This window comes from Corynebacterium sp. MSK074 (assembly GCF_030229735.1).
Classification (GTDB): domain Bacteria; phylum Actinomycetota; class Actinomycetes; order Mycobacteriales; family Mycobacteriaceae; genus Corynebacterium.
The window spans coordinates 1-48,103 of sequence record NZ_JASPIX010000014.1; the positions used below are offsets into that span (position 1 = coordinate 1).

General features: G+C 63.1%; 51 protein-coding genes and 2 pseudogenes. 33 read left to right on the forward strand and 20 right to left on the reverse strand.

Going from position 1 to position 48,103, the window contains the following annotated elements:
- Window positions 1-273 precede the first annotated feature (273 nt).
- The 10 genes from QP965_RS10100 (at window position 274) to QP965_RS10145 (ending at window position 10,164) form a co-directional block, all read left to right on the forward strand.
- A complete protein-coding gene (locus tag QP965_RS10100; protein ID WP_284844860.1) occupies window positions 274-1,893 on the forward strand; it encodes an ABC-F family ATP-binding cassette domain-containing protein in 1,620 nt (539 codons plus the stop codon).
- Window positions 1,868-2,971, forward strand: a complete 1,104-nt coding sequence (gene alr / locus QP965_RS10105; RefSeq protein ID WP_284821990.1) for an alanine racemase — start codon at window positions 1,868-1,870, stop codon at window positions 2,969-2,971. Before QP965_RS10100 ends, alr begins: the two co-directional genes overlap by 26 nt.
- Window positions 2,961-3,461 carry a tRNA (adenosine(37)-N6)-threonylcarbamoyltransferase complex ATPase subunit type 1 TsaE gene (gene tsaE, locus QP965_RS10110; RefSeq protein WP_284844859.1) on the forward strand — a complete coding sequence of 167 codons (501 nt, stop codon included), beginning with the start codon at window positions 2,961-2,963 and terminating at the stop codon, window positions 3,459-3,461. The genes alr and tsaE overlap by 11 nt, the downstream gene beginning before the upstream one ends.
- Window positions 3,462-3,550: 89 nt before the next feature.
- On the forward strand, window positions 3,551-5,140 hold the full coding sequence (locus QP965_RS10115) for an aspartate:alanine exchanger family transporter (RefSeq protein WP_284844858.1): 1,590 nt from the start codon (window positions 3,551-3,553) through the stop codon (window positions 5,138-5,140).
- 164 nt (window positions 5,141-5,304) lie between these two features.
- Complete coding sequence (locus QP965_RS10120) at window positions 5,305-5,814, forward strand: hypothetical protein (RefSeq protein WP_284844857.1); 510 nt, start codon at window positions 5,305-5,307, stop codon at window positions 5,812-5,814.
- Window positions 5,814-6,521, forward strand: coding sequence for a tRNA (adenosine(37)-N6)-threonylcarbamoyltransferase complex dimerization subunit type 1 TsaB (gene tsaB, locus QP965_RS10125; protein WP_284814309.1), 708 nt, complete (start codon window positions 5,814-5,816; stop codon window positions 6,519-6,521). Before QP965_RS10120 ends, tsaB begins: the two co-directional genes overlap by 1 nt.
- Window positions 6,518-7,006, forward strand: a complete 489-nt coding sequence (rimI, locus tag QP965_RS10130) for a ribosomal protein S18-alanine N-acetyltransferase (protein WP_239235107.1) — start codon at window positions 6,518-6,520, stop codon at window positions 7,004-7,006. Before tsaB ends, rimI begins: the two co-directional genes overlap by 4 nt.
- 9 nt (window positions 7,007-7,015) lie before the next feature.
- Window positions 7,016-8,059, forward strand: a complete 1,044-nt coding sequence (tsaD, locus tag QP965_RS10135) for a tRNA (adenosine(37)-N6)-threonylcarbamoyltransferase complex transferase subunit TsaD (protein ID WP_284814313.1) — start codon at window positions 7,016-7,018, stop codon at window positions 8,057-8,059.
- 90 nt (window positions 8,060-8,149) lie between these two features.
- Window positions 8,150-8,578 carry a hypothetical protein gene (locus QP965_RS10140; protein ID WP_005326848.1) on the forward strand — a complete coding sequence of 143 codons (429 nt, stop codon included), beginning with the start codon at window positions 8,150-8,152 and terminating at the stop codon, window positions 8,576-8,578.
- A gap of 122 nt (window positions 8,579-8,700) precedes the next feature.
- Entirely contained in the window at window positions 8,701-10,164 is a 1,464-nt protein-coding gene (locus QP965_RS10145) for a purple acid phosphatase family protein (protein WP_284844856.1), read from the forward strand.
- Between the two features lie 18 nt (window positions 10,165-10,182).
- Here the strand turns inward: QP965_RS10145 and QP965_RS10150 are convergent, their stop codons facing one another.
- The gene (locus QP965_RS10150) at window positions 10,183-10,818 is read right to left on the reverse strand and encodes a response regulator (RefSeq protein ID WP_284765983.1); all 636 of its coding nucleotides are present in this window, start codon (window positions 10,816-10,818) and stop codon (window positions 10,183-10,185) included.
- Window positions 10,815-11,957: a sensor histidine kinase gene (locus QP965_RS10155; RefSeq protein WP_284844855.1), complete on the reverse strand. Its 1,143-nt coding sequence runs from the start codon at window positions 11,955-11,957 to the stop codon at window positions 10,815-10,817. The genes QP965_RS10150 and QP965_RS10155 overlap by 4 nt, the downstream gene beginning before the upstream one ends.
- Before the next feature lie 112 nt (window positions 11,958-12,069).
- Between QP965_RS10155 and QP965_RS11610 the strand changes: the two genes are divergently transcribed.
- The 6 genes and pseudogenes from QP965_RS11610 to QP965_RS10185 form a co-directional block, all read left to right on the forward strand.
- A complete protein-coding gene (locus QP965_RS11610; RefSeq protein WP_284844854.1) occupies window positions 12,070-12,201 on the forward strand; it encodes a hypothetical protein in 132 nt (43 codons plus the stop codon).
- Complete coding sequence (locus QP965_RS10165; protein ID WP_284844853.1) at window positions 12,198-12,674, forward strand: ABC transporter ATP-binding protein; 477 nt, start codon at window positions 12,198-12,200, stop codon at window positions 12,672-12,674. The genes QP965_RS11610 and QP965_RS10165 overlap by 4 nt, the downstream gene beginning before the upstream one ends.
- Entirely contained in the window at window positions 12,658-13,899 is a 1,242-nt protein-coding gene (locus QP965_RS10170; RefSeq protein ID WP_284844852.1) for an FtsX-like permease family protein, read from the forward strand. The genes QP965_RS10165 and QP965_RS10170 overlap by 17 nt, the downstream gene beginning before the upstream one ends.
- Window positions 13,900-14,085: 186 nt before the next feature.
- Window positions 14,086-14,379, forward strand: a complete 294-nt coding sequence (gene groES / locus QP965_RS10175; protein ID WP_005322702.1) for a co-chaperone GroES — start codon at window positions 14,086-14,088, stop codon at window positions 14,377-14,379.
- Window positions 14,380-14,387: 8 nt separating this feature from the next.
- The gene (gene groL / locus QP965_RS10180; RefSeq protein ID WP_284844851.1) at window positions 14,388-16,004 is read left to right on the forward strand and encodes a chaperonin GroEL; all 1,617 of its coding nucleotides are present in this window, start codon (window positions 14,388-14,390) and stop codon (window positions 16,002-16,004) included.
- Between the two features lie 64 nt (window positions 16,005-16,068).
- A pseudogene (locus QP965_RS10185) lies at window positions 16,069-16,948 on the forward strand (ATP-binding cassette domain-containing protein); the annotation flags it as partial.
- 39 nt (window positions 16,949-16,987) lie between these two features.
- Here QP965_RS10185 and QP965_RS10190 read toward each other — a convergent pair.
- A complete protein-coding gene (locus tag QP965_RS10190) occupies window positions 16,988-17,290 on the reverse strand; it encodes a WhiB family transcriptional regulator (protein WP_269954181.1) in 303 nt (100 codons plus the stop codon).
- Between the two features lie 306 nt (window positions 17,291-17,596).
- On the opposite strand from QP965_RS10190, the gene QP965_RS10195 reads away from it, so the two are divergent.
- Entirely contained in the window at window positions 17,597-18,169 is a 573-nt protein-coding gene (locus QP965_RS10195; RefSeq protein ID WP_284844850.1) for a sigma-70 family RNA polymerase sigma factor, read from the forward strand.
- Window positions 18,170-18,234: 65 nt separating this feature from the next.
- The gene (locus QP965_RS10200) at window positions 18,235-18,990 is read left to right on the forward strand and encodes a hypothetical protein (protein ID WP_284765978.1); all 756 of its coding nucleotides are present in this window, start codon (window positions 18,235-18,237) and stop codon (window positions 18,988-18,990) included.
- A 3-nt stretch (window positions 18,991-18,993) separates the two neighbouring features.
- Here QP965_RS10200 and QP965_RS10205 read toward each other — a convergent pair whose 3' ends face one another.
- On the reverse strand, window positions 18,994-19,365 hold the full coding sequence (locus QP965_RS10205) for a DUF5319 domain-containing protein (RefSeq protein WP_005326826.1): 372 nt from the start codon (window positions 19,363-19,365) through the stop codon (window positions 18,994-18,996).
- 119 nt (window positions 19,366-19,484) lie between these two features.
- Between QP965_RS10205 and guaB the strand changes: the two genes are divergently transcribed.
- Both guaB and QP965_RS10215 read left to right on the forward strand, forming a co-directional pair.
- Window positions 19,485-21,005 carry an IMP dehydrogenase gene (gene guaB / locus QP965_RS10210; RefSeq protein WP_086587817.1) on the forward strand — a complete coding sequence of 507 codons (1,521 nt, stop codon included), beginning with the start codon at window positions 19,485-19,487 and terminating at the stop codon, window positions 21,003-21,005.
- 7 nt (window positions 21,006-21,012) lie between these two features.
- Entirely contained in the window at window positions 21,013-22,176 is a 1,164-nt protein-coding gene (locus QP965_RS10215; protein ID WP_239278073.1) for a GuaB3 family IMP dehydrogenase-related protein, read from the forward strand.
- A gap of 111 nt (window positions 22,177-22,287) precedes the next feature.
- On the opposite strand, the gene QP965_RS10220 is transcribed toward QP965_RS10215, so the two are convergent.
- Window positions 22,288-22,659 carry a hypothetical protein gene (locus QP965_RS10220; RefSeq protein WP_284844849.1) on the reverse strand — a complete coding sequence of 124 codons (372 nt, stop codon included), beginning with the start codon at window positions 22,657-22,659 and terminating at the stop codon, window positions 22,288-22,290.
- A gap of 33 nt (window positions 22,660-22,692) precedes the next feature.
- On the opposite strand from QP965_RS10220, the gene guaA reads away from it, so the two are divergent.
- Window positions 22,693-24,267 carry a glutamine-hydrolyzing GMP synthase gene (gene guaA, locus QP965_RS10225; RefSeq protein WP_239278071.1) on the forward strand — a complete coding sequence of 525 codons (1,575 nt, stop codon included), beginning with the start codon at window positions 22,693-22,695 and terminating at the stop codon, window positions 24,265-24,267.
- A gap of 65 nt (window positions 24,268-24,332) precedes the next feature.
- Here the strand turns inward: guaA and QP965_RS10230 are convergent, their stop codons facing one another.
- Both QP965_RS10230 and QP965_RS10235 read right to left on the reverse strand, forming a co-directional pair.
- Window positions 24,333-25,370, reverse strand: coding sequence for an HNH endonuclease signature motif containing protein (locus QP965_RS10230; RefSeq protein WP_284844848.1), 1,038 nt, complete (start codon window positions 25,368-25,370; stop codon window positions 24,333-24,335).
- Window positions 25,371-25,507: 137 nt separating this feature from the next.
- Entirely contained in the window at window positions 25,508-25,927 is a 420-nt protein-coding gene (locus tag QP965_RS10235) for a hypothetical protein (RefSeq protein ID WP_005322680.1), read from the reverse strand.
- Between the two features lie 64 nt (window positions 25,928-25,991).
- On the opposite strand from QP965_RS10235, the gene imuA' reads away from it, so the two are divergent.
- Together imuA' and QP965_RS10245 are read left to right on the forward strand one after the other, a co-directional pair.
- Window positions 25,992-26,654 (forward strand): DnaE2-dependent mutagenesis accessory factor ImuA', encoded by a 663-nt coding sequence (gene imuA', locus QP965_RS10240; protein ID WP_502869264.1) that lies wholly within the window; start codon window positions 25,992-25,994, stop codon window positions 26,652-26,654.
- Window positions 26,651-28,174, forward strand: coding sequence for a Y-family DNA polymerase (locus QP965_RS10245; protein ID WP_284844847.1), 1,524 nt, complete (start codon window positions 26,651-26,653; stop codon window positions 28,172-28,174). The genes imuA' and QP965_RS10245 overlap by 4 nt, the downstream gene beginning before the upstream one ends.
- Here the strand turns inward: QP965_RS10245 and QP965_RS10250 are convergent.
- Entirely contained in the window at window positions 28,171-28,728 is a 558-nt protein-coding gene (locus QP965_RS10250) for an AMIN-like domain-containing (lipo)protein (protein ID WP_284844846.1), read from the reverse strand. The two genes, QP965_RS10245 and QP965_RS10250, sit on opposite strands and share 4 nt — an antisense overlap.
- Before the next feature lie 110 nt (window positions 28,729-28,838).
- On the opposite strand from QP965_RS10250, the gene QP965_RS10255 reads away from it, so the two are divergent.
- Window positions 28,839-29,699, forward strand: a complete 861-nt coding sequence (locus tag QP965_RS10255; RefSeq protein ID WP_284844845.1) for a sucrase ferredoxin — start codon at window positions 28,839-28,841, stop codon at window positions 29,697-29,699.
- Between the two features lie 36 nt (window positions 29,700-29,735).
- On the opposite strand, the gene QP965_RS10260 is transcribed toward QP965_RS10255, so the two are convergent.
- The 3 genes from QP965_RS10260 to QP965_RS10270 form a co-directional block, all read right to left on the reverse strand.
- On the reverse strand, window positions 29,736-30,416 hold the full coding sequence (locus QP965_RS10260; protein ID WP_005322670.1) for a methionine ABC transporter permease: 681 nt from the start codon (window positions 30,414-30,416) through the stop codon (window positions 29,736-29,738).
- Window positions 30,413-31,450 carry a methionine ABC transporter ATP-binding protein gene (locus tag QP965_RS10265; RefSeq protein ID WP_284844844.1) on the reverse strand — a complete coding sequence of 346 codons (1,038 nt, stop codon included), beginning with the start codon at window positions 31,448-31,450 and terminating at the stop codon, window positions 30,413-30,415. Before QP965_RS10265 ends, QP965_RS10260 begins: the two co-directional genes overlap by 4 nt.
- 70 nt (window positions 31,451-31,520) lie before the next feature.
- On the reverse strand, window positions 31,521-32,384 hold the full coding sequence (locus QP965_RS10270) for a MetQ/NlpA family ABC transporter substrate-binding protein (protein WP_250408777.1): 864 nt from the start codon (window positions 32,382-32,384) through the stop codon (window positions 31,521-31,523).
- 137 nt (window positions 32,385-32,521) lie between these two features.
- On the opposite strand from QP965_RS10270, the gene QP965_RS10275 reads away from it, so the two are divergent.
- Entirely contained in the window at window positions 32,522-35,641 is a 3,120-nt protein-coding gene (locus QP965_RS10275) for an error-prone DNA polymerase (RefSeq protein WP_284844843.1), read from the forward strand.
- Here the strand turns inward: QP965_RS10275 and QP965_RS10280 are convergent.
- From QP965_RS10280 to QP965_RS10295, 4 genes are read right to left on the reverse strand one after another with little or no spacing between them, the layout of a single operon-like run.
- Window positions 35,638-36,135 carry a hypothetical protein gene (locus QP965_RS10280; protein ID WP_225745927.1) on the reverse strand — a complete coding sequence of 166 codons (498 nt, stop codon included), beginning with the start codon at window positions 36,133-36,135 and terminating at the stop codon, window positions 35,638-35,640. The two genes, QP965_RS10275 and QP965_RS10280, sit on opposite strands and share 4 nt — an antisense overlap.
- Window positions 36,135-36,398 (reverse strand): helix-turn-helix transcriptional regulator, encoded by a 264-nt coding sequence (locus QP965_RS10285; protein WP_005322660.1) that lies wholly within the window; start codon window positions 36,396-36,398, stop codon window positions 36,135-36,137. Before QP965_RS10285 ends, QP965_RS10280 begins: the two co-directional genes overlap by 1 nt.
- A gap of 42 nt (window positions 36,399-36,440) precedes the next feature.
- The gene (locus QP965_RS10290; RefSeq protein WP_040424873.1) at window positions 36,441-36,659 is read right to left on the reverse strand and encodes a helix-turn-helix domain-containing protein; all 219 of its coding nucleotides are present in this window, start codon (window positions 36,657-36,659) and stop codon (window positions 36,441-36,443) included.
- Window positions 36,652-37,200, reverse strand: coding sequence for a hypothetical protein (locus tag QP965_RS10295; RefSeq protein WP_284814338.1), 549 nt, complete (start codon window positions 37,198-37,200; stop codon window positions 36,652-36,654). Before QP965_RS10295 ends, QP965_RS10290 begins: the two co-directional genes overlap by 8 nt.
- A 111-nt stretch (window positions 37,201-37,311) precedes the next feature.
- Between QP965_RS10295 and QP965_RS10300 the strand changes: the two genes are divergently transcribed.
- Window positions 37,312-37,773 carry a PH domain-containing protein gene (locus tag QP965_RS10300; protein ID WP_179387420.1) on the forward strand — a complete coding sequence of 154 codons (462 nt, stop codon included), beginning with the start codon at window positions 37,312-37,314 and terminating at the stop codon, window positions 37,771-37,773.
- On the forward strand, window positions 37,770-39,125 hold the full coding sequence (locus tag QP965_RS10305) for a PH domain-containing protein (protein WP_284844842.1): 1,356 nt from the start codon (window positions 37,770-37,772) through the stop codon (window positions 39,123-39,125). Before QP965_RS10300 ends, QP965_RS10305 begins: the two co-directional genes overlap by 4 nt.
- Here the strand turns inward: QP965_RS10305 and QP965_RS10310 are convergent.
- Window positions 39,109-39,579: a tRNA (cytidine(34)-2'-O)-methyltransferase gene (locus QP965_RS10310; protein WP_284844841.1), complete on the reverse strand. Its 471-nt coding sequence runs from the start codon at window positions 39,577-39,579 to the stop codon at window positions 39,109-39,111. The genes QP965_RS10305 and QP965_RS10310 overlap by 17 nt on opposite strands.
- A 23-nt stretch (window positions 39,580-39,602) precedes the next feature.
- On the opposite strand from QP965_RS10310, the gene QP965_RS10315 reads away from it, so the two are divergent.
- From QP965_RS10315 to QP965_RS10325, 3 genes are all read left to right on the forward strand, one after another.
- A complete protein-coding gene (locus QP965_RS10315) occupies window positions 39,603-40,451 on the forward strand; it encodes a bifunctional methylenetetrahydrofolate dehydrogenase/methenyltetrahydrofolate cyclohydrolase (protein ID WP_284844840.1) in 849 nt (282 codons plus the stop codon).
- Window positions 40,448-40,762, forward strand: coding sequence for a DUF3017 domain-containing protein (locus QP965_RS10320; RefSeq protein ID WP_250408787.1), 315 nt, complete (start codon window positions 40,448-40,450; stop codon window positions 40,760-40,762). Before QP965_RS10315 ends, QP965_RS10320 begins: the two co-directional genes overlap by 4 nt.
- Before the next feature lie 126 nt (window positions 40,763-40,888).
- On the forward strand, window positions 40,889-41,896 hold the full coding sequence (locus QP965_RS10325) for an HNH endonuclease signature motif containing protein (RefSeq protein ID WP_284844839.1): 1,008 nt from the start codon (window positions 40,889-40,891) through the stop codon (window positions 41,894-41,896).
- Window positions 41,897-41,972: 76 nt separating this feature from the next.
- Here QP965_RS10325 and metX read toward each other — a convergent pair whose 3' ends face one another.
- From metX to pdxR, 4 genes are all read right to left on the reverse strand, one after another.
- Window positions 41,973-43,091 carry a homoserine O-acetyltransferase MetX gene (gene metX, locus QP965_RS10330; RefSeq protein ID WP_284844838.1) on the reverse strand — a complete coding sequence of 373 codons (1,119 nt, stop codon included), beginning with the start codon at window positions 43,089-43,091 and terminating at the stop codon, window positions 41,973-41,975.
- Entirely contained in the window at window positions 43,088-44,404 is a 1,317-nt protein-coding gene (locus QP965_RS10335; RefSeq protein WP_284767813.1) for an O-acetylhomoserine/O-acetylserine sulfhydrylase, read from the reverse strand. The genes metX and QP965_RS10335 overlap by 4 nt, the downstream gene beginning before the upstream one ends.
- A gap of 172 nt (window positions 44,405-44,576) precedes the next feature.
- The gene (locus QP965_RS10340; protein WP_239278052.1) at window positions 44,577-44,738 is read right to left on the reverse strand and encodes a hypothetical protein; all 162 of its coding nucleotides are present in this window, start codon (window positions 44,736-44,738) and stop codon (window positions 44,577-44,579) included.
- Between the two features lie 37 nt (window positions 44,739-44,775).
- The gene (gene pdxR, locus QP965_RS10345) at window positions 44,776-46,080 is read right to left on the reverse strand and encodes a MocR-like pyridoxine biosynthesis transcription factor PdxR (RefSeq protein ID WP_284844837.1); all 1,305 of its coding nucleotides are present in this window, start codon (window positions 46,078-46,080) and stop codon (window positions 44,776-44,778) included.
- 81 nt (window positions 46,081-46,161) lie between these two features.
- Here pdxR and pdxS point away from each other — a divergent pair, with 81 nt between their 5' ends.
- From pdxS to QP965_RS10360, 3 genes and pseudogenes are all read left to right on the forward strand, one after another.
- Window positions 46,162-47,064, forward strand: a complete 903-nt coding sequence (gene pdxS, locus QP965_RS10350; protein ID WP_284844836.1) for a pyridoxal 5'-phosphate synthase lyase subunit PdxS — start codon at window positions 46,162-46,164, stop codon at window positions 47,062-47,064.
- Window positions 47,058-47,648, forward strand: coding sequence for a pyridoxal 5'-phosphate synthase glutaminase subunit PdxT (pdxT, locus tag QP965_RS10355; protein WP_284844835.1), 591 nt, complete (start codon window positions 47,058-47,060; stop codon window positions 47,646-47,648). The genes pdxS and pdxT overlap by 7 nt, the downstream gene beginning before the upstream one ends.
- Window positions 47,649-47,881: 233 nt before the next feature.
- Window positions 47,882-48,103 (forward strand): annotated as a pseudogene (locus tag QP965_RS10360) (helix-turn-helix domain-containing protein); the annotation flags it as partial.

A 48,103-nucleotide genomic window follows, 5' to 3' on the forward strand; every position in this document is an offset into this window, starting at 1 on the left:
TGACAACCAAGCTCACCAGCCGCCGAACGGACACTACGCCCACTGCCAACCAAGGCAACTAAGCCACGACGATCCGACTCAGACAACGAATGAAACGGGCCGACAACCCCAGACACAACAACACCCTCCTAAGGGAAAGTGTTGCAACGACCCTCTGAACTCAAGGCTTGAAACTGTTATGCTATTGGGAGCAATTGTTGTCGGTGAAAGGAGTAGGCAGTGCTCATCCGTCGTGTTTTTGCGTAAAACACTAAAGGAAGAACGGATTTAAGCATGCCTATTTTATTGAACGACCTTTCCCTAGTATGGCCCGATGGCACAACCTGCTTCAGTGGCCTAAACGGTGCCTTTTCTGGCCCTTTAACTGCGCTGATTGGGGATAATGGTGCAGGAAAGACATCTCTGTTAAACGTCATCCTTGGCAAAATCTTGCCTACTGCTGGAACGGTGGAAAAGCCGGAATCGATAGCGTACCTGCCACAAGACCTTGCTTGGAATGAAAATGATGTAGTAGCAGACATCTTCGGTGTCACCCAAGTGCTCACGGCGATTTCCGCAGTCGAAGCCGGTGAGTATGAACCAGAACTCTATGAGTTAATTGGGGAGCAATGGGACGTCGGTGAGCGCATTGCCGCTGCCCTTTCCGCCGCCGGATTGGATATCCCGTTGGACCGCCCTATCAAAAGCCTCTCTGGAGGTGAAGCGGTCCGCGTCGCTTTGGTGGCGGTGTTCTTGTCCGAGCCGGATTTCATTATCCTCGATGAACCGACCAATAACCTCGACGGAACTGCTAAGAAGCATCTGAAAGATATGTTGGTAAATGCCGCGGCGCCGGTGCTAGTGGTAAGCCATGACAAAGACCTGTTGGATGTAGTTTCCGAGGTAGCGGAATTAAGGGATGGGAACCTACGCTTCTTCCAAGGCAACTATTCCGACTACCTAGCCACGATTAATGCAGAACAGGAAGTAGCTCAGAAAGCAGTATCTACCGCCAAGGCGACTTATAAGCAGCAACTCCGCGAACAACAAGCAATGCAAACACGAATTGCGCGTGATGCGCGCCGTGGAAAGAAGTTCGCGGAGTCGAAGCGCAAACCAGGCATGACGATGAAGCTTGATAAGCAGCGATCCGAAAAGACGGCATCACGCAGAGCGCAAATCCATTCAGGCGCAGTTGAAGCGGCCCAACGCTCTTTAGCTCGAGCTGAGCGAAACATACGAGATGATGATTCGGTCTATATCGAGCTGCCACAAACTGAGCTGCCGGAAGGAAAGCGGGTTATTTCGATTCCTGGGCTGACGATTGTCGGCCCAGAACGGGTGCGCTTGTCAGGACCAAATGGAAGTGGCAAGACCACGCTCTTAAACCGAATTAACTCCGGTGAGGCGGGCTACGTGATCGGCAACTCGGGGTATTTGCGTCAACGAATTGGATTAGATCCTTCTCTAAGCGTATGGGACGTGGTTACCAACGCGAATCCACGAGAGGATCCGCAGTTCATCCGTGATCAGCTAGCTCAGTTGTTGTTTCAATCTGACTCGGTTCATGCGTTGACAGGGACCCTCTCGGGAGGCGAAAGATTTAGGGCGGAATTCGCCAGAGTGCTCTTAGCGGATCCGGCGCCGCAATTGCTAATGCTCGATGAGCCGACTAACAACATTGATATTTCAACTGTTGATTGGTTGGTCTCAGTTTTGAAAAACTATCGGGGCGCATTGCTAGTGGTGAGCCATGATGAAGATTTCTGCTCGCGGATCAAACTTACGAGGCAAGTTTCTATAGAGGACATTGCCAAGGTGGAGGTATCGCGAGTCAGTGCGCCACACCCCGCCCGAATTCAGCCCAAGGGTGAGCAGTGGCACAATGGTGGGCATGCTGAAAACCACGATTGATCTCTCCGCCATTGCGCACAACGTCCGCCTCATCAAGGAAAAGGTGGGGCCTGAGGTCAAGCTCATGTGCGTGGTCAAGGCCGATGCCTATGGGCACGGCGCGGCCAAGGTTGTGCCGGTGATGGCGCGCGCCGGTGCGGATTGCTTTGGCGTGGCCACCCTGCGGGAGGCGGTGGACCTGCGCCGCGCGGGCGTGGATGCGCCCATCGTGGCGTGGATTTGGCAAACAGATGAAATTCTCGAAGAAGCCTTGGCCAATGGAATCGAGGTAGCGGTCAACTCCCTTGAGCAGGCGCATAAGCTGGTCAAGGCCGATTTTCCTGCTGAGGTATACGTCAAGGTGGAAACCGGCATGCACCGCTCCGGTGTGGATGAAGAGGATTGGGCAGAGACCTTTAAGGTGTTGCGCGATGCCCCGCACATCAAGGTGCTTGGGCTCATGTCCCACTTTGCGTGTGCCGATGAGCCGGATAATCCGCACAATGACGCCCAGGAAGAGGCGTTCCGCACGGCCTTGCAGCTCGCGCGTGAGATTGGTTTGGAATGCCCAGTCAATCACCTGGCCAATTCACCTGCCGTACTGACGCGTCCTTCCTCTTATTTCGAGCAGGTGCGCGTAGGCGCCGCTTGCTATGGCTTGGAGCCCATCGAAGGACGCGAACACGGCTTGCGCCCGGCCATGACCTGGTCCGGGCAGATTTTTAACGTCAAGCCCATCAAACCGGGAGAGGGTACGTGCTACGGATTGACCTGGAAGGCGGATAAGCCGGGATTCTTGGCCACAGTGGACTGTGGTTATGCCGATGGTCTGCCGCGCGGCTATCAGGGCGACCTGCGCGTGGGCATTGGTGGGCACCTCTACCCGCAGGTAGGAAGAATCTGCATGGATCAGATTGTGGTGGACTTAGGTGAGAACCCGCATGGCGTGGACACAGGGCAAGACGCCGTGATCTTTGGCAACGGGGGAGTATCGGCTACGGATCTCGCCGCGGCAGCAGGCACCATCAACTATGAGGTGGTGTGCCTGCCCGATGGCCGAACCGAACGCGAATATATAGGAGAAGAAGATGCGCAGTAGCTTTCCGGAATCTGGCAGCCGCGACCTATCCACGGTGGAAGAAACCTATGCCTTTGGTGAAGAGCTAGGTGCGGCGCTTGAAGCCGGCGATGTAGTGATCCTGGATGGTCCGTTGGGGGCTGGAAAGACGACGCTGACGCAGGGCGTCGCCAAGGGCATGCAAGTTAAAGGCCGCGTTACCTCGCCGACCTTTGTGATCGCCCGCGTGCACCGCTCCACGGTGGGCGGGCCGGACCTTGTGCACGTGGATGCCTACCGCCTGCTCGATGAAGGCGGTGCTAATTCCGGGGACCCGCTAGGGGAGCTCGACGCGCTGGATTTGGACACGGAGTTGGAAGATGCCGTGATTATCGCCGAGTGGGGCGGGGGACTAGTAGAGCAGATTGCGGAGCGCTACCTATTTATCAGCATCGACCGCGAGCCGGCAGAATATGCCGGCGCAGTAGAGGATGTTCGCCGCTTCACATGGTCTTGGAAAAATGGTGCATAGTACATCGTTCCGCCTTATAGGGGGTTAAGTGATGAATATCCCAGAAAGCAAACTTGATCCGGGTATAACCACTACGTAATTCTATAAAGGTGTTGAATTTTCTCGCCTCAAGTCCTTTGCTTTCTCTCTTCGTCATCATGGCGGTGGGTCTAGCGATTGGCAAGATCAAGATCTTCGGCATCTCTCTCGGTGCCGCGGCTGCGATGTTTGTGGCACTGGGTCTATCTACTGCCAATCCGGATATCCAAATTCCACCGCTGGTCTATCAATTTGGTCTGGCGATCTTCGTTTATGCCATTGGCCTCAGCTTCGGGCCTTCCTTTGTCCGCGAGTTTAAAACCCGCGGCTGGAAGCTCACCGTCTTCATGCTGGGTATGTTGGTTGTCTTGGTTGCGGTGGGCTATGGCCTCATCCGTGGCTTTGGCCTGAGCGTGCCAGAGGCCGTCGGCATGTTCGCCGGTTCGCTTTCCTCCACGCCGGGCATGGCCGCCGTGGTGGAAATGGTGGGCGATTCTACCCCGGTCGTTGGCTACTCCTTGGCCTACCCAGGCGCGGTGATTGGCGCGATCCTTGTCGCCGCCATCGGCGCCAAGGTTGTCAAAGCCAACCATGAGGAAGATGCCCGCGCAGAGGGCATGATTCCCGCCGAGCTTGTGGCCAAGGGCGTGCGTTTGACCAAGAACTTTAATGACACCGCTGGCCATATCTACCGCGTTACCGGCCAGACCGTAGTGGCTACTCGTATCATCTCCGATGAGGAACGCCATCGCCTCGCCGTCCCGGAAATGCCACTGTGCGAGGGGGAGGCTTACCTGCTCAACGGCTCCGAAGAGGCCGTCGATAAGGCCATTGAGGTCTTGGGTGAGGAACACCCAGTGGAGCTGACCGAGGAAGCCGGTCTCAAGTACAGTCGCGTTACCGTGTCCAACCCGGAAATTGCCGGTAAGTCCATCCGCGAGATCAAGGCCCTCGACCACGGCTTTATCATCGCTCGTATCCGTAAGGGCGATAAGGACCTCGTGCCGCACCCGGACACTGTGCTCAACTACTCGGACCGAGTTCGCGTGGTCACCAGCCCGGACCGCCTGCCGTACGTGCGCAAATACCTCGGCGACTCTGAGGCCGCGTTGGGTAATGCGGACCTGTTGTCCATGGCCATCGGCCTGTCCTTGGGTATGCTGCTTGGCCTCATTCCTATTCCGATGCCGGGCGGTTCCACCCTGCAGCTGGGTTTCGGCGGCGGCCCCGTGGTCGTCGGCCTGCTCTTGGGCTACCTCAACCGTACCGGGCCGTTGAACTGGCAGATGCCATTCCACACCCGTGAGACCTTGTCCAATATGGGCCTTACCTTGTTCCTGGCCGGCGTGGGCACCTCGGCCGGCGCCTCCTTCCGCGATGCCCTGACGGATCCATCTTCCCTGACCATCATGGGCGTGGGCCTTATCATCACCCTGGTCTCCGCCATCCTGATCGGCGTCATCGGCATGCTGGTGCTCAAGCTGAAGTGGGACGAAGCCATGGGCTGTGCGGCCGGCATGACCACCAACCCCGCAGTCTTTGCCTATATTCGTGATCAAACCGGCACCGAGTTGGCCGGCCGCGGATGGGCTACGGTCTATCCCACCACAATTATCGGCAAGATTATTGCCTCGCAGGTGTTGCTCTTGCTGTTGCTATAGCGGCAATATCGCGCGTTAATTACTCACCCACAGGGTCGCCCGCCTACACTGGCAGGCACTACCCTGTGGGTTTTGTGTTGCGGTTAACCAGGTAGCATCGGTTGCCAGAACTACCGCCGCCCGCCTGAAACTTAAACATTTTTTCAAGGAGCCATACTCATCCCATGACTAAATTCGCTCGCAACCTCACCGCCGCCATCATCGCCATCTTTATCGTTGTCATGATGGTTCTTCTTGCTTCCTCCACACTGCGCGAGGAAAACCACTTGGAGGGAAACCTCTCCTCCACGTTGTCCAAGGCACCAAATAACTTGGAGGTCATGACCGTCATGCCCACCGATGTCTATGGCGAGGAATACCCCGCGATTGGTTTCATCTGCCCGGGCATGCGCGAAGACAAGGTTAAAGAGGCACAGATCGATACCGAGAACATCACCTTTGAAGACGGTGCGGTGCCGGAAGGCAAGAGCTACGCGGTAGCCATCTCCCAGAGCGCTAAGCCCTTCATCGAAGAGCTGGATCCGGAGAAGGTCGAGGTGTGCGAGATGATTGACATGCAGGTCAAGGCCATGGAGCAGCAGGGCCAGAGCCTTGATGGCGGCGTACCCATGATCCAGGGCACCCAGCCGCTGGGCTTCCAGCGCGAGGATGGCACCTGGAAGATGGTTGCCTAATGCGCGTCCTCGCGATCGATACGGCTACCACCGCCCTCGTTACCGGGGTAGTGGATACCGCCACCGGGCAGACCACCGAGCGTGTGTTGGAGGATACCCGCGCGCATAATGAGCTGCTCATTCCTACCATCACCGAGGTCCTCGCAGAGGCGGGCATGGAGTATTCCGATCTCGATGCGGTGGTCACCGGCGTGGGCCCGGGTCCATTTACCGGGTTGCGCGTGGGTATGGCGACGGCCTCCGCGCTTGCCGACGCCCTCTCTATCCCCCTCCACGGCATCTGCACCCACGATGCCATCGCGGCCGCCGCCGAGCTTCACGTAGATCCTGCCGCCGCGGCCGACGAAGCCACCGCCTTGGTAGCTACCGATGCTCGCCGCAAGGAGATCTACTGGGCCACTTATCGCGCTACCGACTCCGGTGTGCAGCGCATTTCTGGCCCCGCGGTCACGAAACCGGCCGAACTCGAGGTGGAACTTACCTCCACCGCCGAGGTCATCATCCCCGACCGCCTTGCTGAGCAACTCCCCGAGCTGCTCGCCGCCCTGCCGCACCGCGCGGCCCAGCCAACCGCGGCAGCCCTCGTTGCCGCGGCCGACCTAGAGGCAGAACCGGCTCCCGTCGTGCCGCTGTATCTACGCCGCCCAGATGCGGTCCCGCCGAAGCAGCAACAGCTTTCTGCCGCCATCCCGAAGGTCGAGCTGTGAAGCTGCGCGAGCTGACCCCGGCCGATGCGCCCCGGTGCGCCGAGCTGGAAGAGGTCCTTTTCCCAGGCGAAACTCCGTGGTCCAGCCGGATTTTCCGGGAAGAAATGGCCCAGCCCTTCAACTTCTATCTCGGGGTGGAAGGCGCGATCGAAGAACCGGCGCCCGTAAAGCTTTTGGGCTATGCGGGCATCGGCATGATGGGACCGGCCGCGGACCCGGAGTTTGAAATCCACACCATTGGCGTCGACCCCGCCGCGCAGCGCCGCGGCATCGCGCGGATGATGATGGACAATATCTGCCATATCGCGGATCTCAAGGACGCCCCGGTCTTCCTCGAAGTTCGCGTGGGCAATGATCCCGCTATTGGCCTGTATGAGCGCTACGGCTTTGCCAAGCAAGGGATCCGCAAGAATTATTACCAGCCTTCGGGGGCGGATGCGCACGTGATGGTGCGCCCGCGCCAGTCCGAGCGCCCAGAAGATTAAGGAGCAGTCATGAAGATCATGGGCATCGAGTCCTCCTGCGATGAAACCGGCGTGGGCATCGTCGAGCTGCGCGAGGACGGCCACATGGAAATCCTCGCCAATGCCGTTGCTTCCTCCATGGAGCAGCACGCGCGTTTCGGCGGCGTCGTCCCGGAAATCGCCTCCCGCGCCCACCTTGAGGCCATGCCGCAGGTCATGCAGGCGGCGCTGGATGAGGCGGGCATCGAAAAGCCAGATGCCATCGCCGCCACCGTGGGGCCGGGTCTAGCCGGTGCCTTGCTGGTGGGAGCCTCGGCCGCTAAGGCCTATGCCGCGGCGTGGGGCGTGCCCTTCTACGGCGTTAACCACTTGGGCGGCCACGTTGCCGTGGCCAACTTAGAAGGCGAAGAGCTGCCGCACTCGGTGGCCCTCTTGGTCTCGGGCGGGCATACGCAGTTGTTGGAGGTAGAAGCCGTCGGCAAGCCCATGCGTGAGTTGGGCTCTACGCTTGACGACGCCGCCGGTGAAGCCTACGACAAAGTTTCCCGTCTCCTTGGTTTGGGCTACCCCGGTGGCCCGGTGATTGATAAGCTCGCTGCCCGCGGCGAGGCCACCATCGATTTCCCGCGCGGCATGTCCCGCGCCGAGGATCTGCGCGGCCCGCACCGCCACGACTTCTCCTTCTCTGGGCTCAAGACCTCCGTGGCCCGCTACGTGGAGCGCGCCGAAAAGGCAGGGGAGACCATCAGCGTGGAAGATGTCTGCGCCAGTTTTCAAGAAGCCGTGGCCGATGTCCTGACCGCCAAGGCCGTGCGTGCCTGCGAGGACACCGGCGCCCGGGTGCTGCTATTGGGAGGCGGCGTGGCCGCTAATTCCCGCCTGCGCGAGCTGGCCGCCGAGCGCTGCGCCGCCGCCGGGGTGGAACTGCGTGTGCCGCGCTTTTCCCTGTGCACCGATAACGGCGTGATGATCGCGGCCGTCGGCGCGCAACTCATCCATGAAGGTGCCCAGCCCTCTGGCCTCGGCGTAGGCACCGATACCCAGCTGGATGTGGAAGAGCCGCAGTTAACCTAAAGTTCTTCTCGCTCGCGCTGCAGGCGGGGCGCGGGGCCGGTACTCTAAAGGCGTTCATGCCCTCTTGGCTTTCTGAAGGAGCTTTCTCTCATGACTGTCGGTTTCCTTGTTAACCCTGATCTCACCCGCCGCAAGCTGGAGTTCGAGCTGGAGCACGCCAACCAGTTCCTGGGCGGCACCACCGAGGACCGCGTCTCCGTTGTTTTCCAGGAAGACGGCACCACCTACGCCGCGCTCTACAACCCCGAAGCCAAAGCCGAAGGCGCCGAGCCGAACCCGGTAGCCTCCCTGGCACGCAACGCAGCCGCCACCGGCAACGCCGCCTTCCTGCAGGACCCCATCCGCTCCATCTGCGGCCCCGTCATTTTCGTTGATGCCGAGGGCGAAGACACCACCATCGATACCGTCATCGAATCCGTGGAACAGGGCATTCGCGCAGTGAAGAACTACCGCGAAGATAACCCGGAGGAATACACCCTCTGGCGCGCGGCCGTTATCAACTCCGATAAGAGCCTCTAAACCCCAGCCCCTCACAGGTAGGGTTCAAACGCTTTTCGCGCGCTCGTAATACGGTGTTCACATTCTTATGGTGTTCTAGGGAGCCGTACCGCTTCTTCTAAGACTCCAAAGGTGAAAACTGTATGCTCCGTTCATCGCGCTTCGTCGCCTCCTTCGCCACCGCCCTCGCAGTAGGTGGCGCCACCGCCATCGTGCCCGCCACCCCGGCGCTGGCTGCTGACTCGCCTATCTACCGCACCATTCTGCAGCCGGGCGAGGATGAATCCCAGGTCATGGTCACCTGGCGCACCAAGTCCAAGGCAGACGAGGTCCTCGAGGTTACCGGCCCAGAAGGCACCACCACCTTCCACGCCGACGAGCGCGACTTTGGCGCCTTGCTGTACAAGTCCCAGTTCGCCACCGCCACCGACCTGCAGCCGGATACCGAGTACTCCTACCGCGTCGGATCCGAAGAAGGCGGCTGGTCCGAGCCAGAGACCTTCAACACCGGCTCCAATGGCGATGACTGGTCCTTCCTTACCGTCGCTGACCCGCAGATCGGCGTGGACCTCAAGGTGGATGACCAAGCCGAACAGTGGCGCAAGACCATCGGCCACGCGGCCTCCCACGTGCCGAATGCCAGCATGATCTGGTCCCTGGGTGACCAGGTTGAGGGGTGGGGCGCCCATGTGCCGCAGTACGATGCGTACTTCTCCGCCCCGGAGATCCGTCATATCCCCACCAACACGGTCCCAGGCAACCACGAGACCTATAACCTCACCATGAAGCATCATGATGAGCACTTCTCCAACCCCCACCAAGCAGACGATATCCGCGACCACTACTTCGAGCGCAATAACGTGCTCTTCATCGGCTTGGACTCCAATGCTTCTTCCGACGCCGATATCGCCCGCCACGAGCAGTTCCTGCGTGAGGCCATCGAATCCCGCGGCGCGGATAATGACTGGATCGTCGTCGGCATGCACCACGGCCCATACTCCCAGGGCTCGCATCACTTTGATAAGGACGTCACCAACCTGCGCGAGAAGCTCACTCCGGTACTCTCTGAGCTCAACGTCGATGCCGTGCTCTCCGGCCACGATCACATCTACACCCGCAGCCACCTGATGAAGAACAATAAGCCGGTCCTGCCGGAAGAAAAGCCGCAGCGCGGCGATGTTCTCGAGCCCAAGGATGGCGAGGCGCTGTACCTGACCACCACCACCGCGGGCGGCGGCAAGTACTACGACTTCACCGACGTCAACAATAAGAAGCACAAGGGCGCGCGCATGGAGACCATCGATCCAAAGCTTGCCCATGAGTCCACCGCCATGTGGCGCCAGGACTACACCGAGGACTACATGCGCGTGGACGTCTCCGATGACAAACTCACCTTTACCACCTTCAACGAAGGCGATAACACCCTGGTGGACAAGGTTTCGCTCAAGAAGAAGGACCGCAGTGCTGCGCCTGCCGACGACGCCACCAACCCCGCCGACTCCACCGAGTCCACCGACCCAGACACCCCAGAGGTGCCCAAGGATCCGGAAGGCAGCAGCTCCCTGAGCTCCAGCGATATTTTCGGCGGGCTCAGCTCGAAGAAGTAGCGAGCGTCGCCCCATTGGCTAGCGCTCGGTGTGGCGCAGCCACGCCAATACGGCCTTGACCCTCCGGTTTGAGTCCTCGGGCCGAAACCCGAGCTTCATGAACACATTGGAGACATGCTTGCTTACCGCTCCGGCGGTGAGCACGAGCGTGTCTTCAATTTCTTTATTGCTCAATCCTTGGGCCATGAGCCCCAGTACCTCCCGCTCGCGAGCGGTGAGTTGGGCTAGGCCGGTACGCCGCGCCGATAGCAGCGCAGTTACGACCTCTGGGTCCACCACGGTGCCGCCGCGGGCGACCTCGTCTAGCGTGCGCACGAATTCTTCCACATCAGAAACGCGTTCCTTAAGCAGGTACCCGAATCCGCCGTGCTCTAAGAGACGGTCGAGGTAGCTTGCCGCTACGTATTGGCTCAACACCACCACCGGCTGGGTGGGATTTGCGGCACGCAGGTCATGCACGGCGCGCAGGCCATCGTCGGTCAAGGTCGGTGGCATGCGCACATCGCTGATAATCAGGTCAAAATCTTCCTGCCCGGCAATAGCTCGCAGTTCTTCGGCATCCGTGGTCACCGTAACGCTATGGCCCAGGGCGCTGAGTAGCTGCTCGAGCCCCGCGCGCAGCAGCGCGGAATCTTCCGCCAGTAGTAGTTTCATTCGGCCTCCTTCAGCGGTAATTCGACCTGCAGCCGGCCACCGCGTTCACCCACAGCCGCGTCATGAGCCGCGGCAAAGCTCACCGTGCCGCCTAGTGCGGCGGCGCGCTCGCGCAGCCCGGCGAGACCGGTGCCCGTCTCAGCTGGCTCCTTGGCCGTGTGGCCGAGGTCAGCTCCGGGGCCGGGGCAGGGTCCGGAGCCATTATCAACGATGTCTAGGCGCAGCATCTGCCCGAAAGCAACCGTTACCATCGCCTCAGTGGCCGCGCCGTGCTTGGACGCATTAGTAAGCGCCTCGGCCACCGCGTGGTAAGCCAGCAGGGCAGTGGTTTCATCCACTGAGCGCTCGGCGCCTTCGACGTGTAGTTCGGTCTCCAGCCCGGAGTGGGCGAGGAGTTCGTCGAGGGCGGGGATAAGTCCGGCGTCGAAAAGCACCTGCGGGGCGATGCCGCGCACCGTCGTCCGCAGGGAGGCGAGGGCCAAAGAGGCATTATGCTCCGCATCGGCCAAGGCCGGTTGCGCCTCCGGAGGGGCCTGCAATTTCGCCGCGGCCAGGTTGAGCTTGAGCGCAGTGAGGTACTGCTGCGGGCCATCGTGCAGCTCGCGCTCGATGCGGCGGCGCTCGCCGGAGAAGGCATCGATAAGCGTGGCACGCGAGGCCGCCAATTCCTCGGCCGAAGGGCTCAACGCTAGGCGGGTTAGCGAGGTCGATGCCAAGACCAACAGGCGGTTAAGCCCTACCAATAAAGCCACCAGCAACGCCGCGGTAAGCCAGCAGGTGAAGAAAATGAGCGGCCGGTTGGTGGTGGACCACTCGCCAAAGGAGAATTCGGCCTTTGGCACGAACGGCGCAATTGCCAGCACGCCCGCCGAAAAGCCCACGGCGGTCCACGCGGCAAAGCAGGCAGCCGAAAGCAATAGCTGCACAATAAGGTGATAAAACTGCTGCCAATCAAACCACCGGCCTGCGCGCCGGGGTGGGATCTCCACGCCCATCCACCGCGCACCCAACCGGCCGACAAATTCCGCGGCGCGTCCCACCAGCGGAATCCACGGCAGCATCAGCACCGAAAGCACCAATGCCGGGATAAATAGCGCGCCGAGGACGAGGCTCCACGCGCAGGCTTTGAGGGTTCGCATAACCCATGAGCCTAGCCGCCTTACCCAGGGTGGGGCAGTAGAGCTAGCTCTACCATTTTCCCGGTAGCCCGCCCCATGTCTTTCTTCTGCGCGGCCGAGTGGAATCAAAGGCATGTTAAAAGCAGACAACCTCAGCAAGCGCTACGGCCGCCGCACTGTGCTCAATCGCGTCACTGTGTCCATCGCCCCGAGCGAATTCGTCGCCATCATGGGACCTTCCGGCAGCGGAAAACCACGCTGTTGAACCTGCTATCCGGGCTCGATAAGCCCACCTCCGGCCGAGTCAATGCGCCGGGGCGCAAGCAGCGAGCCTTTGTTTTCCAGGACTATAACCTGCTGGAATCCCTCAACGCCCAGCGCAATGCCACCTTGACCGCGCGCTTTTCCGGCCGGCGCCCTACACGCGGCAAGGTGGCGGAGGTCTTTGACTCGCTCGGCCTTAGCGGGTTGGAGCGCCGCCTGCCCGCGCAGCTTTCCGGCGGGCAGCAGCAACGCGTGGCCGTCGCCCGGGCACTGCTGGCCCAGGCGCCCTATATCTTCGCCGACGAACCCACGGGCGCGCTTGACGACGCCACCGCATCCACCGTCCTTTCCCACCTGCGCGCCGCCGCCCGCGATGGCGCCAGCGTGGTCATGGTGACCCACTCGCACCTCGCCGCTGAGGCGGCCGACCGGATCATCTCCTTAGAGGAGGTGGCCCATGTTGGTGTGGCTTAAGGACCTACGGTCCAATTGGCTATCGTGGCTGGCCGTGGCGCTGACCTTGGTAGTGTCTTCCACCTCGTGCACTCTGGCGCTGGCCATGCTGGTGGCTTCCTCCGGGGCCGAAGAGAACCCCGCCGGCTCGCTGGGTGGCACGGTGCTCGGCATGGCCCTGTGCGTGGTGGTGTTGGTGACGCTATCGCAGATGCGCCTTATCATTGCCGAGCGCGAGCCGGTCTACCGCTCCTGGCGCATGGTGGGCATGCCCGGCTGGATGATTCTCTCTTTCATCCTGGGCCACGTCGCAGTGGTCAGCGCGGCCGCCGGGCTCCTCGGTGTGCTGCCGGCCCGTCCGCTGCTCGCACCGTGCGTGCGCGCCCTGCGCAGCGACGGAATCCCCATGCCGGATATCGCCATTACCGGCCAGGTCACCGCCATTGCGGTAGCCGTCTGCACGTCCGCGGCCCTGGTTGGTGCGCTGCCTCCACTGCGCCGCGTTTTCCGGCCGCGTACTCCCGCACACCCGATGTGGCTTCTGGTGAAATTCCTGCTTGCGGCCGCGGCTATCGGCGGCACGGTCTACGGGTGCCTGCACATCGATGACCCGGGTGACCTCTTGTCGGCCGAGATGGGGCTTGTCATCCTCGTCGCCCTCTTCTTACCTTGGCTCATGCCCGGTATCGACCAATGGACCCGCGCGGCCGGCATCGCCGGGGCCAACGTGCGGGTGCGCCGGCACTTTTCCACCCCACACATCGTGCCGTGGGTGCTCCTCGGCGGCTTTATCGTCGCCGTCGGCTCGGGCCTGCGCTTTGGGAACGACGCAGGCGCCGGCGGCACCTTGTCCTCGTGGCAGGTCTTTGTCGCCCTTTTAGGGCCGGTCTTTGCACCCAGCATCGTGGGCGCCGTGCTTACCTCACTGCTGATGCGCGGGCGCATCGACTCCGATATCCACGGCCTCACCCTGGCTGGCGCCACCCCCTCGGCCTGGGCGCGCGTGCAAGTGGGGGAGGCGGCGTGCCTCACCCTGACTGCGGCCGGCGTGGTCTGGGCGCTGTGCTTGGCGACGCTCCTCCCACTCCACCACCTGCTCACCCCACAGGCTTCCTTCGGCCGAACGCTGGTAGACGAGCTGTGGTGGTCGGCCTTCGCCGTGATTTTTGGTGCCATGTTTATCGCGCTGGGCGTCGTCAAGCTGGCGCTGGCCGGCTTTGTCCACGCCGGGCAACGAGAGCGCTGAAAGGATCGCTGAGGGCGTAGGAATGTGGGCCGGGTCATTGTTGAGGGTTAGCAGTCACGAGGGTAGAGTGCTAATCAGGTTGTTTGACCCACAGTTGTTCACCCGCGACGACGGCTGTGCTGGACATCCACAACCGGCACGCGCGCGCCATACCGGTGCGCATACGAACACTACGGAGGAAACATCATGGCAAACATTAAGCCTCTCGAGGACCGCGTCCTCGTACAGATCGTAGAAGCTGAAACCACCACCGCTTCCGGCCTGGTTATCCCGGATTCCGCCAAGGAAAAGCCGCAGGAAGCTACCGTCGTTGCCGTAGGCCCAGGCCGCACCAACGACAAGGGTGAGGTCACCCCGGTAGGCGTCAACGAAGGCGATACCGTGGTCTTTTCCAAGTACGGCGGCACCGAGCTGAAGTACAACGGCGAGGAGTACCTGCTGCTGTCCTCCCGTGACCTGCTCGCCGTCATCGAGAAGTAGGCCCAAATATGGCAAAGCTCATTGCATTCGACCAAGAAGCCCGCGAGGGAATCCAGCGCGGCGTCGATACGCTGGCTGATGCCGTCAAGGTCACCCTCGGCCCGCGCGGCCGCAACGTCGTGCTGTCCAAGGCTTTCGGTGGCCCCACCGTCACCAATGACGGCGTGACCATCGCCCGCGATATTGACATCGAAGAGCCCTTCGAGAACCTCGGCGCGCAGCTGGTCAAGTCCGTTGCGGTCAAGACCAATGACACCGCGGGTGACGGCACCACCACCGCTACCTTGCTGGCCCAGGCTCTCATCTTTGAAGGCTTGCGCAACGTAGCGGCCGGCGCCAACCCCATCGAGCTCAACCGCGGCATCGCGGCGGCGGCCGAAAAGGCCGTCGAGGAGCTCAAGGCCCGCGCCACCGCGGTCAACTCCTCCTCTGAAATCGCCCAGGTAGCCACCGTCTCCTCCCGTGACCCAGAGGTCGGCGAGATGGTTGCTGGCGCCATGGACAAGGTGGGCAAGGACGGCGTTGTCACCGTCGAGGAATCCCAGACCATTGACTCCGCCGTCGATGTCACCGAGGGTATTTCCTTTGACAAGGGCTACCTTTCCCCGTACTTCGCTACGGAGGAAGAGACCTACCACGCCGTGCTGGACGACGCCGCAGTATTGCTCGTCCGCAACAAGATCTCCTCCCTGCCGGACTTCCTGCCGCTGCTGGAGAAGATCGCCGAGACCAACCGCCCGACCCTCATCATTGCGGAAGATGTCGAGGGCGAGCCGCTGCAGGCGCTCGTCGTCAACTCCATCCGCAAGGTGCTCAAGGTCGCGGCCGTGAAGGCCCCGTACTTTGGCGAGCGTCGCAAGGGATTCATGGATGACCTGGCCGTCGTTACCGGCGCCACCGTCATCGACCCAGAGGTGGGCGTCAACCTCAACGAGGCTGGCCTCGACGTGCTCGGTTCTGCCCGCCGCGTGACCATCACCAAGGATGACACCGTCATCGTCGATGGCGGCGGCACCGCTGAAGCAGTAGAGGAACGCCGCGAGCAGATCCGTCGCGAGATCGAGCGCACCGATTCCACCTGGGACAAGGAAAAGCTCGAGGAGCGCCTGGCTAAGCTTTCCGGTGGCGTGGCCGTCATCCGCGTCGGCGCCGCTACCGAGACCGAGGTCAACGAGCGCAAGCTACGCGTCGAAGATGCCATCAACGCGGCCCGCGCGGCCGTCGAAGAGGGCGTCATCGCCGGCGGCGGCTCCGTGCTGGTCCAGATTTCCAAGGAACTCGAGTCCTTTGCCGAGGGCTTCGAGGGCGAGGCTAAGGTCGGCGTTCTCGCCGTCGCCCGCGCCCTGACCCGTCCGGCGTTCTGGATCGCCGAAAATGCTGGCCTCGACGGCGCCGTCGTCGTCTCCCGCGTTGCCGAGATGTCCAACGGTGAGGGTTTCAACGCCAATACTCTCGAGTACGGCAACCTCATCGATAACGGCATTATCGACCCGGTGAAGGTCACCCACTCCGCCGTGGTCAATGCCACCTCCGTGGCCCGCATGGTTCTGACCACCGAGGCCTCCGTGGTGGAAAAGCCACAGGAAGAGCAGCCTGCTGACGCCGGTCACGGCCACCAGCACTAAACCTTCCCAACATCGCCCGCCCCGCTTGCCGCGTGGCGGGTTTTGTTGTGCCTAGACTAGGGCCGTGGACTACATCAAGGTCACCGGCGCACGCGAAAACAACCTACGCAATATCTCGCTGTCCATCCCCAAGCGCCAGTTCACCGTCTTTACCGGTGTGTCCGGATCCGGCAAATCCTCCCTGGTCTTCGACACCATCGCAGCCGAGTCCCAGCGGCTTATCAACGAGACCTACCCAGGATTCGTGCAGGGGTTTATGCCGTCGTTGGCCCGGCCGGACGTCGATAAGCTAGAGCATCTCACGGCCGCCATCGTGGTGGGCCAGGAGCCCATGGCCGCCTCCTCTCGCTCCACCTTTGGCACCGCCACCGATATCACTGCCATGCTGCGCGTGCTGTACTCGCGCATGGCCACCCCGCGCGCCGGCGGCCCGGCGGCCTACTCCTTCAATGTGCCCTCCGCCTCCGGCCAGGGCGCCATCGAGGTCAACGGCACCAAGGAGGTGCGCCGGTTCGAGCGCACCGGCGGCATGTGTCCCGAGTGCGAGGGCACCGGCCGCGGCGAAAATCTGCGATACCCTGTGCACCGTCGGCCTGGGATATGTCACCTTAGGCCAGCCGCTGTCTACCTTGTCCGGCGGCGAGCGCCAGCGCCTCAAGCTCGCAGCGCACCTGAGCGATAAGAAGTCTACCGCTGATGTACTGGTCCTCGATGAGCCCACGACCGGCCTGCACCCGGCAGATATCGCCCGGATTCTGGCGCTGCTGGATGAGCTGGTGGACTCCGGGCACACCGTCATCTGCATCGACCACAATCTGGCCGTTCTCGCGCATGCGGATCACGCCATCGACTTGGGTCCCGGCGCCGGTTCGGCCGGTGGCCAGCTGGTCTTTAGCGGCACCCCGGCCGACCTAGCCGAGCAGCAAGACTCGGTGACGGGGCGCTTTCTTGCCGACGCCCTCGTCTCCCCCTAACCTTCTGCCTTAAGCGTTGACCGGCGCGGCGGCGCGGCGGCGCTGGCGCAGCGCAATGACGCGCTCGGATTCGCTCATTCCGCCCCAGACGCCGTAAGGCTCGGCGGATTGCAGAGCATGCTCGCGGCACAGATCAATGACCGGGCAGGAATTGCAGATGGCCTTGGCGCGGTTCTCGCGCTGGGCGCGGGCGCGGCCGCGCTCGCCATCTGGGTGATAAAACACGTCCGAGTTTTCTCCGCGGCAGGCGCCTTGTAGCTGCCAATCCCACAGGTCAGCGGTGGGACCGGGAAGCAAATGAGGCTGAGACACGTTACTTAGCTCCTTTGTAAGGGCGAGAATTCTTGTGTTGCTTCCGCAGTGTCGCGGGAAGCAACCTCACGTAGTGTTTCGCGCGTGGGTTAACGATGGGTTACCTATTTTTGACTTTTAGGTATTCTTCCCTTGATCTCCCCTCCGGTACCACGGTTTACCAGCGGAAACGACAAAGGTTAACGGTTTGTGAATTTTCTGCCGCTCGGGTTGTGCAGGCGCTGGGGTCGCGCGTCGCCTTTGCATAAACTTCCCGTGTGCCAATATGGTTAGTTACCGGTTTAAAACATGTCAGAGGGTGCATACGTGAGTGATAAGGAACAGGAGCTAGCGGATCTCGTCCCGCATGCCGTCGACGGCAGCCGTCGAGCGCTGCAAAAAGTCCTGCGGATCATTCACCCGCAGGTGCTGCGCTACTGCCGCGCCCGCATCGGCGGCGGCCGCCAACCTACCGCGGAGGATGTAGCCCAAGAGATCTGCCTTGCAGTGGCCACCTCTATTGGCTCCTACGAGGACACAGGCCGCCCATTTATGGCCTATGTCTACGGCATCGCGTTCAATAAGGTCACCGATGCCCACCGCGCCATGGGGCGCGATAAGTCCACCCCTACCGAAGAAATTCCGGAAGACTCCGCGCGTGACGCAACCCCTGAAGAGTGGGCATTGGAGGCCGACGGTAGTAACAGAATGCGCGCCTTGCTCGATACGTTAAGTGACAAGGCGAAAAACATCGTTATTCTGCGCGTGTTCAACGGTTTGTCGGCAGAAGAGACCGCGGAAATTGTGGGTTCCACCCCAGGTGCGGTTCGTGTCGCACAACACCGAGCACTCGCTCAATTGCGAAAGGCTCTCCAAGCCGCCCAGGAAACTGCGCGCTAAGGGCCTAGAGGCCGACTCTTACAGCAGATATCTCTTAATAGAAAGGAAGGGGGAGAGACACCATCATGGCACCGAAGCACCACGGCGATAATGCCGGCCTAGCAGACCAGCTCCAGCCCTTGGTAGATGATGATGCATTCCTCACCGAGCTTTCGAAGGGAACTAACCCTTCCGACGGCCAGGATGACCTGGCGGAGCTGCTGCTGGAGTTAAAGGGGGACGTCGACAAGCAGATGCCTCCAGCCCCGCTGGTAGAAGGCGCCGATGCTGAGCCTGAGGTCATCGACCTAGGCCAGGCCCGCAAGCGCCGCCGTGGCGGCCCGTTCGTACATGGGCTTATCGGTGCGGCCGCCGCAACCCTAGTTATCGCTGGAGCCGGTGGAGCCATGCTGCACGCCGGGACCTTTGATAAGGGCGATAAGACCCGCAATGTAGAGCTGGCCGGCACGCTGGAAGAGATGGAATCTCGCGCGGCCGAAGGTGATATTGAAGGCGCTCGCGAATTGATGAAGGACGCCCGCGCCAAGCTGGATGAGGCCGAAGGCAAAGAAGAAAAGGCCATCGCCGCCAACCGCGAGGCGGATCGAAAGCGCTCTGCGCACCCGAAGCCCACCCCGCACACCGTGACGGAGACTGCCACCGAAACCGTGGCGGAAGAAGCTTCGCAACCGGAACAGCAGCCGGAGCAGGCCACCGTGACCGAAACTCAGTACGCCACCGAAACCGTGGTGGTCACGGAACAGGGGCAGCCAAACCCGCAGCCCAATCCCAACGTTGAGGATGAGCCGACGACCACCATCGAGTTGGGCCAGCAGCAGTAGAAGCTAGCGGCCCTCCAGGCCATCCAAATAACCCAAGGCGTAGTCCCAAGGCACGTAGCGGGAGGGATCGGGCTCGGCGCCGGGCTCATGCACCGGCGCTAGCTCGCCTTCGAGGGTGGCGCGCATATTAGCGGCCATAATATCCCACTCATAGAAGTGGTTCTCCTGGCAATCCTCGCACAGGAAGAAGATGCCATCGATGCCACGCGGGCCGAGGATGGACGCGAATTTCTGCACCAGCGCGAGGTCGTGGATGATGGCGATCCGGTCGTCGTCAGTAAGCGGCATGACCTGCTCGTCCTCCTCTAGGAAGGAGGCAGGGTCATTCGGGTCATCGGCGAAAGGATCGCGGGGCATATTGGCGAAGAAGTTCACGCCTGCGAGCCTATTGAACTTACCCTCCCGAGGCAATTTACCCCCTGCCCAAATGGTGTCGTCGGCCGGCAACGCACTACAGTTGTGGTAGCCGCTAAACCTGTTAAGGAGAGACCTCGATGAGCGAGAACCGTATTCATACTGGTGGAGATGACCCGAACAAGGTAGCCCTGCGCGGCCTGACCTTTGATGATGTGCTCCTTTTGCCCGCCGAATCCAATATCGTGCCCTCCGAGGTCGATACCGGCGCGCAATTTACCCGCAATATCCGCCTCGGCGTTCCGCTTGCCTCGGCCGCCATGGATACCGTGACCGAGGCCCGCATGGCCATTGCCATGGCCCGCCAGGGTGGCATCGGCGTGCTGCACCGCAACCTGTCTACCGAGGACCAGGCCGAGCAGGTAGAGATTGTGAAGCGCTCTGAGTCCGGCATGGTCACCGACCCCATCACTGCGCGCCCGGATATGACCATCGGGGAAGTAGACGCGCTGTGCGCCCGCTTCCGCATCTCCGGCCTGCCGGTGGTAGACGAGGACGGCACCCTGATGGGCATTTGCACCAACCGCGATATGCGCTTCGAGCCTGACTTTGACCGCAAGGTCAGCGAAGTCATGACGGCCATGCCGCTTGTTGTTGCGCGCGAGGGTGTATCTAAGAAGGAAGCCCTCGAACTGCTTTCGGCCAATAAGGTGGAAAAGCTGCCCATCGTCGATGCGGATAATAAGCTCACCGGCCTGATTACCGTCAAGGACTTTGTCAAGACCGAGCAGTATCCCAACGCGTCCAAGGACTCGGCCGGCCGCCTGTTGGTTGCGGCCGGCATCGGTACCGGGGAAGAGTCCTACCAGCGCGCCGCCGCGCTTGTCGACGCCGGCGTGGACGCCCTCGTCGTCGACTCCGCCCACGCCCACAACAACCGCGTGCTGGAAATGGTCTCCCGCGTGCAGAAGGATTTCGGTTCCAAGGTTGATGTCATCGGCGGTAACCTCGCCACCCGTGAGGCCGCCCAGGCAATGATCGATGCCGGCGCCGACGCCATCAAGGTCGGCATCGGTCCGGGCTCCATTTGCACCACCCGCGTCGTCGCCGGCGTGGGCGCGCCGCAGATTACGGCCCTGATGGAGGCCGCCGCAGTAGCTGGCCCGGCCGGTGTGCCGGTTATCGGCGATGGTGGCATGCAGTACTCCGGCGACGTCGCCAAGGCCCTGGCGGCCGGCGCCGATACCGTCATGCTGGGCTCCATGTTTGCCGGCACCACCGAAGCCCCCGGCGATATCGTGGTCTACCAGGGCAAGCAGTACAAGCGCTACCGCGGCATGGGCTCCATGGGCGCCATGCAGGGCCGCGGACTTTCCGGCGAGAAGCGCTCCTACTCCAAGGACCGCTACTTCCAGGCCGACGTCCGCAGCGAGGACAAGCTGGTTCCGGAAGGCGTCGAGGGCCGCGTGCCCTTCCGCGGCGATATCGATGCCATCGTGCACCAGATTATCGGCGGCCTGCGCGCTTCCATGGGCTATACCGGCTCCGCCACCCTGGCCGAGCTGAAGACCAAGCGCTTCGTCCAAATCACCGCCGCGGGCCTAAAGGAATCCCACCCGCACCACCTGCAGCAAATCGCAGAAGCACCAAACTACCGCTAGGAATATCATGCGTGAATACGCCGAAATCGGCATCGGCCGCGAGGCCCGCCGCACCTTCGATCTAGAGCAACTATCCATCGTGCCGCAGCGCCGCACCCGTTCCTCCAAGGACGTGGACACCACCTGGCACATCGACGCCTATACCTTCGACATCCCCTTCGTGTCCCACCCCACTGATGCGCTCGCCACCCCCGAGTTCATCATCGAGATGGGCAAGCAAGGCGGCTTGGGTGTCATCAATGCCGAGGGCCTGTGGGGTCGCCACAAGGACCTCGAGGGCGCCCTGGCCCGCATTTACTCGCAGCCGGGCGATAACTCCATCATCCAGGAGCTGCACGCCGCCCCGCTTGACGACGCCCTCCTTACCGAGCGCATCTCCCAAGTCCGCGACTCCGGAGTTACCGTTGCTGTGCGCGTTTCTCCGCAAAATGCTCGCGAGATGGCTCCGAAGGTCATCGCGGCCGGTGCCGAGTTGCTGTTTATCCAGGGCACCCTGGTCTCGGCCGAGCACGTGGCTACCGGCGGTGAGCCGCTGAACCTCAAGGAGTTCATTGGCTCCCTTGACGTTCCCGTCATTGCCGGCGGAGTCACCGACTACACCACCGCGCTACACCTGATGCGCACCGGCGCGGCCGGCGTCATCGTAGGCGCGGGTGTGACCACCAACGCCGAGACCGTGGGCATCGACTCGGCCATGGGCACCGCGATTGCCGACGCCGCCGCAGCCCGCCGCGACTACCTCGACGAGACCGGCGGCCGTTATGTCCACATCATCGCCGATACCGAGTTTGAAAACTCCGGCAATATTGCCAAGGCCTTCGCCTGCGGCGCTGACGGTGTTGCTCTCGGCCCACTGCTTGCCCAGGCCCGCGAGGCCGGCGGCAAGGGCTGGTACTGGCCCGCCACGGCCGGCCACCCGCGTTTCCCACGCGGCTTCGTCCAGTTCTCCGGGGCCGATACCGACTTGGACGTCGATTTCCTCACCACCGGTACCTCGGCCGAAGCCGCCGAAGAGTCGGCCGCCCCGTCGCTGGAAACCGTGCTGCACGGTCCCTCCAGCGAGCCCTTCGGCCGCACCAACTTGGTCGGCGCGCTGCGCCGTTCCATGGCCAAGTGTGGCTACACCGACCTGAAGTCCTTCCAGAAGGTCGAACTCGCCGTTCGCTACTAATCCGCGCGAGAGTCCCCGACGCGGCTGTGCCTTCTTGGCGCAGCCGCGTTTCTTTGCCCTATTGCTTCCTTCGCCGCTGAACAGATGCCAGGTGGCGAGGTAGGAGAGTGGTTAGGAAACCAATTGCCAGCCGCCTTCGCGCCTCCACGTGGTCTTGCCCGTCATCGGCCGCCATTGCCCTGAGTTGTGGACTGGGCACACGCGTACTCCCGTGGGATTGAGCTCTACAACCTTTTCTTCGCCGCTCGCGCGTAGAACCACCGAATTTTGCGCTACTTCTGGATGTCCCACGCGCTCTGCCTGCTGCGTGCCGCACAATGGAACCCACTCATCCCACTCGCTTCCAAAGACTTCCGCGGCCGGAAGCGTCACCTGTTGCGGGCCTTGTTCATCCAGCGCAGACGCCACCTCGGCCGTAGTTGGGGTGGTGTCACAACCGCACAACAACAGCCCCGCGGCGAGCACAATAGCCAAGCGCTTCATAAGCTATCAGTTTAGTGGGTTAGACTATGGGGCGTGACTAAGCCAAATACTACCCCGCGCCCCGTCCTCGTTGTGGACTTTGGCGCTCAGTACGCGCAGCTTATTGCCCGCCGCGTGCGCGAGGCCAAGATTTACTCCGAGGTTGTCCCCAACTCCGCTTCTGTAGAGGAAATTAAAGCAAAGGATCCAGCCGCTCTCATTTTGTCGGGTGGACCATCTTCCGTATACGCCGATGGTGCCCCGGCCCTCAAGCCGGAGCTACTTGAGCTCGGCATTCCGGTTTTCGGCATTTGCTACGGCTTCCAGGCCATGAACCATGCGCTTGGTGGCACTGTCTCTTCCACCGGCGAGCGTGAGTACGGCCGCACCGATATGAATGTTAAGGGCGGTGTACTTCACGAAGGCCTGGAGGCTACCCACAAAGTGTGGATGTCCCACGGCGATGCCGTATCTGCCGCTCCCGAAGGCTTTGAGGTTACTGCTACTTCGGCCGGTGCTCCCGTTGCTGCTATGGAGTGCCCAGCCAAGCAGATGGCCGGCGTGCAGTACCACCCTGAGGTGCTCCACTCGCCGCACGGCCAAGAGGTGCTTACCCGTTTCCTTACCGAGATCGCTGGCCTAGAGCAGAATTGGACGGCCGATAATATCGCCGAGCAGCTCATCGCGGATGTCCGCGCACAGGTGGGCGAGGAAGGCCGCGCTATTTGTGGTCTGTCCGGCGGTGTAGATTCCGCTGTGGCGGCCGCACTGGTGCAGCGTGCCATTGGTGATCGCCTCACCTGTGTCTTTGTTGACCACGGCTTGCTGCGTGCCGGCGAGCGCGAGCAGGTAGAAAAGGACTTCGTTGCCTCCACCGGCGCGAAGCTGGTGACTGCGGATGAGCGCGCTGCCTTCCTGGAAAAGCTGGCAGGCGTTAGCGACCCAGAAGCCAAGCGCAAGGCCATCGGCGCGGAGTTTATCCGTTCCTTTGAGCGCGCGGTTGCAGGCGTGCTTGACGACGCCCCCGCAGGCTCCACCATCGACTACCTCGTCCAAGGCACTCTGTACCCGGACGTTGTCGAGTCTGGCGGCGGCGATGGCACGGCGAATATTAAGTCTCACCACAATGTCGGCGGTCTGCCAGATGACGTGGAGTTCAAGCTGGTCGAGCCGCTGCGCCTGCTGTTTAAAGACGAGGTTCGCGCCGTCGGCCGCGAGCTGGGCTTGCCAGAAGAGATCGTTAGCCGCCAGCCATTCCCTGGCCCGGGCTTGGGTATCCGCATCATCGGTGAGGTAACCGAGGAGCGCTTGGAGACGCTACGCGAGGCAGACCTTATTGCTCGCACCGAGCTGACCAATGCCGGCCTGGATGACCAGATTTGGCAGTGCCCGGTAGTACTGCTGGCCGATGTCCGCTCCGTTGGCGTGCAGGGCGACGGCCGCACTTACGGCCACCCGATCGTGCTGCGCCCAGTGTCCTCGGAGGACGCCATGACCGCGGACTGGACTCGCTTGCCGTACGAGGTGCTGGAGAAGATTTCTACCCGCATCACCAACGAGGTTAAGGACGTCAACCGCGTGGTCTTGGACTGCACCTCCAAGCCACCGGGAACCATCGAGTGGGAGTAAAACGGCATGCGTAGAAGGCGCTCAGTCTAGTGCTGAGCGCCTTTCGCTCGTTTTGGCGCCGGCGTTTACTCACGCGGGGTAAACGGTGGCCGCCACACAATGCGCCCGCCCACCCGCTCGAGGCGGCCGCGCCGAGGTGGGGCGTTGGGGTCATCGTCGTTGACACCATTATGGTAAGCGCAGCACATGACCAGGTTTTTCATATTCGTCTCCCCGCCATTGCTCCACGCCTTGAGGTGGTGGACTTGGGAGAGGTCGGCCGGTTGGTTGCAGCCCGGCCAGGCGCAGCGTGGATTTTCTGCAGCGGCCATAATGCGCTGCTTGTCATTGGCCACGCGCGCCGTGCGGTAGAGATTAACCGGACCTTCCTCGGGGTGCACGAGCGTGACGTAGCCGGTTTCTTTGTCGCCAGCAAAGCCGACGTCGTTGAGCACGCGGCGCAGATATTCGGTGCCGGTGATGGTGGCGCCATTGGTCAGATCGAGCTCGATATCATCGCCGCGGCCGTCGCGGATGCGGATGAATTTGTCTAACGGCACGATGGCATTGGTCACCACTTCTGCCCGCGCGGCCGCAGCTTGGTCAAAGAAGATCTTTTCTACCGCCTCGAGCGATTGCTTTCCGGTCGCGGCCAGGGCGGCGTTGAGATCCGCGATGAAACTAGAGGTTCCGGTGATGGCCAGCGTCCAGTAGTCATTGGGGCGTCGGTAAGTGCGTACGCCTGGGGTTACGGTGTTGTCTTTCATCTCGCGCAGGCGCCGTCGGGCGTGTTTAAGGATGTGGCTCATCGAGCCGGTCATCGCGCAGCATTCCGCGCGCAGCTGCCAGGCCTGCTTCTTGCTGGGCGCGCGGTTAACAATGCGTTCTAGGGCGGCAAGGGTGGCGATGGAGTGGGTGTTGCGGCGGGCGTCGGCAATAGCGCGGCGCTGCAGGCGCGTAAATTTGGTGCGGCCGAAGTAGCTTTCGCACAAAAGCAGCAGATCGGCGGCGATGGCATCGGGCGCGCCGCGGTCCATGAGCTCGGACCCAGACATGCCTTGGCACCCGGCGATGATGTCCATGCCAGGGCCCAAGGCGGTGAGGTAGGTCTCGAGTGCGTTCATGCCTGTAACGCTACGGCGCGCACCCATACCGGCGCAGGGCCGGCGCAACCGCCACGGCCGATTCTGTGGATAACCCGGCCCGCATACCCGCCGCGGGCCGGAAAAGCTGTGGATAACCCCGAAAAGTGTCGTATAGATTAGGCAAACGCGAGCCGGCGCGTGCCATCTACATGGGGGAAGACGAAAAAGCTCAGCCCAAAGACCACTAGCCACACCAGCCCGGCACCCCACGCGGGTAGGGCCACGATGGGCGCGAGCATCACCATAAGCCACAGAATCATCAGTGGCACGAGCTGTGCGATGGTAGGAACTAGAGCGACATTGCGCTTGTCGGCATAAGCGCGCATCGCACGGCGGTAGGGGTGGGCAAAGACGAGGACGAAGGCCGCCACGAGGCATACGAGCGCCCCAACCAGTGCGGCAAAGATATGCGCGCGGCTTGCCAAGAGTGCCACGGCCGCACCGATGAGGATGGACGAGCCCAAGCGCACCCATGGCGGAGTGGGGATGGGGGTGGTGTGCTCGCGCATGGCGCCGTAGGCAGCGTTGAAGTTCATGCCGCTAAGGCTACCATTCGAACATACACTTGCATGTGTCCGGGTGAGGGTTCATACTATTCGGGTGAGTCAAACGAGCGTTCGCCTAGAGAAAGCGGTGGCCGGGCTAAGTAGGTCGGACCGCGTGGCGATGCTGCGTACCCGCATGCGCGCTATGGAGCGCGGCCCGGAAGAAGAGCTGGTAGATACGCTCCCTGGCCTGGCGCGCTTGCTTCCCGCAGGTGGGCTGGCGCGCCGGCAGGTGGTGCACTGTGTGAACTGCCCGGCGCTGGTGGTGGAGCTTATCTGTCATCTCACCGCCCGCGGCGGGTATGTGGGAGTGGTGGGGTGGCCGGATTTGCTACTCGCACAAGTGGCCGAGGAGGGTGCTATCGAACGCGTGGTAACCGTGCCGGATCCGGGCTTGGAATCCTGGATGGTGGCGGGAGTATTGGCGGAAGGGCTAGACCTTGTTGTCCACCATGGGCCGCCCGGCGAGGTGAGCCCTACCAAGGCGCGGCCGGTGCTGGCGAAGGTGCGCGGCGGGCGCGCGGCCGTGCTTACGGTGGGCACGCGCCTGCCCGGCACGGCGGTGGGGATAGGGGCGCGGGTGAGTGCCTATCGGGGCGTCGGCAAGGGCAGTGGGCGCATTCGCGGCGTGGACATGGACGTGGAGGTGACCTCGAAGCAGGCTACCTCGCGCGGGGTGCTCACGGTGGGGCAGCGCCGCCGGTTGGAGGCCGTATGAGGGTAGCGGCCGTGTGGTTTCCGGATTGGCCCATCCAGGCCGCCGGCGGGCAGGGTCCTATGATTATTGCGCGCAATCACGCGGTGGCGGTGTGCGATAGGAGGGCGCGCCGGGCGGGTGTTCGGCGCGGGATGCGCCTGCGCCAGGCCCAAGCGCTGTGCCCCGAGGCCGCAGTGGTGGAGGCCAATCCGGATCGGGATGGCGCGGCGTTTGCGGAGGTCGCGGCCGGCTTAGATGTGGTGGCGTCCTCGGTGGAGGTGTTGCGCCCAGGCCTGGCGATTGTGGATGCGGGCGCGGCTCTGCGCTACCACGGGGAGAAAGCACTAGAGATGCTTGTCGACGCCTCTTCGTACGCCGGCTTCGACTCCACCCTCGGCGTCGCCGATGAGATTGCCACGGCCGTCATCGCGGCCCGGCACCGTGGTGTGGGCGCAGTGGTGCCGGAGGGCGGCTCGCGGGAGTTTTTGGCCACCCAGCCCGTAGGTGTGCTGGCGGCCGATGAGGCCTTGGGCTTTGAGGCTGGGTTTATCGCGCAGCTGGATAAGCTAGGCGTGCGGCGTCTGGGCGACTTGGCTGCGCTGCCGTTTAAGCAGGTAGCTACCCGGTTTGGTGAGCCTGGCCGGCGTGCCCACGAACTGGCCCAGGCCCGTGCGGATAGGCGCGTGGCCCCAGAGCTGGCGCGCCCGGATCTGGCGGTGGAGATGGAAGAGCGCATCGAGCGCGTGGATGCGGCGGCGTTCGCGGCTCGCCAACTCGCGGCTCGGCTGCATGCCCGCTTGGAGGAGGCCGGCAAGGTGTGCCTGCGGCTGCGCGTGGTAGCGGAGTTTGACACCGGTGAGGAGCTGGCGCGGGTATGGCGCACGCAGGAAGCGCTGACGGAGCAGGCCACCGCGGACCGCGTGCGCTGGCAGCTCGATGGCTGGCTCACGCGCGCTACTGGTGAGGGCGCGGCCATCCGCCGCCTAGCGCTGGAGCCGGTGGAGGTTGCCGTCCCGTCCGCCACCGGCCTCTGGGGCGGGGAAGGCTCGCAGGAGCAGGTCAAACGCGTGATCGCCCGTGTGCAATCGCAGCTGGGGGTTGACCGCGTGCTGCAGCCGCGGGCAGTGGGCGGCCGTGGGGTAGCCGAGCGCATCGAGTACGTGCCCTATGGCGAGCAGCGTGACGCACCGCCGCAGGGCGAGTGGCCCGGCCGCATTCCCGCGCCCCTGCCTGCACGGCTGGGCGGTGGTCCGAATCATCCGGCCGCGCGCATTCGGCTTATCGACGCCGCCGAGCGCCCCGTCTTTGTTACTGCCGAAGCCCTCCTGTCCGGGGTGCCCGTGGCCTTGAGCTGGGGCGCACATCGCTTCCGCGTGCTGGGCTGGGCCGGCCCCTGGCCGGTGGATACGCAGTGGTGGACCGATGCTCCGCAACACGTAGCGCGCCTGCAGGTGGTGGGCCAAGCCGAGCACGAAGAGCATCAGCGGGCCTGGCTCTTGGTATGGTCCGGCGGCCGCTGGCGGGTTGAGGCGACCTATTAATCGCGAATATCGACCACGAGGCGAGTGGGGTTATCGAGCACCTGCACGGAATAAGGCTTGCGAGAGGTCATGCCGATGACAAATTGACAGCGGCCCTCGTAGGTGCCGCCATTGACCACTTGGGTGACAATCCCTTCCGTAGGGGCATCCACCACGCCGATGCGGGGATCGTCCTTGCCTGCCTCGAAGGGATAGACCACGCCGTCGATATTGACATTGAGTGCGGTCTCGCCGGAGTGGTCAATGGTCTTGCCGGAACCCTGTTGTGTGGGTGTGTCGGTGTAATCCACGAACCACCCAGGAGCGCCGCCGCCGTCGAGCTCGAAGACAACGCGCTCAAAACCCTCGTGCCGGCCGATGCGCACGTCGGTCACCGTGAGCTCGGAGGGCGCCTGCGGTCGGAGGGTTTTCATCTCCATATTGGCCTGGCCTAGCGGATTGAGCTGGGAGTTATCCGCGGACGCGGCCATGGTGGTGCGGTCCGTCTCGTGGGCGGCGCAGCCGCTGAGAAAAGCAGCGACGAGAAGCGTTGCGGCGAGACGGACTTTCAACATGTCCCCTAGGTTATATTTTCGGCCGTGAACTGTATAGCTGAGGGGGTACTTCGTGGCCGAATTGTTGCCAAGGGTGTGAGCTGAAAAGCAGAAAGGTTAGGCTTAGGTATATGACCGAGTTCTGTTCAGATATCCAGGTAGAGCCGCTGCCAGGCACGGCGAAGAAGGAATCCGTCTATGTGCTTTTCGAGTGGCCGGGCGGATGGTCGCGAGACGTGCTCGACGGCGATACCTTTGGGCCGGAGCTCACAGCGCAGCTCCAGACCAAGCTGAAGGGCATGGCAGGGCTGCAGCTTATTCGCCGGCCGGGCCGCGATGGCCGCCAAGTAGGCAAGATGCACCGTTGTTACCTGGTGTGGGCCGAGCAGGGAGTGATGGAACTCGTGCTGCTGACGGGCCCGGAGAAGATCCTCGATCTGGACCTGACCGGGCCTGGCCGCAATGGGGGTGGCGCTTTGGATACGCCGCTAGTGCTGGTGTGCACGCATGCGAAGCGTGATACTTGCTGTGCGGTCAAGGGGCGGCCGCTGGCCGCGGAGCTGGTGGCGGATTATCCGGATATGGTGTGGGAGACCTCGCACACGAAGGGGCACCGATTCGCGCCGTCGGTCATGCTCATGCCATGGGCCTATTCCTTTGGCCGCATGAATAAAGAAGCCGCCGCGCAAATGATTGCGGCGGCGGCGAAGGGGAAGTATTTCTACCCAGTAAATCGCGGGCGCGGTATTTTCGGCCCGCGCGGCCAGGTGGCGGAGTTGGCGGTGGCCCGCTCGCTTATCGACGCCGGCGAGGACCTCGCCTATGGCCAACTCACTGCTACCGACGGCGGCGAGGTCAGCCACGCTGACGGCCGGCGCTGGCGCGTGGCGCTCGAGGAGCACGAGGTAGAAGGCGTGGTCTCTTCGTGCGGCGATGCGCCGAAGAAAGGCCAAGCCATCGTAGCGACCGGCGTGGAGCCGGTCGCGGAGTAGGCCGCGCGGGGCGGGGGCGGCGTCGGCAAGCGGGGGCTAGCGGCGCATGACCTTGGAAGAGAGCCAGTTGCCGAGGAACTGGGCGGCCTGCACCAGCACGATGATGATGAGTGTGGCCACGACGGTGACTTCCCACTCGAAGGCGCGGTAGCCGTAGACGATGGCAAAGTCACCCAAGCCGCCGCCGCCGACGTAGCCGGCCATAGCGGACATATCCACGATGGCGATGAACAGGAAGGTGTAGCCCAGAATCAGCGGGCCGAGGGCCTCCGGAACGATCACGGAGGTAATGATCTTCCACGGCGAGGCGCCCATGGAGCGGGCGGCCTCGATAACACCGGGATCGATGGCCACGAGGTTTTGCTCCACCACGCGGGCCACGGAGAAGGTTGCGGCGATCACCATGACGAAGGTGGCCGGGCCGCGGCCGATGGAACCGCCCATTACAGCGACGGTCAACGGCTGGGCAAAGGCCAGCAAAATGATGAACGGGATGGGGCGGACGAAGTTCACCAGCAGGTTCACAATGACGTAGACAAACCGGTTTTGCAGGATGCCGCCCGTGCGGGTGGTGTAGAGCAGCATGCCCAGGCCAAGGCCGAGGATGCCGGAGACAATGAGGGTGGTCGAGACCATGATGAGGGTATCGACGATGGCATCGGCGAGCGAAGGGCCGAGGCGGTCCCAGTTGGCTTGGGCGAGGTTGGTGACGGTCATCGTGCAATCTCCTCAATCTGGGTGGTGGTAGAAAGCGTGCGGTAGAACTCTTCGATGGCGTTATTATCGCCGCTGAGTCGCACGGTCAGCTTGCCAAAGGAATGCTGCTGCAACGTGGTGATACCGCCGTGCACGACGGCGATGGACACGCCGGCTTCCTTGAGCCGAGCGGCGGCGGTGAAGAAGCCAGATTCCTCGGTGAGGTTGATGGTAAACAGGCGGCCTTCGTGCGCGAGCAGGTCGTCGGTTTCGACGACGTCGGGTTCGTTGCGCAGCGAGGTGGCCACGAACTTGGCGGCCACGGAGGTCTGCGGGTTGGAGAAGACTTCGTAGACGCTGCCTTGTTCTACTACGCGGCCGTTTTCCATCACGGCGACCTTATCGGCGATGGAGCGTACGACTTCCATCTCGTGGGTAATAACGACGATGGTGATGCCGAATTCCTTGTTCACCCGGCGCAGGAGGTCGAGGACTTCCTGCGTGGTGGTGGGGTCGAGGGCGGAAGTGGCTTCGTCGGCAAGCAGCAGCGAAGGGTTGGTGGCCAGCGCACGGGCAATGCCAACGCGCTGCTTCTGGCCGCCGGAAAGCTGCTCCGGGTAGCTCTTGCCCTTGTCTCCCAGGCCGACGAATTCCAGTAGTTCTTGCACGCGCTGGGCGCGCTCCTGCTTGCCGACGCCCTGCAGCTGCAGCGGGTATTCAATATTGCCGGCCGCGGTGCGCGAGCTCATCAGGTTGAACTGCTGGAAGATCATGCCGATATTGCGGCGAATGCCACGCAGCTTCCGCTCGGACATGCCAACGATATTGGTCTCGTCGAGCAACAGCTCGCCGGCGGACGGGGTGTCCAGGCCGTTGATCATGCGCACGAGGGTGGACTTGCCGGCGCCGGAATAGCCAATGATGCCGACGATTTCGCCGGGCTCGATGGTCATGGAGACATTGTCGAGGGCCTTGACTCGTGCCTTTTTCTGTTTAAAGACCTTGGTGATCTCGCGGAACTCGATGCGGGTGCCGCGTTGAGTGGAATCTGCCACGTGTTTGCGTCCTTAGCTAGGAAAGTGCCAAACCCCGCCGGGGGCTCCGGCGGGGTAAAAGCAAGGGTGATTAGTCCAGATCTGCTTCGAGCTTATCCAGGATCTTCTGCAGATCTTCCTGGCTGCGCTCCACCTCGACGGAGGTGCCGGCGGAGTCTTCGTCAACGCCCTCCTGGACGGCGTCGCTGTGCCATAGCTCGGCGAGCTTCTTGATGTCCTCGTTATCGGCATCTTCCTCGCGGACGGCGAAGACGTTGATGTACGGCTCTGCCTCTTCAGAGTTCGGGTCGTCCTGGAAGATGGCGGTGGCTGGGTCGATGCCGGCGCGCTCCAGGAAGGAGTTATTGATAATGGCCGGGGTGCCCTCGCCGTGTGCGGACGTGGTCTGTGCGGCATCTACCGGGGTGACCTTGACCTTGGACTTCTTCTCATCGATGTCCAGCGGGGTGGGCTCCAGGTTGTCCTTGTCCTTCAGGGTGAGAAGGCCGGCCTGAACCAACACGTTGATGGCGCGAGCCTGGTTGGTGGAGTCATTCGGGATGGCGACCTCTTCGCCCTCGATGCCGTCGAGGGAGTCGTGGTCCTTCCAGAACAGTGCCAGCGGCACGATCTCGGTGGCCACGATAGGCACCAGGTTGGTGCCGTTGCCGTGGTTATACTCCGCCAAGAACTTCAGGTGCTGGAAGTTATTGGTGTCCAGCTCGCCCTGGTCCAGAGCCTGGTTCGGGGTGTTGTAATCCGCGAAAGGCTGGATATCGATGTCATAGCCTGCGTTCTTTGCTTCCTGCTCGAACGCTACCCAAGCCTTCTTTGCGTCATCGGTGGTGCCGACTTTGATGGCCTTGGAGTCATCGGAGTCGGAAGAGCATGCCACCAGGCTGGTGGCGGCGATGGTTACGGCGGCGGTAGCAGCCACTACGCGACGGATCTGCATGGGGAATCCTCTTCTTGTAGGAGTTGAAATAATTTGCTTGTTTAGCAACTTAGCAATCAGCGAACCGCTTTGTCTATTGTGGGCATCACGTCCCACCGGCTTGTCTAGAACAATAATTCGATATTACGCTGTGTGGGGTGGAATTTAATGGTGGAAGGGCGCTGTCGTGGTCGCGGGTGGAGCGCATCCTCTCTGGCCGCGAATCTGCTGCGCCCGTGCCGGTGGATCACCTTCACGGACCAACGGTTCCCGCCCAGCGCGGCCACTCCACCGTGCCCTTTGCGGAGCTGCATGCGGTAAGTTCCTATAGTTTTCTCGACGGCGCCGCCGAGCCGGAGGAACTGGTGGCCCGGGCTGTGGAGCTGGGACTTGAGGGGCTGGCCATAGTGGACCGCGATGGTTTTTATGGCCTGATGAAATTTGCTGAAGCCGCAGCTAAAGCGGGCCTTCCGGCTGTATATGGCGCGGAGCTATCGCTCGCGGAGGCTCCGGTGACCGTGCTGGCACGCACCCCGGAGGGCTATCGCCGCCTGTCGCGCCTCATCGCGCGCGCCCGGATGGAAGCCGGGGAGAAGGATCGCGTGGCTTATCCGTCCTTGGATGAAGTGGCGCGCGAACTGGAAGGGGAGTGCTTCTTTCTGGTGGGGCCGGAGGCGCTAGCAGAAATCGATAACTTGCTCGAAAGAATAAAAATAGACAGCATAGTTCTCGAATATTCGTGCAGCATGTCCCCCGAGGATGCGGATCAGCACCGTTTCCTCGATAAATACAATAACCTGCGGGCCATCGCAACCGCACGGCCCGCGGCCGCGACCCGCGACCAAACTCGGCTCGCCGCCGCCAAGCGTGCCCTAGCCCGGCGCGAATCTCTTGCGGCCGCCGCTCCGCACGCCCACCCCATGGGAGCTGGCTGGCTGCGATCCGGCGAGCAGATGGCGCAACTCTTGCCGGATCGGCCGGAGCTCATCGCCGCAACCGTGGCGCTCGCCCGCGAGTGCTCCTTTACCTGGGGTGCCCTCGCGCCCAACCTGCCGCATTTTCCGGTGCCGGAGGGGTATACCGAAATGAGCTGGTTGGAGCACGAGGTCTGGCGCCGCGCCAAGGACCGCTATGCCTCGCGCCCGGTCGAGATTAGGCAGGCGGCAAGGAAACAGATTCGGCATGAGCTGGGCGTCATCAAGCAGCTGGGCTTCCCCGGCTACTTCCTGATCGTGTGCGACCTGGTGGATTTTTGCCGCCGCGAGAATATTCTGTGCCAAGGTCGCGGCTCGGCCGCCAACTCCGCGGTGTGCTTCGCGCTGGGCATTACCAACGCTGAGCCCATCTCCGCGCAGCTGCTCTTCGAGCGCTTTCTCTCCCCGGACCGTGATGGCCCGCCCGATATTGATATCGACATCGAGTCCGGCCGCCGCGAGGAAGTCATCCAGTATGTCTACCGCGCCCACGGCCGCGATCGCGCCGCGCAGGTGGCCAATGTCATTACCTATCGCCGCAAGGGAGCGACCCGCGATGCCGCCCGCGCGTTGGGCTACCCGCAGGGCTCGGCCGATGCGTGGTCGAAAGGTGCCTCTGAGCCGCCTGCCGACGTCTCCTCTTTAGCCGAGCAATTCCTCGGCCAGCCCCGCCACCTGGGCATCCACTCCGGCGGCATGGTGCTGTGTGATCGGCCCATTGCGGACGTCGTTCCTATGGAATGGGCGCGCATGGAAAATCGCTCCGTATTGCAATGGGATAAGGACGATTGCGCGGCCGCCGGCCTGGTGAAATTCGATCTCTTGGGCTTGGGCATGCTGGAGGCGCTGCACCACATGATTGATGCCGTGCGCGCCACCACCGGCCGCGAGGTGCACCTGTGGGAGCTCGACCTTGCCGAGCCGGAAGTTTATGACATGCTCTGCCGCGCCGATGCGGTGGGCGTCTTCCAAGTGGAATCCCGCGCGCAGCTGGCCACGCTGCCGCGCCTGAAGCCGCGCCGCTTCTTTGACTTGGTGGTCGAGGTTGCGCTCATTCGCCCCGGACCTATCCAAGGCGGGTCCGTGCACCCCTACTTGCGCCGCCGCGATGGCCTTGAGGAGGTGACCTATGACCATCCGGTGCTGGAAAAATCCCTGGGCAAGACGTTAGGCATTCCGCTCTTCCAGGAACAGCTGATGCAGATCGCGGTCGACGCCGCCGGCTTCTCCGGTGCCGAGGCCGATGACCTGCGCCGCGCCATGGGCTCGAAGCGCTCCCCGGAAAAGATGGCCGCGCTGCGCAGCCGCTTCTTTGCCGGCCTGCGCGAGACCAACGGTATCGAGGGTGAGGTGGCAGAAAAGCTGTGGACCAAAATCGTGGCCTTCGCCGCCTATGGCTTCCCGGAATCGCACTCGCAGTCCTTTGCCTCGCTGGTGTATTTTTCCGCGTGGTTTAAGTACCACTACCCGGCGGAATTCTGCGTGGGGTTGCTGCGCGCGCAGCCGATGGGGTTCTATTCCCCGCAGTCGCTCATCCAGGATGCTCGGCGCCACGGCGTGCGGGTGCTGCCGGTAAGCATTAATGACTCCGGCGCCCAGGCCCGTGCGACGGGGTCGTCCGAGATCCGTTTGGGCCTTAACCTCATCAAGGGGCTAGGGGAGTCTGCCGCCGAGCGCGTGGAGGCGGCCGCGCCTTTTACTAGCGTGTCTGATCTTTCGCGCCGGGCGGATCTCAGCGTGGAGCAGGTGGAGGCGCTGGCTACGGCCGGGGCGCTGGAGTGCCTGGGGCTGGATCGTCGCCAAGCGCTGTGGCAGGCCGGCGTCGCCGCCACCGAGCGTGAGGGCATGCTGCCCGGTACATCCGCCCTGGCCTCGCCGCACCTGCCCGGCATGTCCGCGTTTGAGCTCATGGCTACCGACGTCGCCGCCACCGGCGTGACTCATAACCAGCAGCCGATGGAGCTGGTGCGTGCCTCGCTTGCCGACGCCCTCCCTGCCTCCCGGCTCCCCCATGTCCCCGATGGCACCCGCGTGCGCATCGCCGGCATTATTACTCACCGCCAGCGCCCGCGCACTGCTTCTGGTCTGACCTTTTTGGGGGTCGAGGATGAAACCGGCCTGATGAACGTGATGGTCTCACCCGGATTGTGGTCGCGACATAAGGTGCTGGCCCGCACCGCCCGCGCGATGATCATCCGTGGCATTGTGCAAAATGCCACCGGCGCGGTCAGCGTGGTCGCAGATAAGCTCGAGCCGTTGGACTTTGGGGAATTCCTCTCCCGCGGCTCCCGCGACTTCCGCTAGTTGCCGCCGCTGCGTAGCTCGTCCGCGTTGAGCTTATTGGCCAATTCCTTGGCTACCGCAAACGGAATCCACAGCAGCTGGATATAGATGAGCTTGGCAAAGAAGATGGCGATATTAGCCCCCGAGGTCGCTTCCTCCACCGCAACCTGCTCCGCGCCGGAGAAGCGCAGCCCAAATGCGGTGGCGCCGGCGACGAGGAAGAGTACTATAGCCGTGGCCAATGCGGTTTTCAGGCCTTTGTCGCGGGCGTCGGTATGCAGGCGCAGCTCGTACTCATCCATTTCCGTAGTGGGAACGTCGAGGTGCCGAATGGACTGGCGCAGCCACGTGGTGCACGTGGTCGCCGCAATGCCGGCTATCGGCCACAGCAGATTAGACAAGCCAAGCGCGAAAAAGTGCAGGGCCGCCGCCACGATGGCCAAGCCGAGAAAAATATCGCCGGCCAGGATCAAGCGCTTGCGGCGGGAAACAGAGGCGGGAATTGTGGTAGCCATTAGGAATTCTTCCTATAGATTTCAGTGGACATAGGGGCAAATTCCTGGCGGGAAAAGATAGCCTCCACCGGAAGGTCAAAGACTTCGCAGACGCGAAAGGCTAGGTCCAGGCTGGGGGAGTGGTCCCCGCGCTCGAGGGCTCCGACGGTCTGGGGATTGACGTCGATGGCCTCAGCCAGCTGCGCGCGCGACATGTCCCGCTCGGCGCGCAGCACGCGTACCCGGTTATAAATGGGTGCGGAGGGCTTCTTCTTTGGGGACATGAGTCAAAGTATTGCATAAACCCAACGCCCTGGCAAGGGTTGCTATTCGACGCCGAAAATGTCGCCCGGCTGGCAGTCCAGCGCCGCACACAGTGCTGCGAGGGTGCTAAAGCGTACGGCTTTGGCACGATTGTTCTTCAGTACGGAGAGGTTAACTGGGGTGATGCCTACTTCTTTAGCGAGTGCCGCTCCGGTTATGCCGCGCTCTTCCATTATTCGGTCGAGGTGGCAGACTACCTGGGGTCCTTGTGGCTCAGACAAGTCCTTCGACCTCCTCTTCTAGCTTGCAGCCGCGCTTGATGGCGGCTGAGAAGAGTTGTAGAGCGCAGGCAAAGAGGTAAAGCAGCGCGAGCTCGCCAAATGACGTTCCGCTCTGGCTGGACCACCAGTCGATCCCTAGCTGTGAAGAGGCCCAGTTGTTGCCCATACCTTCGAGCGGGAAGCGTCCGATAAACCAGATTAGGATTCCGATGGTCATTCCATTGAGGAAGCGAATATTTTTCGTGGTGAAGACCTGCCCGCGAAGCATAGGCTTGACCAGACGGTAGGTAAAGAACGCGATGATCAAAATAGCCGCAATCTTAACGACGAGCGCTGCGGTGAGCATCCAGAATGGTCCGCCGTCGAGGTTGTGTTTGCTTAGGCCTTCTGGGATGGCTGCGCTCAGTGCGGTGGAAAAGCGTCCGGTGGCAAGGTCGCGCAGATAGGTGGGGCCGAGGATGACGATGGTGAAGAGGCTGATGGTGGCCGCTGTGTTAATTTCGCGGCGCTCGGCCTTGGAGGTGGGTTGTGGGGTGGTCATGACAATCCTTTCCGCCGATTGTTTATCGACTCTCGATGTTGTCGTAATTCGATAATATCGAGTAACGATAAGTGGCGCAAGGGTATGGCCCGATTGATACTGTCAATAACTATGAGCGAAGAAATGAATCCCGTCTCGCCACGCCTGGTGACCTCGCGCTATATCCACCACCTGAGCTGGATGATTGTCCTCGCCGCGGCCGCCGGTGCGGCAGGTTTCTGGTGGACCCCGTGGTTCTACTGGGCGGCCGGGCTTTTCGTCGCCCTTTTCTTTTGGCTGCTCTGGCTCATCCCCGCCCAGGTGCGCAACATGGGCTGGCTCGAAACCGACGATGAGCTGCTTATCACTCGCGGCAAGCTCTGGCATTCCTTCACCGTGGTGCCCTACGGCCGTATCCAATTCGTCGACGTGACCTCCGGGCCTATCGACCGCGCCCTCGGGCTGAAAAAGCTGCAGCTCCACACGGCCTCGGCCAGCACGGACGCCACCATTAAGGGCCTGGAAGCCCCGCTTGCCGACGCCCTCCGCACCCGCCTTGCCCACCAAGCCCGCGAACGGATGAGCGGCCTATGAGCACCCAGCCAAGCTTCCGCCGCGTCCACCGACTTACCCCGCTGCTGCGCCTGTGGTCAGTGATCCTGGCTCTCATCGCGGCCTTCGCCCTCAACATCAACCTGGAGGCCTTGCGCGATATCTTCGCCTTCCTCACCGGCGAGCACCGCGGCGAGGCCCTGCGCGATACTGCCCTTGCGCTCGCCGGGTTCGTCGCGGTCTGCGCGGTCGTGTGGCTCGCCTCCGGCCTATGGTGGCGCCGCATGGGCTACCAGCTCGGTGGGGACGAGCTCTCCCTGCGCCGCGGACTCTTTTCCGCCCAACTGCGCACCGCGCGCTATGACCGCACCCAGGCCGTCGACGTCGTCGAGCCCGTCATTGCCCGCCTTTTCCGGCTGGCGGCCGTACGTGTGGAAACAGCCGGCGGCCAATCATCCGTCATCGAAATCGCGTACCTCAAAAAGGCTGACGCCGAAGCCCTGCGCGAGGACATCCTCGCCCGCGTCCACGGCGCACCCGCACCGGCCGCTACCGACACTGACATCGACGCAACCGCCGCCGACGCGACCAGCACCCAAACACCCGCCCCGCCGGCCGAAGAACCAGCCCTCGTGCCCGAAATCCCGATCGCGCGCTCCCTTGTGGCGGCCGCGCTGCGCGCCTCCACGCTTTTCCTCGTCGGTTTCCTCATCGTCGTCGTGGTCACCCGGCTGCCGCTGTCGACCGCGCTGCCCATCCTCGTCGGCGCGATACCCAACGTCTGGAACGTGCTCGATTCTTCCTGGCGCTACACCGCCCGCACCGACGGCGAGGTACTCAACATCACCTACGGTCTGGCCGACCGCCGCCGCCAAAGCATCCGCCTCGACCGCATCCACGCCGTACAAATTACCCAGCCCTTCCTCTGGCGGCCGCTGGGCTGGTACGAGGTGAGGGTTTCGGTGGCGGGATATGGGGCGTCGGCAAGCGGCAAGGCTTCTGGCTCCACCCGCATCCTGCCAGTGGGCACCCTCGCCCAAGCTCGGCAATTCCTCCCGGCCGACGCCGCACCCACCTACGCCTCGCCGGCCCGCGCCAAGTGGGTCTCCCCGCTGGACTACCGCCAGCAAACCGTCGCGCTCACCGGCGACTACGTCATCGTGCGCAACGGCCGGCTCAACCGCCGCATCAAGGCCATCCATACCTCCCATATCCAGGAGCTAACCTACCGCCGCGGGCCGATTTCCCAGGCGCTCGGCCTAGCCACCGTCGACCTCGACCTAGTCCAGGGGCCCGTGCGCATGGCCGCGCGCAACCTCACGCTTGCCGACGCCACCGCACTCCTTGCCCGCCTGCGCTCCCGCCAGCTGCCAGGACTTAAACCGCCCCGTTAAAACCCAGCTGGCGCCACGCCTCGAATACGGCCGTCGACGCCGAATTCGACAGGTTCATCGAGCGCCTAGCCGGCACCATAGGAATGCGCACGCGGTCCGTCACGCGCAAATGGTTAATATGCTCCTCCGGCAGGCCGGTCGGCTCCGTGCCAAAGAGCAGGACATCGCCCTCCTGGTATTCGATATCCGTAAACCACTTATCCGTATGCGTGGTAAACGCGAATACGCGCGCCCCCGGCAGCGCGTCCATGCAGGCCTGAAAATCCTTGTGAATCTGCACATCGGCCAGATCGTGATAATCCAGTCCGGCGCGCTTTAAGTGCTTATCGTCGAAATTAAAGCCCAGCGGCTCAATCAGGTGCAGGCTCGCGCCCGTCACCGCGGCCGTGCGGATGGCGTTGCCCGTATTAGTAGGAATGACCGGGTTATCAAAGACAATGTGCAGCTGGCTCATGCCTTCAGTCTAGGATGGTGGCTATGAGCGCTACCAAACTAGATGGCACACTGTACCGCGACGAGATTTTCGCCGACCTCGCCCAGCGCGTGGCCGCGCTGAAGGACAAGGGGATTACGCCCGGCCTCGCCACCGTCCTGGTCGGCGAGGACCCCGGCTCCCAGTCCTACGTGAAGATGAAGCACCGCGACTGCGAAAAGCTCGGCATCAAGTCCATCCGCAAGGACCTGCCGGCCGATATCACGCAGGAAGAACTCGAGGCTGTTATCGATGAGCTCAACGCCGATGACGCCTGCACCGGCTACATCGTCCAGCTCCCGCTGCCGAAGCACCTGGATGAAAACGCCATCCTCGAGCGCATCGACCCCGAAAAGGATGCCGACGGCCTGCACCCCGTCAACCTGGGCAAGCTCGTGCTCAACGAGGATGCACCCCTGCCCTGCACCCCGAACGGCTGCCTGCACCTGCTGCGCCGCTTCGGCGTTGAACTTGACGGCGCCAAAACCGTGGTCATCGGCCGCGGCGTGACCGTGGGTCGCCCTATTGGCCTGATGCTTACCCGCCGCAGCGAGAACTCCACCGTCACCCTGTGCCACACCGGCACCAAGGACCTGGCCGCCGAGACCCGCGAGGCCGATATCGTCATCGCCGCCGCCGGCCAGCCCCACATGCTCACCGCGGACATGATTAAGGAAGGCGCCGCGCTTCTCGACGTTGGAGTCTCCCGCGTCGACGGTAAGCTCACCGGCGACATCCACCCAGACTGCTGGGACAAGGCCGGATTCGTCTCGCCGAACCCGGGCGGCGTCGGCCCGCTGACCCGTGCCTTCTTGGTGCGCAATATCGTCGAGCGCGCGGAAAAGTTGGCGTGAATCTAGACAATCCGCACGACGCCGGCCTCGCGCCCTCCCCGCTGCCGCCCGCCGCGCAGTGGGCGGCCATCGGCATCTTCGTGGCCGGTGTGGTCGTCTCTGGCGGCTACGCGGCATTCGAGTACTGGCGCCGGGCCACGTTCCTCCTTGGCCTCGCTCTGCTGTGGCTCACTGTGGTCCGCCTTACCTGCGATTCCAGCCGCGTCGGCGTGCTGGCCGTGCGCTCGCGCCGCTTCGATGCCTGCTTTACCGGCCTGCTCGGCGCCGTGATGGCCTTTCTGGCCTTCTCCGTGGACTCGCTCGGCAGCTAGTTTTCCACAGGCTTTTTGTAGAACCATCACCCATCTCGGCCCTAAAAGGTGTATTTCCGGCGGTTATCCACAGGCCAGCGCCCGCCACCGCGCGCTGGGTTGCGCGGCCCACTTAGGCTCAGAGCCATGATTTCGACCTACCTGACAGCCGTGAACTCCCCGATGGTGCTCATCGAGGAGTGTGCTGGGCTGTCGGTAGAAGAGCTCGTCGATAAGGGCTTTAGCGACCGCGAAGCCGCCGAGTTCGCCCGCCTTGCCGATACCTACTTCGGCCGCACCTCCTTTCGCGCCAAGCAGCGCACCGCCCGCCGCACCACGCTGCCGCTCGACGCGCTAAAAATCATCGAGCACTACGCGCAGAAGATGAAAACCCAGCGCGCGGCCTGGGCGCTGCGCGAGGAACTCTGCGCCCTGCGTGTGGCTACCAGCGAGATTGAAAAGCGCGCCCGCCGCCTGGTGCGCGAGGAGCGCACCACCAAGCGCTCTGAGGGCGTGCGCCTAACCCGCCGCCGCGACGACCTGTGGACGCTGACCATTACCGCCGAGTCCGAACTGGTGGCAGAGATTAACAACCATGTCTCCACCGTCGCCGATGCTCGCCGCGTCTTTTCCCAGGGTGCCGCCGCCTCCACAATCACCACCAATGTGGTGCTTACCCTCAATGAGATGGTCAAAGTTACCCACGGCGAGGACGTCACCCTGCAGCTGACCAATGGCGCGCAAATCTCCGGTGCGGACCTTGCCCGCCGCGCGCTTTCCGACGTCGGCCTTATCACCCTCATCCACCCCGTCACCGGCCCCGTAAACCTCTATCAATCGCGGCGCCGGGCTACATGGAAGCAACGCCAGATGGCGATGGCGGAAAATCCTGTATGTCCGTGGCCCGACTGCCATACGCCGGCGGATGAATGCCAAGTCCACCACCTTACCCCGTGGCTGCTCGGCGGGGACACGAATCCCGAGAACCTCACCATGGCCTGCAAGTATCACAACGGGGTCAATGATGATGACCCCAATGCGCCGCCGCGCCGCGGTCGGCTTGAGCGCCGCCCCGGCGAAGGTATCGTCTGGCGCCCGCCCTGGGCCACACCGCCCGAAGACGGTCGAGCCCCGTCCCGCCGCGTCAAGCCATAACCCCAGCGCAGCGTGCCGCACCGCTTAGCACTAGTGCGCGCTGCGCGGCTTTGGCGACCGCAGATGCAGCGAGCCTTTAAATCGAGTACTCGGTGGGATCGCCCGCCGCAGAATCGATGCTCGGGTCCGGTTGGGAAAGGGTGAGGAAGTTTCGCAAGATGCGATCCATCTGGCGTGACTCGGTAAGAAAAGCGTCGTGGCCTACCGGGGAGACAACCTTCGCCATCGCAAGCAGGTTGCCAAGGTTGCGCGAGATGTGTTCCTGCTGGTGATACGGGTACAAGATATCCGTGTCCACGCCGACGACCATGGTTGGCACCTCCGATGAGCCCAGCGCGCGGTTGAGGCCGCCGCGGCCGCGGCCGATATCGTGGCGGTTGAGCGCCTCGGTGAGGGTGACGTAGGAGCCGGCGTCAAAGCGGTCGGCCAGCTTGATGCCCTGATAGTCCAGGTAGGAGTTGACGGCAAAGCGCTCATTGCGGCGGCGGTAGGGCCCGAGCGGGTTCTCGCCGGCCTGGGCTTGGACGCCGAAGCGCTCGTCGATTTCTTGCTCGCCGCGATACGTCAGGTGTGCAATGCGACGCGCGGCCGCCAGCCCCTCGCGCGGGCGCTGGGTGGAGGCGTAGTAATCGCCGCCGTGCCAGAAGGAATCCTGCTCGATGGCCGCGATTTGCGCCGACTGGATGCCAATCTGCCAGGCGGAAGCGCGGGCCGATACGGCAATGACGCAAGCCGCATCAACGGCCTCGGGGTGCATCAGCGTCCACTCCAGCGTGCGCGCGCCGCCCATCGAGCCGCCAATGATGGCGTGGACGTGGGTGATGCCGAGCTCGCGGAGCGCGGCGCGCTCGGCCGCGACGAGGTCGCGCACCGAAAGTGCAGGGAAGCGCGAGCCCCAGGCGCAGCCGTCGTCTGGGTGCGGGGAGGCGGGGCCGGTGGAGCCGGAGCAGCCGCCCAGTGCGTTGGTGGCGATAACGCACCACTTCGTCGTATCTAGCGCCTTGCCAGGACCGACCAGATCGGCCCACCATTCGGCCACATTCGAATCACCGGTCAGGGCGTGTTCAACCACAATGACGTTATTGCGGCCGTGGGGATCGCCGAGCAGGTGGCCGAAGCGGTGGTAGGCAATGTGGGCGTCGGCAAGCGTGGCGCCGGCTTCGGTGTGAAAGTCGCCGATGCTAACTAGCTTCATGCCAGCGCGCTAAAGCCCAGCTCGAGGTCCGCGATGATGTCATCGATGTGCTCGATGCCAACGGACAGACGGATGGTGGACTGGGTGATGCCGGCCGCGGCAAGCGCAGGCTCGTCGGACTGGGAGTGCGTAGTGGTTGCCGGGTGCACGGCCAGGGAGCGGGTATCGCCGATATTGGCGAGGTTGGAGTGGAGCTTGAGGGCGTCGATAAACGCCCAGGCTTCCTCGCGGCCGCCGTCGATGTCGAAGGAGAGCACGGAGCCGGTGTAGGCGTAGCCGAGCTTTTCCTTGGTGGCCTTATACGGCGAAGAATCCAGGCCGGCGTAGTTGACCTTGGTGACCTTGGCGTGGCCTTCCAGGTACTCGGCAACGGCCTGGGCATTGGCATTGTGCTTTTCGACGCGCAGCCCCACCGTCTCGATTCCATTCAGCGTCAGCCAGGCGTTGAAGGGGGAGATGGCGGCGCCGGTATCGCGCAGCAGGCCGGCGCGGGCCTTGAGCGCGAAGGCTGGGGCTCCGAGATCGGCGTACTTCAGGCCGTGGTAGGCCTCATCCGGGGTGACGAAGTAGGGGAATACGGGCTCGCCGTTGCGGGTGACGGTCCAGTCGAAGGAGCCGCCGTCGATAATCGCGCCGCCGATGGCCGAGCCATTTCCGGTGTAGAACTTGGTGGTGGACACCACGACGATGTCCGCGCCGAGGTCCAGCGGCCGGGCGAGGGCGGCGGTGGCGATGGTGTTATCCACGATGAGCGGGACCTGGTTGTTGTGGGCGACCTCGGCTATGGCCGGGATATCGAGGACATCGGCCACGGGGTTGCCAAAGGTCTCGCCGTAGAAGGCCTTGGTATTTGGCTGGACGGCGTCCTGCCAGGACTGCGGGTCGTCCGGGTCCTCGACGAGGGTGACGTCGATGCCTAGGCGCTTGAGCGTGACGGTAAAGAGGGTGGAGGTGCCGCCGTAGAGGCGCGGGGAGGTCACGATGTGGTCGCCGGCCGAGGCGAGGTTCAAAATGGCCGCGGTTTCGGCAGCTTGTCCCGAAGCGAAGGCGACGGCCGCGACGCCGCCCTCGAGGGAAGCGAGGCGCTCTTCCAGCGCGTCCTGGGTGGGGTTGGTCAGGCGGGTGTAGATGGGGCCGGCGTCGGAAAGATTGAAGCGGTTGGCCGCGTGCTCGGCGTCGTTAAAGACGTAGGAGGTGGTCTGGTAAATCGGCACGTTGCGGGCATTGTGGTGCCCATCGAGGTTTTGGCCCGCGTGTACGGAGCGGGTAGCGAAGGACCAGTCGGAATTGGAGTTATCGTATTTCGTCGTCATGCTTGGCAAGACTAGACCAAGCGGTATGTCTTGCGAGCGGGTTTAGTGAAACCTGCTGGCAGGAGCGAGAATAAAAATAGACTAAGCGGTCAGTCTCGAGTTTTATGTGGGCGTCGGAAGGCGCACGGCGGGGCTTTCGCGGCAGCGCACGTGGCCTCGTGGCTAAGAGTTTCTACGGGTGGTGATTTTGTTCCTCGAGCTGATCGGCAATGCGGCGGGTGTTTGCACGAGTTTCGTTGCTATTGCGCACGAGCTTGACCACGATGGCGATGATTCCGGCGAGGATGAGGAACGGAATGAGTATGAGTAGAAATTCAAGCGGGCCGAGGGACATTTATCACCTTTCTTTTATGGTCTTTGGGGCTACGGTATCACTCGCCTAATGCGGCCGCGACCGCGGTGAGGCTCGTGCGCAGCTCGGAGTCGCTGAGGTGGCCGAAGCCGAGGACGACGCCGTCTTCGGCGTCGGCGCCGCCCCAATAGTCGCGCAGCGGGGTGAGCTTAATGCCGCGGGCGGCGGCGCGGGGGACCACAGCCGGGTCGCACAGCAATACCGCGTGGAGGCCACCGTGGATGGGGAGGAGTTGCGCGCCATCGATGGTGCCAAGCGTTTCGGCTACCAGGTTGCGGCGGCGTTTGTAGGTGCGGCGCATGCGGCCGGTGTGGCGCCGTAAAGCGCCGCTGGCAAGGTAGTGGGCGAGCGCGGCCTGGGGGATGGCGCCGACGGGTTGGCCGAAGACCTCGCGCACGCGGTCGACGGCCGGGCGCAGGCGCGGTGGGACGACGAGGTAGCCGCAGGCAATCGAGGGGGAGATGACCGAGGAGAAGGTACCCAGCAGCACGGTGTGTTCCGGGGCGAGCGCGGCTAGGGCGGGCAGTGGCTGGCCGACGTAGCGCAGTTCGGAGTCGAAGTCGTCCTCGATGAGGAGGGCGTCGTGTGCGCGGGCCCATTCGACGAGTTCGGCGCGCCGGGCTGCGGGCAGCGAGCCGCCGTAGGGGTATTGGTGGCTGGGGGTGACGATGAGGGCGTCGAGATCGGCGGCGGGGACGGTGACTCCTTCGGGGCCGGTGGGGACTTCCACCAAGGTGTGGCCGAGGGCGTGGGGCACGCGGCGCAGGCTGGGGTAGCCGGGGGATTCCACGCCCACACGCAGGTGGCGGCTGAGGGAGCGCAGGAGAACGGAGAGGCCGTCGCGGGCGCCGGCCGTGATCAGCACGCAGGCTGGGTCCACGGTGAGCCCGCGCATGTGGCGCAGGTGCGCGGCGACCTCGCGGGGCAGATCGCCGGAGGGGTCGACGGCCGCCGCACGCCACGCGGCCCTCCATTCAGGGGTGAGGATGCCGGCGGTGTCGGGTAGGCCGGGTGTCAGCGACACCAGTTCGGGCTCAGCGGCCGGTTCGGGGGCTGGCTCCGGCCGTGGGGCACGCGCGTGGGGGAGCAGTGGGTTGATGACGGTGCCGGAGCCAACCGCGGCGGTGAGGTAGCCCTCGGCCGTGAGTTGGTCGTAGGCGGTGACCACGCTGCCTCGGGAAATGCCGAGCTGCGAAGCCAGGTGGCGGGTCGAAGGAACGCGCTCGCCGGGCAGGAGGACGCCGGCGGCGACCTGGGCACGCAAGGCGGCGGCGATTTGCACGGGCAGCGGCCGCGTATCAGAGGGATCGAGGCGAAGGGGCACGGGCCCATCATAAGTGGTCTAATCCAACACGCTGAAAATGGCTCTTGTCTTGTACCAATTATGTGGGCCACTATGGCACCTATGACTGAACAGGTAAATGAACAAGGACGCGCTACCACGCGCGTGAAGCGAGGGTTGGCCGATATGTTGAAGGGCGGCGTCATCATGGACGTCGTCACGCCGGAGCAGGCGCGCATTGCGGAAGATGCGGGAGCGTCGGCCGTGATGGCGCTGGAGCGCGTGCCAGCCGATATCCGCGCGCAAGGCGGCGTGGCCCGCATGTCTGACCCGGGGCTTATCGAGGGCATCGTCGAGGCCGTGGATATCCCGGTCATGGCCAAGGCCCGCATCGGCCACTTTGTAGAGGCGCAGATCCTGGGCGAGCTGGGTGTGGACTTCATTGATGAGTCCGAGGTGCTCAGCCCGGCCGATTACGTCAACCACATCAATAAGTGGGACTTCGATGTGCCGTTCGTGTGCGGTGCAACCAACCTGGGTGAGGCGTTGCGCCGCATCACCGAGGGCGCGGCCATGATTCGCTCCAAGGGCGAGGCCGGCACCGGCGACGTCTCCGAGGCCGTGAAGCACCTGCGCACCATTAAGGCCGAGATTGCCCGCCTGCGCCACCTGGACCGAGACGAGCTCTATGTCGCGGCCAAGGAGCTCCAGGCACCGTACGACCTGGTTGCAGAGGTTGCGGAGACCGGCAAGCTTCCGGTTGTGCTCTTCGTTGCCGGTGGCGTGGCCACGCCTGCCGACGCCGCCCTTGTCCGCCAGATGGGCGCCGAAGGCGTCTTCGTCGGCTCCGGCATCTTCAAGTCCGGCAATCCAGCAGCGCGCGCGGAAGCCATCGTGAAGGCTGCCACGCTTTACGACGACCCCGCAGAACTCGCCAAGCTTTCCCGCGGCCTGGGCGAGGCCATGGTGGGCATCAACGTCAACGACGTGCCTGCACCGCACCGCCTGGCCGAGCGCGGATGGTAGCCACCGTCGGGGTGCTGGCGCTGCAGGGCGGCGTCGAGGAGCACCAGCGCATTCTGAACGGGCTCGGTGTTGCTACGCGCCGGGTGCGGGTGGCGCGCGACATGGACGGGCTCGACGGGCTGGTGATTCCGGGCGGCGAGTCGAGCGTCATCGATAAGCTGGCGCGTAGCTTCGGGCTGGCCGAGCCGCTGCGCGATGCCGCGGCCGCAGGATTGCCGGTGCTCGCGACCTGCGCGGGGCTCATCTATTGCGCCCGCGAGCTCGATAACCCCGCGCCAGGGCAGCAGACGCTGGGGCTTATCGACGTCACCGTGCGCCGCAACGCCTTCGGCAACCAGCGCTTTTCCGAAGAGCGCACGGTGCCTGTGACGGCTGGCGAGGAAACACTCGACATCGAGGCGAGTTTCATTCGTGCCCCGCTGGTCACCCGCGTGGGCGAGGGCGTTGAGGTCATCGCGACGGTGCCGGGGGAGGACGGCGACGCGGTGGTCGGCGTGCGCCAGGGCCGCGTGACGGCGCTGAGCTTCCACCCAGAAGAAAATGGCGACGCCCGCGTGCACGCCGCCTGGCTCGACAGCTTCTAGGCACGCAGACACACCAAAGCCGCCCCGCAGCGATGAACTGCTCCCCATTAGTTGGACTGAGAAATCAGTTGCCAACAACTAGTGGGGAGCATTTTCTTTGAGAGCACGTAGTTCGCTGAGTGAAGTTCAGCGTGAGCAGTTAGTGGAGCTTTTCGAGCAGGGAATGGGTTGCCGAGCCGCTGCTCGTGTTGTCGGTGTCTCGAGAGACGCAACGCGTAGACTTTATCGCCGTTTCCAACTGCGTGGCAGACTATGTCTCGTGGAGAAACCAAACAAGCAGCACTACTCCTTCGAGGCGAAGAAGGAAGTTGTAGAACGTCATCTTGCGGGTGAGTCGATGATGGATCTTGCCCGAGAGTTCAATCTTTCATCCGACCACCTCGTCAAGGACTGGGTGGCTAAGTGGCGCAGAGGCGGCGACGAGGCTCTGCGCCCGAAGCCGAAGGGCAGGCCCA

Coding starts and splice junctions, on each gene's coding strand:
- QP965_RS10310 (WP_284844841.1), bottom strand. CDS start 39,579: ATGAGCCAGCTGCACATTGTCTTTGATAACCCGGTCATTCCTACTAAT.
- QP965_RS10255 (WP_284844845.1), top strand. CDS start 28,839: ATGACCGAGTTCTGTTCAGATATCCAGGTAGAGCCGCTGCCAGGCACG.
- groES (WP_005322702.1), top strand. CDS start 14,086: ATGGCAAACATTAAGCCTCTCGAGGACCGCGTCCTCGTACAGATCGTA.
- QP965_RS10305 (WP_284844842.1), top strand. CDS start 37,770: ATGAGCACCCAGCCAAGCTTCCGCCGCGTCCACCGACTTACCCCGCTG.
- QP965_RS10315 (WP_284844840.1), top strand. CDS start 39,603: ATGAGCGCTACCAAACTAGATGGCACACTGTACCGCGACGAGATTTTC.
- QP965_RS10100 (WP_284844860.1), top strand. CDS start 274: ATGCCTATTTTATTGAACGACCTTTCCCTAGTATGGCCCGATGGCACA.
- tsaB (WP_284814309.1), top strand. CDS start 5,814: ATGCGCGTCCTCGCGATCGATACGGCTACCACCGCCCTCGTTACCGGG.
- QP965_RS10295 (WP_284814338.1), bottom strand. CDS start 37,200: ATGACCACCCCACAACCCACCTCCAAGGCCGAGCGCCGCGAAATTAAC.
- QP965_RS10220 (WP_284844849.1), bottom strand. CDS start 22,659: ATGAAGCGCTTGGCTATTGTGCTCGCCGCGGGGCTGTTGTTGTGCGGT.
- QP965_RS10140 (WP_005326848.1), top strand. CDS start 8,150: ATGACTGTCGGTTTCCTTGTTAACCCTGATCTCACCCGCCGCAAGCTG.
- pdxT (WP_284844835.1), top strand. CDS start 47,058: ATGGTAGCCACCGTCGGGGTGCTGGCGCTGCAGGGCGGCGTCGAGGAG.
- groL (WP_284844851.1), top strand. CDS start 14,388: ATGGCAAAGCTCATTGCATTCGACCAAGAAGCCCGCGAGGGAATCCAG.
- QP965_RS10235 (WP_005322680.1), bottom strand. CDS start 25,927: ATGAACTTCAACGCTGCCTACGGCGCCATGCGCGAGCACACCACCCCC.
- QP965_RS11610 (WP_284844854.1), top strand. CDS start 12,070: ATGTTAAAAGCAGACAACCTCAGCAAGCGCTACGGCCGCCGCACTGTG.
- QP965_RS10260 (WP_005322670.1), bottom strand. CDS start 30,416: ATGACCGTCACCAACCTCGCCCAAGCCAACTGGGACCGCCTCGGCCCT.
- QP965_RS10300 (WP_179387420.1), top strand. CDS start 37,312: ATGAGCGAAGAAATGAATCCCGTCTCGCCACGCCTGGTGACCTCGCGC.
- QP965_RS10170 (WP_284844852.1), top strand. CDS start 12,658: ATGTTGGTGTGGCTTAAGGACCTACGGTCCAATTGGCTATCGTGGCTG.
- QP965_RS10325 (WP_284844839.1), top strand. CDS start 40,889: ATGATTTCGACCTACCTGACAGCCGTGAACTCCCCGATGGTGCTCATC.
- guaB (WP_086587817.1), top strand. CDS start 19,485: ATGAGCGAGAACCGTATTCATACTGGTGGAGATGACCCGAACAAGGTA.
- QP965_RS10285 (WP_005322660.1), bottom strand. CDS start 36,398: ATGTCCCCAAAGAAGAAGCCCTCCGCACCCATTTATAACCGGGTACGC.
- QP965_RS10145 (WP_284844856.1), top strand. CDS start 8,701: ATGCTCCGTTCATCGCGCTTCGTCGCCTCCTTCGCCACCGCCCTCGCA.
- tsaE (WP_284844859.1), top strand. CDS start 2,961: ATGCGCAGTAGCTTTCCGGAATCTGGCAGCCGCGACCTATCCACGGTG.
- QP965_RS10245 (WP_284844847.1), top strand. CDS start 26,651: ATGAGGGTAGCGGCCGTGTGGTTTCCGGATTGGCCCATCCAGGCCGCC.
- pdxS (WP_284844836.1), top strand. CDS start 46,162: ATGACTGAACAGGTAAATGAACAAGGACGCGCTACCACGCGCGTGAAG.
- QP965_RS10200 (WP_284765978.1), top strand. CDS start 18,235: ATGGCACCGAAGCACCACGGCGATAATGCCGGCCTAGCAGACCAGCTC.
- QP965_RS10335 (WP_284767813.1), bottom strand. CDS start 44,404: ATGACGACGAAATACGATAACTCCAATTCCGACTGGTCCTTCGCTACC.
- QP965_RS10155 (WP_284844855.1), bottom strand. CDS start 11,957: ATGCGAACCCTCAAAGCCTGCGCGTGGAGCCTCGTCCTCGGCGCGCTA.
- tsaD (WP_284814313.1), top strand. CDS start 7,016: ATGAAGATCATGGGCATCGAGTCCTCCTGCGATGAAACCGGCGTGGGC.
- QP965_RS10230 (WP_284844848.1), bottom strand. CDS start 25,370: ATGAACGCACTCGAGACCTACCTCACCGCCTTGGGCCCTGGCATGGAC.
- QP965_RS10280 (WP_225745927.1), bottom strand. CDS start 36,135: ATGGCTACCACAATTCCCGCCTCTGTTTCCCGCCGCAAGCGCTTGATC.
- QP965_RS10215 (WP_239278073.1), top strand. CDS start 21,013: ATGCGTGAATACGCCGAAATCGGCATCGGCCGCGAGGCCCGCCGCACC.
- metX (WP_284844838.1), bottom strand. CDS start 43,091: ATGAAGCTAGTTAGCATCGGCGACTTTCACACCGAAGCCGGCGCCACG.
- QP965_RS10340 (WP_239278052.1), bottom strand. CDS start 44,738: ATGTCCCTCGGCCCGCTTGAATTTCTACTCATACTCATTCCGTTCCTC.
- QP965_RS10120 (WP_284844857.1), top strand. CDS start 5,305: ATGACTAAATTCGCTCGCAACCTCACCGCCGCCATCATCGCCATCTTT.
- QP965_RS10270 (WP_250408777.1), bottom strand. CDS start 32,384: ATGCAGATCCGTCGCGTAGTGGCTGCTACCGCCGCCGTAACCATCGCC.
- QP965_RS10150 (WP_284765983.1), bottom strand. CDS start 10,818: ATGAAACTACTACTGGCGGAAGATTCCGCGCTGCTGCGCGCGGGGCTC.
- QP965_RS10250 (WP_284844846.1), bottom strand. CDS start 28,728: ATGTTGAAAGTCCGTCTCGCCGCAACGCTTCTCGTCGCTGCTTTTCTC.